This is a genomic window from Pseudoduganella sp. GW821-FHT05F09, assembly GCF_059419605.1.
Genome location: NZ_JBWKSD010000004.1, coordinates 223302 through 279044, shown reverse-complemented (window position 1 = coordinate 279044; position 55743 = coordinate 223302). Strand labels below are relative to the sequence as shown.

General features: G+C 64.7%; 55 protein-coding genes and 1 tRNA gene (1 of these 56 cut by a window edge). 20 read left to right on the top strand and 36 right to left on the bottom strand.

What is annotated here, in order from left to right:
• Positions 1-1128 carry the 3' portion of a S1 family peptidase gene (locus AC07S4_RS14800; protein WP_494987371.1) on the top strand. The gene continues 285 nt to the left of window position 1, outside the view, so only the last 1128 of its 1413 coding nucleotides appear in the window; its start codon lies beyond the left edge, outside the window; its stop codon occupies positions 1126-1128.
• A complete protein-coding gene (locus tag AC07S4_RS14795; protein WP_494987370.1) occupies positions 1125-2108 on the top strand; it encodes an FHA domain-containing protein in 984 nt (327 codons plus the stop codon). Before AC07S4_RS14800 ends, AC07S4_RS14795 begins: the two co-directional genes overlap by 4 nt.
• A gap of 20 nt (positions 2109-2128) precedes the next feature.
• Here AC07S4_RS14795 and AC07S4_RS14790 read toward each other — a convergent pair whose 3' ends face one another.
• Positions 2129-2536 carry a VOC family protein gene (locus AC07S4_RS14790; protein WP_494987369.1) on the bottom strand — a complete coding sequence of 136 codons (408 nt, stop codon included), beginning with the start codon at positions 2534-2536 and terminating at the stop codon, positions 2129-2131.
• Positions 2537-2545: 9 nt separating this feature from the next.
• Complete coding sequence (locus AC07S4_RS14785) at positions 2546-2848, bottom strand: hypothetical protein (RefSeq protein ID WP_494987368.1); 303 nt, start codon at positions 2846-2848, stop codon at positions 2546-2548.
• A 215-nt stretch (positions 2849-3063) separates the two neighbouring features.
• Between AC07S4_RS14785 and AC07S4_RS14780 the strand changes: the two genes are divergently transcribed.
• Positions 3064-3264, top strand: coding sequence for a hypothetical protein (locus AC07S4_RS14780; RefSeq protein ID WP_494987367.1), 201 nt, complete (start codon positions 3064-3066; stop codon positions 3262-3264).
• Between the two features lie 4 nt (positions 3265-3268).
• Here the strand turns inward: AC07S4_RS14780 and ispF are convergent, their stop codons facing one another.
• The 23 genes from ispF to AC07S4_RS14665 all read right to left on the bottom strand — a co-directional run bounded on the left by ispF (position 3269) and on the right by AC07S4_RS14665 (position 23450).
• The gene (ispF, locus tag AC07S4_RS14775) at positions 3269-3760 is read right to left on the bottom strand and encodes a 2-C-methyl-D-erythritol 2,4-cyclodiphosphate synthase (protein ID WP_494987366.1); all 492 of its coding nucleotides are present in this window, start codon (positions 3758-3760) and stop codon (positions 3269-3271) included.
• A complete protein-coding gene (gene ispD / locus AC07S4_RS14770) occupies positions 3757-4500 on the bottom strand; it encodes a 2-C-methyl-D-erythritol 4-phosphate cytidylyltransferase (protein ID WP_494987365.1) in 744 nt (247 codons plus the stop codon). Before ispD ends, ispF begins: the two co-directional genes overlap by 4 nt.
• Before the next feature lie 7 nt (positions 4501-4507).
• Entirely contained in the window at positions 4508-5245 is a 738-nt protein-coding gene (locus AC07S4_RS14765) for a hypothetical protein (RefSeq protein ID WP_494987364.1), read from the bottom strand.
• Complete coding sequence (locus tag AC07S4_RS14760; protein ID WP_494987363.1) at positions 5230-5787, bottom strand: NUDIX domain-containing protein; 558 nt, start codon at positions 5785-5787, stop codon at positions 5230-5232. Before AC07S4_RS14760 ends, AC07S4_RS14765 begins: the two co-directional genes overlap by 16 nt.
• Before the next feature lie 36 nt (positions 5788-5823).
• Complete coding sequence (locus AC07S4_RS14755; protein ID WP_494987362.1) at positions 5824-6177, bottom strand: DUF2818 family protein; 354 nt, start codon at positions 6175-6177, stop codon at positions 5824-5826.
• A complete protein-coding gene (nuoN, locus tag AC07S4_RS14750) occupies positions 6177-7682 on the bottom strand; it encodes an NADH-quinone oxidoreductase subunit NuoN (RefSeq protein WP_494987361.1) in 1506 nt (501 codons plus the stop codon). Before nuoN ends, AC07S4_RS14755 begins: the two co-directional genes overlap by 1 nt.
• 22 nt (positions 7683-7704) lie before the next feature.
• Positions 7705-9186 (bottom strand): NADH-quinone oxidoreductase subunit M, encoded by a 1482-nt coding sequence (locus tag AC07S4_RS14745; protein ID WP_161071933.1) that lies wholly within the window; start codon positions 9184-9186, stop codon positions 7705-7707.
• A 37-nt stretch (positions 9187-9223) separates the two neighbouring features.
• Positions 9224-11323: an NADH-quinone oxidoreductase subunit L gene (gene nuoL / locus AC07S4_RS14740; RefSeq protein WP_494987360.1), complete on the bottom strand. Its 2100-nt coding sequence runs from the start codon at positions 11321-11323 to the stop codon at positions 9224-9226.
• Positions 11324-11358: 35 nt separating this feature from the next.
• Complete coding sequence (gene nuoK, locus AC07S4_RS14735) at positions 11359-11667, bottom strand: NADH-quinone oxidoreductase subunit NuoK (protein ID WP_008450334.1); 309 nt, start codon at positions 11665-11667, stop codon at positions 11359-11361.
• Positions 11664-12296: an NADH-quinone oxidoreductase subunit J gene (locus tag AC07S4_RS14730; protein ID WP_494987359.1), complete on the bottom strand. Its 633-nt coding sequence runs from the start codon at positions 12294-12296 to the stop codon at positions 11664-11666. The genes nuoK and AC07S4_RS14730 overlap by 4 nt, the downstream gene beginning before the upstream one ends.
• Before the next feature lie 28 nt (positions 12297-12324).
• Positions 12325-12813, bottom strand: a complete 489-nt coding sequence (gene nuoI, locus AC07S4_RS14725; protein WP_056397264.1) for an NADH-quinone oxidoreductase subunit NuoI — start codon at positions 12811-12813, stop codon at positions 12325-12327.
• A 9-nt stretch (positions 12814-12822) separates the two neighbouring features.
• A complete protein-coding gene (gene nuoH / locus AC07S4_RS14720) occupies positions 12823-13905 on the bottom strand; it encodes an NADH-quinone oxidoreductase subunit NuoH (protein ID WP_494987358.1) in 1083 nt (360 codons plus the stop codon).
• Positions 13905-16235 carry an NADH-quinone oxidoreductase subunit NuoG gene (gene nuoG / locus AC07S4_RS14715; protein ID WP_494987357.1) on the bottom strand — a complete coding sequence of 777 codons (2331 nt, stop codon included), beginning with the start codon at positions 16233-16235 and terminating at the stop codon, positions 13905-13907. The genes nuoH and nuoG overlap by 1 nt, the downstream gene beginning before the upstream one ends.
• A gap of 17 nt (positions 16236-16252) precedes the next feature.
• Positions 16253-17548 (bottom strand): NADH-quinone oxidoreductase subunit NuoF, encoded by a 1296-nt coding sequence (gene nuoF, locus AC07S4_RS14710; RefSeq protein ID WP_494987356.1) that lies wholly within the window; start codon positions 17546-17548, stop codon positions 16253-16255.
• Positions 17545-18033 carry an NADH-quinone oxidoreductase subunit NuoE gene (gene nuoE / locus AC07S4_RS14705; RefSeq protein ID WP_107874902.1) on the bottom strand — a complete coding sequence of 163 codons (489 nt, stop codon included), beginning with the start codon at positions 18031-18033 and terminating at the stop codon, positions 17545-17547. The genes nuoF and nuoE overlap by 4 nt, the downstream gene beginning before the upstream one ends.
• A gap of 18 nt (positions 18034-18051) precedes the next feature.
• The gene (locus AC07S4_RS14700; RefSeq protein ID WP_494987355.1) at positions 18052-19305 is read right to left on the bottom strand and encodes an NADH-quinone oxidoreductase subunit D; all 1254 of its coding nucleotides are present in this window, start codon (positions 19303-19305) and stop codon (positions 18052-18054) included.
• On the bottom strand, positions 19305-19898 hold the full coding sequence (locus AC07S4_RS14695) for an NADH-quinone oxidoreductase subunit C (protein WP_494987354.1): 594 nt from the start codon (positions 19896-19898) through the stop codon (positions 19305-19307). Before AC07S4_RS14695 ends, AC07S4_RS14700 begins: the two co-directional genes overlap by 1 nt.
• A gap of 18 nt (positions 19899-19916) precedes the next feature.
• On the bottom strand, positions 19917-20393 hold the full coding sequence (locus tag AC07S4_RS14690) for a NuoB/complex I 20 kDa subunit family protein (protein WP_056397301.1): 477 nt from the start codon (positions 20391-20393) through the stop codon (positions 19917-19919).
• 3 nt (positions 20394-20396) lie between these two features.
• On the bottom strand, positions 20397-20756 hold the full coding sequence (locus tag AC07S4_RS14685; protein ID WP_093556298.1) for an NADH-quinone oxidoreductase subunit A: 360 nt from the start codon (positions 20754-20756) through the stop codon (positions 20397-20399).
• Positions 20757-20944: 188 nt separating this feature from the next.
• Positions 20945-21029 (bottom strand) — tRNA-Leu (locus tag AC07S4_RS14680).
• A 125-nt stretch (positions 21030-21154) separates the two neighbouring features.
• Entirely contained in the window at positions 21155-21583 is a 429-nt protein-coding gene (secG, locus tag AC07S4_RS14675; RefSeq protein ID WP_494987353.1) for a preprotein translocase subunit SecG, read from the bottom strand.
• Between the two features lie 53 nt (positions 21584-21636).
• Positions 21637-22386: a triose-phosphate isomerase gene (gene tpiA / locus AC07S4_RS14670; protein ID WP_494987352.1), complete on the bottom strand. Its 750-nt coding sequence runs from the start codon at positions 22384-22386 to the stop codon at positions 21637-21639.
• Positions 22387-22472: 86 nt separating this feature from the next.
• On the bottom strand, positions 22473-23450 hold the full coding sequence (locus tag AC07S4_RS14665; RefSeq protein WP_494987351.1) for an NAD(P)H-quinone oxidoreductase: 978 nt from the start codon (positions 23448-23450) through the stop codon (positions 22473-22475).
• 184 nt (positions 23451-23634) lie between these two features.
• Here AC07S4_RS14665 and AC07S4_RS14660 point away from each other — a divergent pair, with 184 nt between their 5' ends.
• The 5 genes from AC07S4_RS14660 to AC07S4_RS14640 all read left to right on the top strand — a co-directional run bounded on the left by AC07S4_RS14660 (position 23635) and on the right by AC07S4_RS14640 (position 28670).
• Entirely contained in the window at positions 23635-26001 is a 2367-nt protein-coding gene (locus tag AC07S4_RS14660) for a TonB-dependent receptor (RefSeq protein WP_494987350.1), read from the top strand.
• Positions 26002-26064: 63 nt separating this feature from the next.
• A complete protein-coding gene (locus tag AC07S4_RS14655; RefSeq protein WP_494987349.1) occupies positions 26065-27165 on the top strand; it encodes an alpha-hydroxy acid oxidase in 1101 nt (366 codons plus the stop codon).
• Positions 27159-27842 carry a Fe2+-dependent dioxygenase gene (locus tag AC07S4_RS14650; RefSeq protein WP_494987348.1) on the top strand — a complete coding sequence of 228 codons (684 nt, stop codon included), beginning with the start codon at positions 27159-27161 and terminating at the stop codon, positions 27840-27842. The genes AC07S4_RS14655 and AC07S4_RS14650 overlap by 7 nt, the downstream gene beginning before the upstream one ends.
• Positions 27843-27877: 35 nt before the next feature.
• Positions 27878-28141 (top strand): PepSY domain-containing protein, encoded by a 264-nt coding sequence (locus AC07S4_RS14645; RefSeq protein ID WP_494987347.1) that lies wholly within the window; start codon positions 27878-27880, stop codon positions 28139-28141.
• On the top strand, positions 28128-28670 hold the full coding sequence (locus AC07S4_RS14640) for a cytochrome b/b6 domain-containing protein (protein ID WP_494987346.1): 543 nt from the start codon (positions 28128-28130) through the stop codon (positions 28668-28670). The genes AC07S4_RS14645 and AC07S4_RS14640 overlap by 14 nt, the downstream gene beginning before the upstream one ends.
• Here the strand turns inward: AC07S4_RS14640 and AC07S4_RS14635 are convergent.
• From AC07S4_RS14635 to AC07S4_RS14610, 6 genes are all read right to left on the bottom strand, one after another.
• Complete coding sequence (locus AC07S4_RS14635) at positions 28667-29284, bottom strand: tetratricopeptide repeat protein (RefSeq protein WP_494987345.1); 618 nt, start codon at positions 29282-29284, stop codon at positions 28667-28669. The two genes, AC07S4_RS14640 and AC07S4_RS14635, sit on opposite strands and share 4 nt — an antisense overlap.
• Before the next feature lie 67 nt (positions 29285-29351).
• Positions 29352-30128, bottom strand: a complete 777-nt coding sequence (locus AC07S4_RS14630; protein WP_494987344.1) for a GIN domain-containing protein — start codon at positions 30126-30128, stop codon at positions 29352-29354.
• A 126-nt stretch (positions 30129-30254) separates the two neighbouring features.
• Entirely contained in the window at positions 30255-31310 is a 1056-nt protein-coding gene (locus tag AC07S4_RS14625) for a serine endopeptidase (RefSeq protein WP_494987343.1), read from the bottom strand.
• Between the two features lie 9 nt (positions 31311-31319).
• The gene (locus AC07S4_RS14620) at positions 31320-32810 is read right to left on the bottom strand and encodes an ATP-binding protein (RefSeq protein ID WP_494987342.1); all 1491 of its coding nucleotides are present in this window, start codon (positions 32808-32810) and stop codon (positions 31320-31322) included.
• Entirely contained in the window at positions 32803-33516 is a 714-nt protein-coding gene (locus AC07S4_RS14615; protein ID WP_494987745.1) for a response regulator, read from the bottom strand. Before AC07S4_RS14615 ends, AC07S4_RS14620 begins: the two co-directional genes overlap by 8 nt.
• Before the next feature lie 6 nt (positions 33517-33522).
• Positions 33523-34794, bottom strand: a complete 1272-nt coding sequence (locus tag AC07S4_RS14610) for an ABC transporter substrate-binding protein (RefSeq protein ID WP_494987341.1) — start codon at positions 34792-34794, stop codon at positions 33523-33525.
• Positions 34795-35135: 341 nt separating this feature from the next.
• Between AC07S4_RS14610 and AC07S4_RS14605 the strand changes: the two genes are divergently transcribed.
• The 6 genes from AC07S4_RS14605 to AC07S4_RS14580 all read left to right on the top strand — a co-directional run bounded on the left by AC07S4_RS14605 (position 35136) and on the right by AC07S4_RS14580 (position 42657).
• The gene (locus AC07S4_RS14605) at positions 35136-36404 is read left to right on the top strand and encodes a maltoporin (RefSeq protein ID WP_494987340.1); all 1269 of its coding nucleotides are present in this window, start codon (positions 35136-35138) and stop codon (positions 36402-36404) included.
• 57 nt (positions 36405-36461) lie between these two features.
• Positions 36462-37712 carry an ABC transporter substrate-binding protein gene (locus AC07S4_RS14600; RefSeq protein ID WP_494987339.1) on the top strand — a complete coding sequence of 417 codons (1251 nt, stop codon included), beginning with the start codon at positions 36462-36464 and terminating at the stop codon, positions 37710-37712.
• Positions 37713-37861: 149 nt separating this feature from the next.
• On the top strand, positions 37862-38806 hold the full coding sequence (locus AC07S4_RS14595; RefSeq protein ID WP_494987338.1) for a carbohydrate ABC transporter permease: 945 nt from the start codon (positions 37862-37864) through the stop codon (positions 38804-38806).
• Positions 38796-39674: a carbohydrate ABC transporter permease gene (locus tag AC07S4_RS14590; RefSeq protein ID WP_494987337.1), complete on the top strand. Its 879-nt coding sequence runs from the start codon at positions 38796-38798 to the stop codon at positions 39672-39674. The genes AC07S4_RS14595 and AC07S4_RS14590 overlap by 11 nt, the downstream gene beginning before the upstream one ends.
• Before the next feature lie 10 nt (positions 39675-39684).
• On the top strand, positions 39685-40824 hold the full coding sequence (locus AC07S4_RS14585) for an ABC transporter ATP-binding protein (protein WP_494987336.1): 1140 nt from the start codon (positions 39685-39687) through the stop codon (positions 40822-40824).
• A gap of 216 nt (positions 40825-41040) precedes the next feature.
• On the top strand, positions 41041-42657 hold the full coding sequence (locus AC07S4_RS14580) for an Ig-like domain-containing protein (RefSeq protein ID WP_494987335.1): 1617 nt from the start codon (positions 41041-41043) through the stop codon (positions 42655-42657).
• A gap of 6 nt (positions 42658-42663) precedes the next feature.
• On the opposite strand, the gene AC07S4_RS14575 is transcribed toward AC07S4_RS14580, so the two are convergent.
• On the bottom strand, positions 42664-43677 hold the full coding sequence (locus AC07S4_RS14575) for an aldo/keto reductase (protein WP_494987334.1): 1014 nt from the start codon (positions 43675-43677) through the stop codon (positions 42664-42666).
• A 98-nt stretch (positions 43678-43775) separates the two neighbouring features.
• Here AC07S4_RS14575 and AC07S4_RS14570 point away from each other — a divergent pair, with 98 nt between their 5' ends.
• The gene (locus AC07S4_RS14570; RefSeq protein WP_494987333.1) at positions 43776-44672 is read left to right on the top strand and encodes a LysR substrate-binding domain-containing protein; all 897 of its coding nucleotides are present in this window, start codon (positions 43776-43778) and stop codon (positions 44670-44672) included.
• Between the two features lie 15 nt (positions 44673-44687).
• On the opposite strand, the gene AC07S4_RS14565 is transcribed toward AC07S4_RS14570, so the two are convergent.
• The gene (locus tag AC07S4_RS14565) at positions 44688-45125 is read right to left on the bottom strand and encodes a DUF29 domain-containing protein (RefSeq protein ID WP_494987332.1); all 438 of its coding nucleotides are present in this window, start codon (positions 45123-45125) and stop codon (positions 44688-44690) included.
• A gap of 107 nt (positions 45126-45232) precedes the next feature.
• Between AC07S4_RS14565 and AC07S4_RS14560 the strand changes: the two genes are divergently transcribed.
• Positions 45233-46681, top strand: coding sequence for a c-type cytochrome (locus AC07S4_RS14560; RefSeq protein ID WP_494987331.1), 1449 nt, complete (start codon positions 45233-45235; stop codon positions 46679-46681).
• On the opposite strand, the gene AC07S4_RS14555 is transcribed toward AC07S4_RS14560, so the two are convergent.
• Positions 46682-47017 (bottom strand): c-type cytochrome, encoded by a 336-nt coding sequence (locus tag AC07S4_RS14555; RefSeq protein ID WP_494987744.1) that lies wholly within the window; start codon positions 47015-47017, stop codon positions 46682-46684. It lies immediately after the preceding gene.
• Positions 47018-47286: 269 nt separating this feature from the next.
• On the opposite strand from AC07S4_RS14555, the gene AC07S4_RS14550 reads away from it, so the two are divergent.
• From AC07S4_RS14550 to AC07S4_RS14535, 4 genes are read left to right on the top strand one after another with little or no spacing between them, the layout of a single operon-like run.
• The gene (locus AC07S4_RS14550) at positions 47287-48561 is read left to right on the top strand and encodes a dicarboxylate/amino acid:cation symporter (protein WP_494987330.1); all 1275 of its coding nucleotides are present in this window, start codon (positions 47287-47289) and stop codon (positions 48559-48561) included.
• Between the two features lie 22 nt (positions 48562-48583).
• Complete coding sequence (locus AC07S4_RS14545; protein ID WP_494987329.1) at positions 48584-49681, top strand: porin; 1098 nt, start codon at positions 48584-48586, stop codon at positions 49679-49681.
• Between the two features lie 35 nt (positions 49682-49716).
• Entirely contained in the window at positions 49717-51588 is a 1872-nt protein-coding gene (locus AC07S4_RS14540; protein ID WP_494987328.1) for a sensor histidine kinase, read from the top strand.
• Positions 51588-52922, top strand: coding sequence for a sigma-54-dependent transcriptional regulator (locus AC07S4_RS14535; RefSeq protein ID WP_494987327.1), 1335 nt, complete (start codon positions 51588-51590; stop codon positions 52920-52922). The genes AC07S4_RS14540 and AC07S4_RS14535 overlap by 1 nt, the downstream gene beginning before the upstream one ends.
• Positions 52923-52947: 25 nt before the next feature.
• Here AC07S4_RS14535 and AC07S4_RS14530 read toward each other — a convergent pair whose 3' ends face one another.
• Positions 52948-53382, bottom strand: a complete 435-nt coding sequence (locus AC07S4_RS14530) for a DUF29 domain-containing protein (RefSeq protein ID WP_494987326.1) — start codon at positions 53380-53382, stop codon at positions 52948-52950.
• Between the two features lie 103 nt (positions 53383-53485).
• Positions 53486-55612, bottom strand: a complete 2127-nt coding sequence (pnp, locus tag AC07S4_RS14525) for a polyribonucleotide nucleotidyltransferase (RefSeq protein ID WP_494987325.1) — start codon at positions 55610-55612, stop codon at positions 53486-53488.
• Positions 55613-55743: the final 131 nt, after the last annotated feature.

Sequence of the window (55743 nt, the reverse complement as noted above, 5' to 3'; positions counted from 1 at the left end):
TCCTCGGTCGGCTCCGGCTTCCTGGTCGGCAATAGCAACCTGGTCGTCACCAACTACCACGTGGTCTCGCAGTTCGCGCTCGACCCGGACAACTACGTCGGCGAATGGGTGGACACCGCCGGCCAGCGCGGCAACGTGGAACTGCTGGCGGTGGACGTGCTGCACGACCTGGCCGTGGTGCGCGTGAGCCGCAACGGCACCGGCGTGTTCAAGGTGCCCGAACAGCTGGCGCGCCTGAGCCAGGGCCAGTACCTGTACTCGCTGGGCAACCCGCTCGACCTCGGCTTCGCCATTTCGGAGGGCTCCTACAACGGCGTCATCACGCGCAGCTTCTACGACCAGCTCATGTTCACCGGCCCCATCAACTCCGGCATGAGCGGCGGCCCCAGCGTGACGGTGGATGGCGACATCGCCGGCGTGAACGTGTCCAAGCGCCTGGACGGCGAACTGGTGAGCTTCCTGGTGCCGGCCCGCTTCGCGCAGGAATTGCTGAAAAAAGTACCGCAGGACAAGGCGCCGCCGCGCAACTTCACCTCGGTGGTGGTGGAACAGCTGCTGCAGCACCAGAAAGCCATGGTCGACCAGCTTCTGGCCACGCCCATGACCATGAAGCCCATGGGACCCTATATGGTGCCGGTGCGCGAGTCCGAGCAGATGCGCTGCTGGGGCCGTTCCAACGTCAAGGCCAACAAGCCCTACACGGTGGACATCACCAGCTGCTCGATGGAATCGGCCATTTTCGTGTCCGGCACCCTGCAGACCGGCGCCATCGGCATCCGCCACCAGTTCATGCGCAGCACCGGCCTGGACCCGCTGCGTTTCGCCCAGCTGTCGAGCGCTTCCTTCCAGAACGAAGGCTTCGGCAGCAACAAGGACGCGCATCTGACCGGCCCGCAGTGCACGGAAATGTTCGTCAAGAACCAGACCCTGCCGCTGCGCGCCGTGCTGTGCGTGCGCGCCTACCGCAAATTCACCGGCCTGTACGACTTCGCGCTGCTCACCGCCAGCACCGATGAAAGCATGATGAACCTGCAAAGCCGCATGGACGCGCGCGGCGTGTCCTACGACAACGGCATGCGCGCCACGCAGGCCTTCCTGCAGGCGCTGGCGCGGGGAGCGGTCAAATGACGCCGCCCTATTTCATCGAAATCCTCGCCGCCAACGGCGACGTGCTGCAGCGGCAGCGCATCGAGCACCTGCCCATCCATATCGGCCGGGGCTACGGCAACGACTTCATCCTGGACGACGCCCACACCGCCGAACGCCATGCCGTGGTGGAGGCGGACGACGACGGCCATCTGGTGCTGCACGACTTGGGCACGCACAACGGCGTGATCCATCTCGGCAAGCGCCAGCTCAGCGTGCCGCTCAGCGGCACCACCGTGGTGCGCCTGGGCCACACCCGCCTGCGCGTGCGCGACGCCAATTTCCCGGTGCCGCCGGAGGTGGCGGACACCACCATGCACGCCTGGGAAGGCGGCGCCCCGGCGCTGGCCGGCCTGGCGCTGATCGCGCTGTTCATCGGCGCCGAGGCGGCGCTGGTGGACGCGGAAACGCAATCCTTCCAGACCATCCGTTATCTGCTGGTTATCGCCTCCGGCCTGGCCGGCGGACTGGTTTGGAGCGGCTTGTGGGCGCTGGCCAACCGCCTGTTCGGCGGCCATGCCCGCATGGGGCGGCATCTGTTCATCCTCGGCTCCGGCCTGGTGATGGCGGGCGCGTGGCGCGTGCTGAGCAATGTGCTGGCGTATGCCTGGTCGCTGGAGTGGCTGACGCGCTACGGCAATCTTGTCACGCTGGCCATCGTCTGCGGGGTGATCTTCTTCCACATGCGCACCATCAAGCCGCGCAATCCGAAGACGCTGATGAAGGGCTGCATGGTGCTGATGGCCTTGGGCTCGGGTTTAATACTGGCAAGCAATATGCAGAATTCCGGCCGGCTGGCGGACGAGCTGTATATGTCCGTGCTGCTGCCGCCGGTGGTACGCCAAAGCAAGGACCATCCGGTAAGCGACTTCATGGCCGAAGCCGCCAAACTGAAAACCCAGGCCGACGCCGCCCGTGTCCGCTCCGGCAAATCCGAACCGGACGACGACGACCAGGATTAACGATCTTGCTGCAGGGCCGGCTATTTCCAGGCCGGCCCTTTTAATTCCACGGTATTGCCTTCCGGGTCGTTGATATAAATCGACGGCCCCTCCCCTTCCGCGCCATAACGCGATTCGGCAGGCCCTGCCGGAACGCCGGCGGCCGCCAATTCGGCCAGAATAGCCGCCTCGTCAAAATCCTCCACGCGGAAACAGAAATGGTCCATATTGCGGCCTTCCTTGCCGGGCGCCGCGCCGCCCATTTTTCCGAGTTTGCCGTCCACCGGCACCAGATCCACCAATGAGCTGCCGGCGCGCAATTGAATCAGCCCGATTGCCTCCTGCCGCTTTTCAATAGTACATCCCAGCACGCCGGTATAAAACTGGACCATCTTATCCAGATCCACCACCCGCAGCACGATATGGTCAATTTCCCGCAGTTTAATCATTGCGCCTCCTTAAATACGGCCACGAATGAACTTGCCGAGGAAAGTATCGCACTCCTTCTGCGTCAATACCTTCACCGGGTCGCCGTGATAAACGTAAAGAAACGGCGTTCCACCCAAACGGTCGGTTAATTTAGCCGAGACCAGGAATTGCGTTCCCAGCGGATAAACATCCGTATCGCTCATGCTGCGCGCGCAATGCACCAGCAGGGAATTGGAATAAGCCTGGCCCGGCACCGGGCAAATCTTCACTTGCCCATTCCGCCAGCAGGACTCCACCGCCACGTCTCGATAAGCATAAATATCCCGCGCCATTGCCGCTCCTCATAAATTACCAATGTCCATTATACCCACGCTCCCCCACTGCCGCCACGATCATGCCTGTTCCCGGCGCGAACAAGCCAATTATTGGCATGCCACGCCCGTGGCGATGAGCAAACTCAACGCATGAGCAGCCGATTCACCTCAAGATGGTATGACTTGCGTTGGATTGGGAAGCCGCTAAAATGAAGACTGAGCGGAGAATGAAAATGACATCATCCCATTTCGAACAACGACTCGATCCGAAGAAAAAGTCCTCGCCAGAGATCTCCCTGACTGACTGGGAGCGCATAGACAGTATGCGTGACGAGGACATTATTCTGGACGACGAACATCCAGAGCTAACTGAAGAAGCGATTGCGGCCGGACAGTTTAGGCATGTTTTTACCAAGATCCAGCCAAGCAAATAGATGCTTAAGCCAGAATAAGCAAGGCAACCGCATCCGCATTAATTCCCTCTTCGCGGCCAAGATAGCCCATCTTTTCGTTGGTCTTGGCTTTTATATTTACCTGGCTGATCGCCACGCCCAAATCCTCAGCGATATTCGCCACCATCGCCGGGATATGGGGCGCCATTTTGGGGCGCTGGGCGATAATCGTGGCGTCAATATTGCCAATATCATAGCCGGTGGCTTTAACGCGTTTCGCGGCTTCGCGCAGCAATACCCGTGAATCCGCGCCCTTGAATTCAGGGTCGGTATCCGGGAAATGCTTGCCGATATCGCCCAGCGCGGCGGCGCCCAATATTGCGTCGGTAATTGCGTGCAGCAAGGCATCCGCGTCGGAATGGCCCAGCAGGCCCAGATGATGGGGAATATCCACCCCGCCCAATATCAGCTTGCGGCCTTCCACCAGGCGGTGGCAGTCATATCCCTGGCCAATTCGGAATGGGAGTTGCACGGTCATTTTTCTTCCTTTTCTGGATGCGCCAGATACATTTCGGCGATGCGGATGTCGCTGGGTAAAGTGACTTTCAGGTTGCGCGGATGCCCTTCCACCAGCTGCGGCGACAGGCCGAGCAGCTCGACGGCGCTGGCGTCGTCGGTGATGGCGCTGGCGTCGGTGGCGCTCGACAAGGCGCGCAGCAGCAGTTCATAGCTGAACATTTGCGGCGTCTGCGCCAGCCACATGCCGTCGCGCGGGATGGTGGCGGTGGCGCCGGACTGCGTGGTCTTGACGGTGTCCACCACCGGCAAGGCCAGCAGGCCACCGGCCGGATTTCCGCCCGCTTCCGTGATCAGTTTGGCAATCAGGCCGGGCGTCAGTCCGGGGCGGGCGGCGTCGTGGACCAGCACCAGGTCGGCGCCGCCAATGCGCCCGCCAATGGCGCGCAGGCCGTTCAGGATGCTGTCCATGCGCGTGGCGCCGCCGCAGCGCAGCACGGTGACGCGCGCATTATCAGCTGCAGCGGCAGCCACGTCCCCGCCCTCCCCAGCCTCCGGCAGCACGCTGGCGATATAGCCGTCCGCCTCGCTCACGACCACGAAGACATGCGCAATCAGCGGGCTGGCCAGGAAGGCGTCCACCGTCAGGCGCAGCATGGGCTTGCCGTTGATGGGCAGGTACTGCTTGGGACTGGCCGCCGCCATGCGGGCGCCGACGCCCGCCGCCGGGATCAGCGCAAAATAGTGTACTGGTTCTGTCATGCTGTTCTCATTTCCGGCGGCCCAGGCCCTTGCTCAGCACGGCCTGGATCTCGCCATTGCACGCCTTGCTCAGGCGCATATACTCCGCCGGCGCGTCGATCTGCGCCTGCACGGTTTCCACTTTGGCCATCTCGGCCTTGATATAGGGCAGCCAGCCGGTATCGATTTCCCGCGCCAGCGCCGTCCTCGCCGTGCCGCCCGGCGCGTACAGCGGCTTGCCGCCGTAGCGGTTGGCCAGCGCGGCGCGCACGGTCTGCTCCACCTTGGGCAGGTGGTCCATATACGCCTTCATATGGCGGAACTCGTGCTCCAGGATTTCCTTGTAGCCGCAGCTGCCCGGCGGGAATTCGCTGCTGACGTAGATCAGCACCGGCGCATAGCTCAGCTTGACCGACACCTGCGGCGACACGCACTCGTAGCCCGTCACCGGATCAGTCAGCATTGCCCCGTCGGACGCGATGGCCACGCGGGAATCGGTCTTGGTCAGGCCCAGCACATAGGTGTTGGCGCGCGCCGCGCCCTTCATGACGGTGAGCGCGCGGAAGGACAGGCGGTTGTCCACGCTGTAGCCGTTCTGCTGCGCAGTCAGAATGGACACCGACTTGTTGATGCTGTCCTCGCAGCGCGCCTGGAACGGCGTGCGGCCGGCGGCGGCGGCGGGGCCGGCGGCCAGCCAGAACAGCGCCAGCCAGCAACCCAACAGCGCGCACGCCCGCTTGCTCACCGCGCTCAGCCCGGCTGCCACGCTCCGGCCAAGATTTTCTCCAGCCAGAACGCGCCTATCATGGTTTTCACGTCCGTGATCTCGCCGCTGCGCACCCAGTCCAGCATCTGCTCCACGCTCACGGCCATGGTTTCCACGAACTCGCCCTCGTCCAGCTTTTGCGGGCCGGCGGTCAGCCCGCGCGCCAGGAAGATGTCGAGGTGCTCGTCCGAATAGGCGATGGCATTGTGGATGGTGCAGACGAACTGCCAGTCGCTGGCGGTGTAGCCGGTTTCTTCCTCCAGCTCGCGCTTGGCGCCCTCGAGCGCGGTCTCGCCCGCATCTTTCTTGCCTGCGGGGAGTTCGATGAACACGCGGTCCAGCGGATAGCGGAACTGGCGTTCCAGCAGCACGCGGCCGTCGTCGAGTACGGGAATGATTACCACCGCGCCGGGGTGCTTGATGTATTCGCGGCCGGTGGGCTTGCCGTCCGGTAGCGCTACGCGGTCTTTGTGGACTTTGAGGAAATAGCCGTCATAGGCCAGGCCGCCGTCGATTTTGGTTTCTTTCAGGTGCGCATCCATGCGCCCTCCTCATGCTGAGACAGAAACCGCAGTGTATCAGTGACGGGGCTTGTACAGGTAGCGCAGGACGAAACCCGGGAAGGCGAGCACGATGAACAGGCAGGCGGAGATGGCGTAGAACTCCCACGATTGCGGGAACACGGTGCCGATGCGGCCTTCCAGCAGCACGGCCACGCCGCCTACCAGGAAGTACAGCACGGCCAGCTCCACCAGCCGCACCAGAAAGGTCTTGTGCGGGGCGGAACCGGCGCGCCGGCTGGCCGAAGGCGCGCCCGAGGTGAGCGCGGCCTTGACCGGGATGAGTGCAAATACCTTGTCGTTGAAGAAAGGCAGATTGGCGCCCGCAAGCGCGAGCAGGATGACCAGCCAGCTGGAGGCGCCAATATCCATCAGGCCGCCAGGGTCTTGCGCATGGCGTCCAGGCAGGCGTTCAGCAGCGGGCCTGGGACCATGCCCATGCCGACCACGGCCAGCGCGTTCAGGCCCAGCACCAGGCTGGTGTCCGCGTTCACGGCCAGCGGCGCGGTGTCGGCAGGTTCGTCGAACCACATCACTTTCACAACGCGCAGGTAGTAGAACGCGCCGATCAGCGAGAACATCACGGCCAGCACGGTCAGCCATACTGCGCCGGTGTGCAGCACCGATTGCAGCACCGAGAACTTGGCGGCGAAGCCCACCAGCGGCGGTACGCCGGCCAGCGAGAACATCATGATGGACATGATCAGCGCGTACCAAGGGGAGCGCTTGCTCAGGCCCTTGAAGTCGTTCAGTTCGTCGGCTTCGAAGCCGGCGCGCGACAGCACCATGATCAGGCCGAAGCTGCCCAGCGTGGTCAGCACGTAGACGATGGAGTAGTACATCGCGGCGCTGTAGGCAGCGGCGGCGTTGCTCTTGTCCACGCCCACGACGCCGGCCAGCAGGCCCAGCAGCACGAAGCCCATTTGCGCGATGGTCGAGTACGCCAGCATGCGCTTCAGATTGGTCTGCGCGATCGCGGTCAGGTTGCCGATGCCCAGCGACAGCACGGCCAGTATCATCAGCATCTGCTGCCAGTCGTTCGCCATCGGCAGCAGGCCTTCCACCAGCAGGCGCACGCAGATCGCGAAGGTAGCCAGCTTGGGCGCGGCGCCCAGCAGCAGCGTGACCGGCGTCGGCGAGCCTTGGTACACGTCCGGTACCCACATGTGGAACGGCACGGCGCCCAGTTTGAAGGCCAGGCCGGCGACCACGAACACCAGGCCGAACACCAGGATGGCGGGCTTGATGGTGCCGTCGGCGGCTTTGGCGGCCACGGCGTTCAGTTCCATGGTGCCGGTGGCGCCGTACAGCATCGAGATGCCATACAGCAGGAAGCCGGAAGCCAGCGCGCCCAGGATGAAGTACTTCATGGCCGCTTCGGTCGATTGCGCGTGGTTGCGGCGCAGCGCCACCAGGGCGTACAGCGACAGCGACATCAGTTCCAGGCCCAGGTAGATCGACAGGAAGTTGTTACCCGAGATCATGACCATCTGGCCCAGCAGCGCGAACAGCGCCAGCACGTAGAACTCGCCGCCCAGCTCGCCGCCCAGCATGCCGCGCTGGTGCGCGTACTGGCGGGAGTAGATCAGCGTCAGCGCCACTGCCACATAGGACGCCAGCTTCAGCAAGTTCGCCATCGGGTCCGAGATGAACATGTCGTTGAAGGCGTACACCGTGGTGCCGGCGTTGAAGTCGGCGAAGGAGAACATCGCGCAGCCCGCCAGCGTCAGCAGCGAGAGCACGTAGGTGATGCCGCGCTTGCTCTCACCGAGGAACATATCGATCAGCAGGATGGCCGAGGCGGCCACCAGCAGGAAGATCTCGGCGGAGAGCGGCGCCAGTGTGGCCACGTGGGTGGCCTGAGTGATTGGATTCATGTAGAGCTTTCCCGTTTATTTCTTATGGCAGCTTGGTCTGCGCGACATGCTTGAGCAGGTCGGCCACCGAGGTTTGCATGGTGTCGGTGAATGGCGCCGGGTACAGGCCCATCACCAGCACAGCGATTGCCAGGATGCCCAGCATCAGGAACTCGCGGCCGTTGATGTCGGTCAGTTCCGCCACGTGGTGGTTGGTCACTTTGCCGAAGATCACGCGCTTGGCCATCCACAGCGAGTACGCCGCGCCCCAGATCAGCGCCGAAGCAGCCACGATGCCGGTCACGAAGTTGAACTGCACCGCGCCCAGGATCACCATGAACTCGCCCACGAAACCGGAGGTCGCTGGCAGGCCGCAGTTGGCCATCGAGAACAGGATGAAGAAGGCGGCGAATTTCGGCATCTTGTTCACCACGCCGCCGTAGTCGGCGATGTTGCGCGAGTGGGCGCGGTCATACAGAACGCCGATGCACAGGAACATGGCGCCGGAAATGAAGCCGTGCGAAATCATCTGCACGATGCCGCCCTGCACCGACATGTCGTTGAACATGAAGAAGCCCAAGGTGACGAAGCCCATGTGGGCGATCGACGAGTAAGCGACCAGCTTTTTCATGTCCTTCTGCACCAGCGCCACCAGGCCGATGTAGACCACGGCGATCAGCGACAGGCCGATCACGAACCAGGCCAGTTCACGCGAGGCGTCCGGCACGATAGGCAGCGAGAAACGCAGGAAGCCATAGGCGCCCAGTTTCAGCATGATGGCAGCCAGCACGGCGGAACCGCCGGTCGGCGCTTCCACGTGGACGTCCGGCAGCCAGGTGTGGACCGGGAACATCGGCACTTTCACGGCGAAGGCCATGAAGAAGGCGAAGAAGATGGCGATCTGCTCGTTCATCGTCAGCTTGGCTGCATGCCAGTCCAGCACGCTGAAGCTGCCGGTCTTGTTGTACAGGTAGATGATGGCGACCAGCGTCAGCAGCGAGCCGAAGAAGGTGTACAGGAAGAACTTGAACGACGCGTAAATGCGGTTCGCGCCGCCCCACACGCCGATGATGATGTACATCGGGATCAGCGTGGCTTCAAAGAAGAAGTAGAACAGCAGGCCGTCGGTGGCGGTGAAGACACCGATCATCAGGCCGGACAGGATCAGGAAGGCGCCCATGTACTGCGCCACGCGTTCCTGTATCACTTCCCAGGCCGAGATCACCACGATGATGGTGATGAAGGCGGTCAGCGGCACGAACCACAGCGACAGGCCGTCGATGCCCAGCGAGTAGAAGATGTTGAAGCGCTCGATCCACGGCGACTTCTCGACGAACTGCATGCCGTGGGCGGCGTTGTCGAAATGCGAGATCAGCGGCAGCGTCGGCAGCAGCGAAACGATGGAGCCGATCAGGGCCATGACACGCACCATGCCGGCGCGCGAATCGCGCCCGGTAGCCAGCACGATCAGGCCTGCCAGTATCGGCATCCAGATCGAGAGGCTCAAGTAAGGAAGATTATTCATTGTTGACTGTATCTTTTTTCTAGTTGCGTGTCAGCTGTTAAGCGTGCCAAAACGGCAGGAAGTAGACCAGGAAACCGACAATGCCCAGGATCATCACGAACGCATAGTGGTAGATGTAGCCGGTCTGCGCCAGACGGGTCAGCGAGGAGAACCACGCCACCACTTTTGCACTGCCGTTCACCACCAGGCCGTCGATCAGGGTACGGTCGCCCACTTGCCACAGGCCGTTGCCCAGCACGCGCGCGCCGCCGGCGAACACTGCCTGGTTGAACTTGTCCATGTAGTACTTGTTGTCCAGCAGGGTGTGGACCGCCTTGAACTTGGCGAAGAACCAGGCCGGTACGCGTGGATTGATCATGTAGCAGTAGTACGCGGTCGCAACGCCGGCAATGGCCAGCCACAGCGGCAGCGACGTCAGCGAATGCACCGCCATCGCCCAGGCGCCGTGGAATTCTTCGGTCAGGATTTCCATCGCCTTGTGGTTCTCGCCGATGGTGATCACGCCTTTGAAGAAGTCGCCATGCAGCATAGGCGCAATGGTGAAGTAGCCGATCAGCACCGACGGAATCGCCAGCATCACCAGCGGGAACCAGACCACGAATGGGGACTCGTGCGGTTTCTCGCCAGGCGCCAGGCCGTGGTGGCCGTGATCGTCCTCTTCCTCTTCGTGGTGCGCGTCCGAGTCATGCTCGCCATGCGCGCCGTGCGCGGCTGCCGGAGCGTGGTGCGCGTCGTGGCCATGGTCGTGCGCGTGGGCCTTGCCGAAGCGCTCTTCGCCGTGGAACACCAGGAAGTACATACGGAAGGAGTAGAACGCGGTCACGAACACGCCGGCCAGCACGGCGAAGTTCGCAAAGCCCGCACCCCAGATATGGGTTTCATGCACGGCTTCGATGATCGAATCCTTCGAGTAGAAGCCCGAGAACAGCGGCGTACCGATCAGCGCCAGGGAACCCAGCAGCGAGGTGATCCAGGTGATCGGCATGTATTTGCGCAGGCCGCCCATATTGCGGATGTCCTGGTCGTGGTGCATGCCGATGATGACCGAACCGGCGCCCAGGAACAGCAGTGCCTTGAAGAACGCGTGCGTCATCAGGTGGAACACGGCCACCGAGTAGGCCGAAGCGCCCAGCGCCACGGTCATATAGCCCAGCTGCGACAGCGTGGAGTAAGCCACCACGCGCTTGATGTCGTTCTGGATGATGCCCAGGAAGCCCATGAACAGCGCGGTAATCGAACCGATCACCAGCACGAAGGACAGCGCGGTGTCGGACAGCTCGAACAGCGGCGACATGCGGGTCACCATGAAGATGCCTGCGGTAACCATGGTGGCGGCGTGGATCAGCGCGGAGATCGGGGTCGGACCTTCCATCGAGTCCGGCAGCCACACGTGCAGCGGGAACTGGGCCGATTTGCCCATGGCGCCGATGAACAGGCAGATACAGGCCACGCTCAGCAGCATCCAGTCGGTGCCCGGCAGGTGCAGCAGCGCCAGTGCGTCCTTCTTGGCGAACACTTCCTGGTAGTCCATGGTGCCGGCGTAAGCCAGCAGCAGGCCGATGCCCAGGATGAAGCCGAAGTCGCCCACGCGGTTGACCAGGAAGGCCTTCATGTTGGCGAAGATGGCGGTTGGACGGGTGTACCAGAAACCGATCAGCAGGTAGGAAACCAGGCCCACCGCTTCCCAGCCGAAGAACAGCTGCAGGAAGTTGTTGGACATGACCAGCATCAGCATCGAGAACGTGAACAGCGAGATGTAGGAGAAGAAGCGGTTATAGCCTTCGTCGTCCTTCATGTAGCCGATGGTGTAGATGTGCACCATCAGCGACACGAAGGTCACCACGTTCATCATCATGGCCGTCAGCGCGTCGACCTGGAAGCCCACGGCCAGCTTCACGCCGGCCACGGTCATCCAGCGGTACACATCGCCGTTGTAGGATGCGCCGTCCAGCACTGCGAGCAGGGTCTGGAAGGAAATAATGAATGCAATCAGCACGCCCAGGATGGTCGCGGTGGTTGCCACTTTTCGGCCAACTACGTTGCCGAAGAATTTGGTGCCGAGCAGGCCCGCAATTGCTGAGCCCGCCAGCGGAGCCAGCGGTACAGCCAAAAGGAGGTTAGGGTTAAGCCCCGTCATGATGAACCTTGTCTATTATTTTCGAGGTGATTAACTCAGCCTTTGAGGCTGTCCAGGTCTTCCACGTTGATGGTGTCCAGGTTACGGAACATCACCACCAGGATCGCAAGGCCGATTGCCGATTCGGCGGCCGCCACGGTCAGGATGAAGAAGACGAAGATCTGCCCGGCCGCGTCGCCAAGGTAGTGCGAGAAGGCGATGAAGTTCATATTCACTGCCAGCAGCATCAGTTCGATGGCCATCAGCAGGACGATGATGTTCTTGCGGTTCAGGAAAATACCAACGATCGAGATCGCGAACAGGATCGCGCCCAGGACCAGGTAGTGAGCCAGAGATAAAGTCATTGAGCCTCCTTCGGTGCTACGTTCGTTGCCGCGTCGCGGGCGGTCGCCTTCATCTTGACGATGCGCAGGCGGTCGTTGCGCTTGACGCGCACAGCGTCAGCAGGATCGAAGTACTTGATGTCCTTGCGCTTGCGCAGGGTCAGCGCCACGGCGGCGATAATCGCCACCAGCAGCACCACGGCCGCGATTTCGAAGGCGTAGATGTACTTGGTGTAGATCAGCATGCCCAGCGCCTTGGTCGAGCCGATGTGGCTGGCCGCTTCCGGCGCGGTGGCGCCGTTGATGCCGAAGGAGCGCCAGATCACCGAAGCCATTTCCAGCACGATGATGCCGCCGATCACGCCGGCGATGGGCAGATAGCCCCAGAAGCCTTCGCGCAGCTTGGCCACGTGGATGTCGAGCATCATCACCACGAACAGGAACAGCACCATCACCGCGCCGACATACACCAGCACCAGCACGATGGAGAGGAATTCCGCTTTCAGCAGCATCCAGATGCCGGCCGCCTGGAAGAAGGCCAGCACCAGGAACAGCGCGGCCTGAACCGGGTTCGGGGCCGTGATTACGCGGATCGACGCCAGCACGAGGATGGCGGAGAACACGTAGAAAAGAATGGTTGTAAAGTCCATTTGTAGTCCAGATCAGTATCGGTGGCGATCAGCGGTACGCTGCATCCGCTTCGCGGTTGGCGGCGATGTCGGCTTCGTAGCGGTCGCCCACTGCCAGCAGCATCTCTTTGGTGTAGTACAGATCGCCGCGCTTCTCGCCGTGGTATTCCAGCACGTGGGTTTCCACGATGGAGTCCACCGGGCACGATTCTTCGCAGAAGCCGCAGAAGATGCACTTGGTCAGATCGATGTCATAGCGCGTGGTGCGGCGCGAGCCGTCGTCGCGCTGTTCCGATTCGATCGTGATGGCCATGGCCGGGCACACCGCCTCGCACAGCTTGCAGGCGATGCAGCGCTCTTCCCCGTTGGGGTAGCGGCGCAGCGCATGCAGGCCGCGGAAGCGCGGCGACATCGGCGTCTTCTCTTCCGGGTACTGCACCGTGATCTTGCGGGCAAACATGTACTTGCCCGTCAGGGCCATGCCTTTGATCAGTTCCGACAGCATCAGGCTGCCGAAGAAGTCTTTAACTTTTTCCATGTCGCTTCCTTACTTCCAAATATTCCACGGCGAATTGATCACGCCTGCTACCAGCACCAGCCAGACCAGGGTCAGCGGGATAAAGACTTTCCAGCCCAGACGCATGATCTGGTCATAGCGGTAGCGTGGGAAGGTACCGCGCACCCAGATGAAGATCGAGACGATGGCGAAGGTCTTCGCGAACAGCCAGAAGAAACCGCCGAAACCGCCGCCGAATTCCAGGAACTTGAACGGTGCAGCCCAGCCGCCCAGGAACATGATGGCGGCCAGCACGCCGACCAGTATCATGTTGGCGTATTCGGCCAGCATGAACATGGCGTAGGACATGCCCGAGTATTCCACCATGTGGCCGGCCACGATTTCCGACTCGCCTTCCACCACGTCGAACGGGTGGCGGTTGGTCTCGGCCAGGCCGGAGGTCAGGTAGATCACGAACAGAGGCAGCAGCGGCAGCCAGTTCCACGACAGGAAGTTCATGCCCATCTCCACCATCTGGCCCTTTTCCTGGCCCTGGACGATGTCGATGAAGTTCAGCGAGCCCGATACCATCAGGATCACCACCATCACGAAGCCCATCGGGATCTCGTAGGAGATCATCTGGGCCGAAGCGCGCATGGCGCCCATGAAGGAGTATTTCGAGTTGGACGACCAGCCGGCGATGATGATGCCGTACACCTCCATCGAGGTGATCGCCAGCAGCAGCAGCAGGCCGGCGTTCACGTTGGCCAGCACGGCTTCCGGACCGAAAGGCACCACCGACCAGGCGGCCAGCGCCGGCATGATGGTCATCACGGGACCGATCACGAACAGGCCCTTGGCGGCCTTGGTCGGGATCACGATCTCCTTGAGCAGCAGTTTCAGCGCGTCGGCGATAGGCTGCAGCAGGCCGCCGGGGCCGACGCGGTTAGGGCCGATACGGATCTGGATCCAGCCGATCAGCTTGCGCTCCCACAGGGTGGCGTAAGCGACCAGGCCCATCAGCGGCAGCAGCACGCACAGCAGCTTGATCATGGTCCAGACAAAGAACCACACTTGCGGACCCAGCAGAGCCGAGCCGTTGGTGGTGATGGTGTTGACGAATTCCAGCGCCATTACTTGGCCTCCCCTGCTTTGGCTACGGTGATGGCGCCGAACATGGCGCCCAGCTTGGCGGTCGACTCATGCGCGGCCGGCACGCGGACCACATTGGCCGCCAGGCCAGCGTCGATCACGGCTTCCAGCACGGCAGTACCGCTGCCCTGGGTCACGCTCACTTTGTCGCCGGCCTTGACGCCCAGCGCGGCGGCGGTCGCCACCGAGATGCGCGCCACGGGAGCGGCGCCGTCGATGGTGGCCAGCAGCGGACCGGAACGGCGCGCAATCGCGTCGGCGAAGTGGATAGGCACGTCGGCCAGGCGCTCCAGCGAACCGGCGGCGCCGAACTTGGCGGCGGCAACAGCTTGTTTGGACACGTTGTTCAGCTTGCCCGACAGGTCGGTCACGCCCTTGCCCAGCAGCTCGTCGCGGATCGCTTCCGAGGTGTCGTAGTCGAAACCGGACAGGCCCAGGATGTTGCCCAGTACGCGCAGCACTTTCCAGCCCGGACGGGTTTCGCCCAGCGGCTTGACGGTGGCGTTGAAGCTTTGCGCGCGGCCTTCGGCGTTGACGAAGGTGCCCGAGGTTTCGGTGAACGGCGAAATCGGCAGCAGCACGTCGGCGTGGTCCATGCCATGCTTGAAGGCGGACAGCACCACCACCATCTCGGCCTGCTTCAGCGCGGCGGCGGCGGCTTGCGGGTTGGCCGCGTCCAGTTCCGGTTCCGCGTTCAGCAGCAGGTAGGCTTTCTTCGGTGCGGAGAAGGCGGCGGCGGCGTTCTTCGCGGTGGCGTTGGCCAGGTAGCCGCCCACGGTGTTGGCGGCTTCCACCAGGTAGCCCAGCTTGGCGCCGGTCTGTTCGGCGATCCACTGCGCGGCGGCGTGCAGCGCGGACGCTTGCGGATGCGCGGCGGCGGCGTTGCCGATAAAGACGGCCTTGCGCTCGCCGGACAGCAGCGACGCGGCGATGCCCTTGGCGGCGTCGGAGGCTTCAATGCCTTCTAAACCGGCCGGAGCGGCAACTTCCTTGGCGGCGGCCACGGCCACCACCACTTGCGACAGCGCGGCCAGCCAGTCGGACGGCGCGGCCACGATCTGGTTCGCCACGTTGATCAGGCTGTCGTCGGCGGTGCCGTTCAGCACGGACAGCTTGGCGCCCGACTTGACGGCGGCGCGGATGCGGGTCGCCAGCAGCGGGTGGTCCTTGCGCAGGAAGGAGCCGATCACGAACACGCGCTGCAGCGACGTCACGTCGGCAACCGGCATGCCCAGCCATGGCGCAACCTGGCCGTCCAGCGCGAAATCGCTCTGGCGCAGGCGGAAGTCCACGTGCTCGGAACCCAGTGCGCGGGTCAGCTTTTGCAGCAGGTGCAGTTCTTCGGTGGTCGAGTGCGCGGTCGCGTAGGACGCGATGGCGTCGGCGCCGTGTTCATGCTTGATGTTCTTCAGGCCGTGCGCCACGTATTCCAGCGCGGTCTGCCAATCCACTTCTTTCCACTGGCCGCCCTGCTTCAGCATAGGCTGGGTCAGGCGTTCGGCGCTGTCCAGCGCTTCGTAGGAGAAACGGTCTTTGTCGGAGATCCAGCATTCGTTGACCGCGTCGTTTTCCAGCGGCAGCACGCGCATGACCTTGCCGGCCTTGACCTGGACCACCAGGTTGGCGCCCAGCGAGTCGTGCGGCGAGACCGATTTGCGGCGCGACAGTTCCCAGGTACGGGCGCTGTAGCGGAATGGCTTGGACGTCAGTGCGCCTACCGGGCACAGGTCGATCATATTGCCGGACATTTCGGAGCTGACCGCTTCGCCGACGAAGCTGGTGATTTCCGAGTGTTCGCCGCGGCCTACCATGCCCAGCTCCATCACGCCGGCCACTTCCTGGCCGAAACGCACGCAGCGGGTGCACTGGATGCAGCGCGCCATTTCCTGCATCGACACCAGCGGGCCGGCCTGCTTGGGCGTGACCACGCGCTTGTCTTCCTGGTAGCGCGATTCGCCCTTGCCGTAGCCTACCGCCAAGTCCTGCAGCTGGCATTCGCCGCCCTGATCGCAGATCGGGCAGTCCAGCGGGTGGTTAATCAGCAGGAATTCCATCACGGACTTCTGCGCCTGCACCGCCTTTTCGCTGGCGGAGCGCACGATCATGCCGGCGGAGACGGGCGTGGCGCAAGCGGGCAAAGGCTTGGGCGCCTTTTCCACTTCGACCAGGCACATGCGGCAGTTCGCTGCGATCGACAATTTCTTGTGATAGCAGAAGTGCGGGATGTAGGTTCCCAATTTGTTGGCAGCGTCCATCACCATGCTACCAGCAGGGACTTCGACTTTCTTGCCGTCTATTTCGATTTCAACCATGGTGATCGTTACGCAGCTTAGAGGTAAGCGGGCACCAAGCAATGCTTGTGCTCGACGTGATATTCAAATTCTTCGCGGAATTGCTTGACGAAGGCGCGTACCGGCATCGCGGCGGCATCGCCCAGGGCGCAGATGGTGCGGCCCTGGATGTTGTCGGCGACCGAATTGAGCAGGTCCAGATCTTCCGGACGGCCCAGGCCGTTCTCGATGCGGTGGACCACGCGGTACATCCAGCCCGTGCCTTCGCGGCATGGGGTGCACTGACCGCACGATTCTTCGAAGTAGAAGTAGGACAGGCGTTCCAGCGCCTTGACCATGCAGCGCGTCTCGTCCATGACGATGATGGCGCCCGAACCGAGCATGGAGCCGGCCTTGGCGATCGCGTCATAGTCCAGATCGGTTTGCATCATCAGTTCGCCGCGCACCACCGGGGCCGAGGAGCCGCCGGGGATGACCGCCTTGATCTTCTTGCCGCCGCGCATGCCGCCCGCCAGTTCCAGGAACTCGGCGAAGGGGGTGCCCAGCGGGACTTCGTAGTTGCCCGGACGCTCGACGTCGCCCGAGATCGAGAAGATCTTGGTGCCGCCGTTGTTCGGCTTGCCCAGCGCCAGGTAGTTCTCCGGACCCATGTTCAGGATGAAGGGAACTGCGGCGAAGGTTTCCGTGTTGTTGATGGTGGTCGGCTTGCCGTACAGGCCGAACGACGCCGGGAACGGCGGCTTGAAGCGCGGCTGGCCTTTTTTGCCTTCCAGCGATTCCAGCAGCGCGGTTTCCTCGCCGCAGATGTAGGCGCCGTAGCCGTGGTGCGCGTGCAGCTGGAAGCTGAACTCGCTGCCCATGATCTTGTCGCCCAGGAAGCCGGCGGCGCGCGCCTCTTCCAGCGCTTCTTCAAAGCGCAGGTATTCGGCGAAGATTTCGCCGTGGATGTAGTTGTAGCCCACCGTGATGCCCATGGCGTACGCGCCGATGGCCATGCCCTCGATCAGTGCATGCGGGTTGTAGCGCATGATGTCGCGGTCCTTGAACGTGCCCGGCTCGCCCTCATCGGTATTGCAGACGAGGTACTTCTGGCCCGGGAACTGGCGCGGCATGAAGCTCCACTTCAGGCCGGTCGGGAAACCGGCGCCGCCGCGGCCGCGCAGGCCAGAGGTTTTCAGGTCGGCGATGATGGCTTCGGGCGCGATCTTCTCTTCGATGATGCGGCGCAGCGCCGAATAGCCGCCACGTTTCACGTAGTCGGCCAGGTGCCAGTTGTCGCCGTTCAGATCCTTCAGGATCAGCGGCTTGATGTGACGGTCGTGCAGACTGGTCATTTGTTTGCTTCCTTCAGTTCCACCACCAGCGCGTCGATCTTGTCGTTGCTCATGAACGAGCACATGCGGTGGTTGTTCACCAGCAGCACCGGTGCGTCGCCGCAGGCGCCCATGCACTCGCCTTCCATCAGCGTGAATTCGCCGTCGGCGGTGGTGTCGCGGTAGTCGATGCCCAGCTTCTGCTTCAGGTGGTGCGCGGCGCGCTCGCCGCCCGACAGGGCGCATGGCAGGTTGGTGCACACGGTGATCTTGTGCTTGCCGACCGGCTTGGTGTTGTACATATTGTAGAAAGTGGCCACTTCCTGCACGGCGATGGCCGGCATGCGGATGTAGTCGGCCAGTTCCTGCATGACCTCGGTCGACACCCAGCCCAGTTCAACCTGGGCGTGGGCCAGCGCGGCCATCACGGCCGATTGGCGCTGGTCGTCCGGATACTTGGCCAGTTCGCGGTCAATTTTTTTATAGCACTGCTCTGATAACAACATTCTCTTTGCCTCTCGGACTTAGCGGTCAATACTGCCGAACACGATGTCCTGTGTACCAATAATGGTCACGGCATCGGCAATCATGTGGCCACGCGCCATTTCGTCCAGCGACTGCAGGTGGGCGTAGTCTGGCGCGCGCAGCTTCATGCGGTACGGCTTGTTCGCGCCGTCCGACAGCAGGTAGATGCCGAACTCGCCTTTCGGGTGTTCCACCGCGGCGTATGCTTCGCCCGGCGGCACGTGGAAACCTTCGGTGAACAGCTTGAAGTGGTGGATCAGCGATTCCATATTGGTCTTCATGTCCACGCGCGACGGCGGCGCCACCTTGCGGTTGCTGGACATGACGGGACCCGGATTGTTGCGCAGCCACTCCACGCACTGCTTGATGATGCGGTTGGACTGGCGCATTTCTTCAATGCGCACCAGGTAGCGGTCGTAGCAGTCGCCGTTGGTGCCCACCGGGATGTCGAAGTCCATCAGGTCGTACACTTCGTAGGGCTGCTGCTTGCGCAGGTCCCACTCGATGCCCGAACCGCGCAGCATGGCGCCGGTGAAGCCCATGGCCAGCGCGTCTTCCGGCGTCACCACGCCGATGCCGACGGTACGCTGTTTCCAGATACGGTTGTCGGTCAGCAGCGTTTCGTATTCGTCGACATAGGTCGGGAAGCGGCGCGCGAAGTCTTCGATGAAGTCGAGCAGCGAACCCTGGCGGTTGTCGTTCAGTTCCTTGATGGTCTTGGCCGACTTGATCGGCGAAGCCTTGTGCTGCGGCATGGTGTCCGGCAGGTCGCGGTACACGCCGCCCGGACGGTAGTAGGCCGCGTGCATGCGCGCGCCCGACACCGCTTCGTAGCAGTCGAACAGGTCTTCGCGGTCGCGGAAGGCGTACAGGAAGGGACCCATGGCGCCCACGTCGAGCGCGTGCGCGCCCAGCCACATCAGGTGGTTCAGCAGGCGCGTCATTTCGTCGAACATCACGCGGATGTACTGTGCGCGCAGCGGGACTTCAACGCCCAGCAGCTTCTCGATCGCCATCACGTAGGCGTGCTCGTTGCACATCATCGACACGTAGTCGAGGCGATCCATATACGGCACGGACTGCAGATAGGTCTTCTGCTCGGCCAGCTTCTCGGTGCCGCGGTGCAGCAGGCCGATATGCGGGTCAGCGCGCTGGATGACTTCGCCGTCCAGCTCCAGCACCAGGCGCAGCACGCCGTGCGCTGCCGGGTGCTGCGGACCAAAGTTCAGGGTGTAATTCTTAATCTCAGCCATTATTTCATCCCGTAGTTTTCTTCGCGGATCACGCGCGGCACGTTTTCGCGCGGCTCGATCGTGACAGGCTGGTAGACCACGCGCTTCTGTTCTTCGTCGTAGCGCATTTCCACATAGCCGGAGACCGGGAAATCCTTGCGGAACGGATGGCCCACGAAACCGTAGTCGGTCAGGATGCGGCGCAAGTCGTTGTGGCCTTCGAACAGGATGCCCAGCAGGTCGAACGCTTCGCGCTCGTACCAGTTGACGGCGCGCCAGATCGGCATGACGGACGTCACCACGGGCATCTCGTCGTCCGGCGCGAACACGCGCACGCGCACGCGCCAGTTGTGCTTGACCGACAGCAGGTGCGACACGGCCGCGAAACGCAGGCCATCCCAGGTACCGTCGCCATAGGTCGAATAGTCGACGCCGCACAGGTCGATCAGCTGCTCGAAATGCAGCGTGGGATCGTCGCGCAGGGTCTGCATGACGGCGTAGTAATCGGCCGCTTTCACGGTCAGGGTGATTTCACCCAGCGCTACTACCGTAGTAACGCGATCGCCCAGGGCCGTGGCCAGGGCGTTTTGCAAGACTTCCAATTGTGTACTCATAGTTCTGAAGCGCCCCGTTTAGCGTGCGATCGTGTTGGTACGCTTGATCTTGTTTTGCAACTGCAGGATGCCGTACAGCAGCGCTTCGGCCGTAGGCGGGCAGCCCGGCACGTACACGTCCACCGGTACGATGCGGTCGCAGCCGCGCACCACGGAGTAGGAATAGTGATAGTAGCCGCCGCCGTTGGCGCAGGAGCCCATCGAGATGACCCAGCGCGGCTCGGACATCTGGTCGTAGACCTTGCGCAGCGCCGGCGCCATCTTGTTGCACAGCGTGCCGGCAACAATCATCACGTCGGACTGGCGCGGCGACGGACGGAACACGATGCCGAAGCGGTCCAGATCGTAGCGGGCAGCGCCCACGTGCATCATTTCAACCGCGCAGCAGGCCAGGCCGAACGTCATCGGGAACATAGACCCGGTGCGCGCCCAGTTGATCAGCTTGTCGGCTGTGGTGGTGATGAAACCTTCGTTTAATACGCCTTCAATAGCCATGGCTTATTCCCAATCAAGGGCACCTTTCTTCCAGATATACCAAAAACCGACCACGAATTCGGCGATAAACACCATCATCGTAATGAAACCTTGCCAGCCCAGTTCGCGCATGGAGACGCCCCATGGGAAGAAGAATGCCGTTTCCAGATCGAACAAAATAAACAGAATTGCGACGAGGTAGTATCGTACGTCGAATTTCATGCGAGCGTCTTCGAAGGCTTCGAAACCGCATTCGTAGGGGGACAATTTGGCCGCGTCAGGCTTGTGTGGGCCGAGCAGACGGCCGAGCACCTGGGGAACAACGCCGACACCGAGGCCGACGAGCAGGAATAAGAGAACGGGGAAGTAATTTTCGAGGTTCATTGATGAGCTTAATGTTGAACGATCGTTTAGGAAGGCACCGCGCTACCCTGCGGTGCAGTAAACGCTCGACCCCAATCAACATTGAGACCAGGATCAAACGACACATCCTCGTAAAAAAACCAGCTTAGGCCGGGGTGGAGGGATTATTTCCCCTGCCCTGGCGCACCTGCTGGCTTTCTGTATTTCTTTGGTGCCGACGACGAGACTCGAACTCGTACAGCTTTCGCCACTACCCCCTCAAGATAGCGTGTCTACCAATTTCACCACGTCGGCGTTAAGCCCGTTATTCTACAGTGATTTCACTGCTTTGTTAATGCGTATTGCGGCAAAACAAGAAGAAAACGGTAAAGCTTGACTGAATCCCTAGAGTATCAAGGATATCAGGGACATCGAGGGCATTACTTCTGCGGCGCCGGGACTGGAGCGGACGCAGGCGCCGATGCGGCTGCCGGAGCAGGCACGCCTGCGGCGGCGGCAGCGTCGGCGGCGCTCGGCGCGGCTGGCGCGGCGGCCGGGATTGCCGCCGAACCCTTGGTAGGCGCCGGGGCGGTGACCTTGTCCATCACGCCGCCGCCAGTGCTCACGGTGCGGTTGGTGGCCATCGACGCCAGCGCCAGGGTGGCGGCGAAGAAGATGGCGGCTGCCACGGCGGTCGACTTCGACATGAAGTTCGACGAGCCGCTGGCGCCGAACAGGCTGCCGGAAGCGCCGGAGCCGAAGGCTGCGCCCATGTCGGCGCCCTTGCCGTGCTGCAGCAGCACCAGGCCAATGATAGCCAGCGCGGACAGCACCTGGACGACGACGATGAGGTTGTGCAAAGTGTTCATGCTATTCCATTTCCAATTGAGGGTGCTTCAGTTAAATCGTTTGCTTTAAAACATTAGCCGGCAGCGTGCACGATGGCGAGGAAATCCGCCGCCTTCAGTGCCGCACCGCCGATCAGGCCGCCGTCGATATCCGGCTGGGCCAGCAATTCCTTGGCGTTGTCCGGCTTCATGCTGCCGCCGTACAGAATCTGCACGCCGCCGGCCACCGCCGCGTCGCGGGTGGCCACTTGCTTGCGCAGCTGCGCATGCACTTCCTGCGCCATGGCCGGGGTGGCGGTCTTGCCGGTGCCGATCGCCCATACCGGCTCGTAAGCCAGCACAATCTTGGCCAGGGCCGGGGTTTCCAGCACGTCCAGCACCGCCTGCAGCTGGGCGCATACCACCACATTGGTCTGCCCCGCTTCGCGCTCGGCCAGCGTTTCGCCGACGCACACCACCGGGGTCAGGCCCGCAGCCAGCGCGGCCAGCGCCTTCTTGGCCACCAGCTCGTTGCTCTCGTGGTGGTAGGCGCGGCGCTCCGAGTGGCCCACGATCACATAGCGGCAGCCGAAGTCGGCCAGCATGGACGCGGCAACTTCGCCGGTGTAGGCGCCTGCGGCGTAAGCCGACACATCCTGCGCACCCCATGCGACGGGCGAACCCTGCAGCGCGGCCTGGCATTGCGCCAGGTAAGGCGCAGGCGCGCACACGGCGCAGTCGGCCTGCTTGGCCGCCAATTCGGCCTTAATGCCGGACAACAGCGCAGCATTGCTGTCGCGGCTGCCGTTCATTTTCCAATTTCCGATGACGAGTTTGCGTCGCATAGTAGCCTAAAATTCAATAACCCGTTATTTTAACGCGAGCCGCAAACCGGGGTCAAACCAGCATCGCCACAGTGTTGCTGTTTTAATTATATTTCCAACATGATTTTGCCCACGTGCGCGCTGCTTTCCATCAGCGCGTGCGCAGCGGCGGCCTGCTCCAGCGGGAACACCTGGTGTATCACCGGCTTGATGGCGCCCGACTCGAGCAGCGGCCAGACGCGCGCGCGCAGCTGCGCCGCAATGCGCGCCTTGAAGGCCACCGGGCGCGGGCGCAGCGTGGAGCCGGTGACGGTGAGGCGGCGGCGCAGCACCTGGCCCAGGTCCAGCGTGGCCTTGGCGCCGCCCAGCAGCGCGATGACGGCAATGCGGCCGTCGTCGGCCAGACAGTTGATCTCGCGCGGCAGGTAGTCGCCGCCCACCATGTCCAGTATCACGTCCACGCCCTTGCCGCCGGTCAGCTCCTTGCCGATGGCGGCAAAGTCCTCGGTCTTGTAATTGATGCCGCGCTCGGCGCCCAGCTGTTCGCAGATGCGCGCTTTTTCGTCGCTGCCGGCGGTGGCGAACACGCGGTGGCCCATGGCGGCCGCCAGCTGGATCGCCGTCACGCCAATGCCGGACGTGCCGCCCTGCACCAGCAGCGTTTCGCCCTGCATCAAATGGGCGCGGTCGAACACATTGCTCCACACGGTGAAGAAGGTTTCCGGCAGCGAGGCCGCCTCCAGCATGGACAGGCCCCTGGGTATGGGCAGGCACTGGTCGGCCGGCGCGGTGCAGTATTCCGCATAGCCGCCGCCCTGCGCCAGCGCGCACACCAGGTCGCCCTTGCTGAAGCGGCTACCGGCCAGGTCGCCGTCGACGATCTCGCCGGCCACTTCCAGGCCCGGCAAGTCGGACGCGCCCGGCGGCGGCGCATAGCTGCCCAGGCGCTGGAACACGTCCGGACGGTTAATGCCGGCCGCGCGCACCTTGATCAGCACCTCGCCGGCCTTGAATTCGGGGACGGGACGCTCGCACAGGCGCAGCACGTCTGCCGGGCCGGGCTGGCTGATTTCTATCGCACGCATGGCTGCCCTCTCTTAGGTCTGGTCGCTGAAAAGAGCGATTGTACGCGAGCCGCCGCGCCCGCGCAGCCGGCCGCGAGGCTGAACGATATTAGTAGTGATAATGAGATCGATTCCTATTTACTTTTTTACTGGAAGAAACTATAATTTTTGGAACTTATAAATCCAGCATCTTTCCAGGAACCATATGAAACAGCCAGCAATCTGCCAGCCTAAAAGCCTCCGCCTCGAATCCGACAGCGCCCTGAGCACCATGGCCAAGACCACGCTGGCCGTGAGCATTTCCACCGCCATGCTGATGCCGCTGGCCGCCCACGCGGACACCGGCGCCGACGCCGCCGCCGCCGAGAAGGACGAAAAGACCGGCTCCGTCATCATCCTGGGCAAGCGCCTGGACCCGAATCCGAACGCCGAACAAGGCGCGGCCTACAAGGCCAGGACCTCCGCCGACAGCCGCCACACCCGCCCTATCGCCGAAACGCCGCAAACCATTTCCGTGGTGACCAAGGCCGCCATCGACGACTCCGGCCTGACCGACCTGAAACAGATCCTGGCGGCGCAGCCGGGCATCACGCTGGGCACCGGCGAAAACGGCAACGCCTTCGGCGACCGCTACATCATCCGTGGCCAGGAAGCCCGCAGCGACGTCTTCGTCGACGGCCTGCGCGACCCCGGCATGAGCACCCGCGAAAGCTTCGCCATCGAGCAGCTGGAAATCTCCAAAGGCCCGAACTCGAGCTTTGCCGGCCGCGGCACCGCCGGCGGCGCCATCAACGCCATCACCAAGCAAGCCACGCTGGACCACGACTTCACCCGCGTCTCCGCCGCCGTCGGCAGCGACAGCCACCACCGCGTGTCGACCGACATCAACAAGGGCTTCGGCGAAAACTTCGCGCTGCGCGCCAACCTGCTGGACGCCAAGGAAGACGTGCCTGACCGCTCGCCGTCGAGCCGCCAGCGCCAGGGCGTGGCCATTTCCGGCCTGTACGAAGCGAGCAAGGACCTGTCCGTCACGCTGGACTACTACGGCCTGCGCACGCACGACAAGATGCCGGACCTGGGCACCTACCTGAGCGGCACCGTGCCGAACCGCGTGGCCGTGACGAACATTCCCGTGTACGCCCAGCAGAGCGACTTCCTGAAGTCCGACGTCGACACCGGCACCGCCCGCATCAACTGGACCATCCAGCCCGGCCTGAAGCTGACCAGCCTGACCCGCTACGGCAAGTCCAACAATTCCTACGTGACCACCGGCGCCTCCGGCGGCACCCGCTACGACGGCGCCACCGGCAACGCCTACACCACCTCCTACATCGACACCGGCCACACCGGCTGGCAGGACATCGACTACTTCGCGCACCAGAGCAATCTGCGCTGGGACAAGCAACTGGGCGGCCTGAAGCACGAGTTCATCTTCGGCCTGGAATACACCGACCATCAAGTGGTGTCCGGCAACTACGCGCTCAACAACAGCGGCTTCAACTGCAAATCGACCGCCGGCAAAGGCGCCAACAACGCCCTGTGCTTCACCAACAGCACCGGCGTGCCGGTGGCCGACCTGAGCAAGCTGGCCGTGCGCAACGTCCAGCGCCTGGGCTGGAACCAGGACTGGCGCGTGAAGAGCACCTCGCTGAGCGTGATGGACACCGTGGACCTGAGCGACAAGTTCACCGCCTTCGGCGGCCTGCGCGCCGACTACTTCGACCTGTCGCTGGTACGCCGCAACAACACCACCGAAGTCATCACCGGCGACTACGGCTACAACGACACCCTGGTCAACGGCCACTTCGGCCTGAGCTACAAAGTGGCCAAGGACGCCATCGTCTACGCCAGCGCCGCCACCGCGCAGGACATCAACGGCGGCGAGGCCGACTCCGGCACCGCCAGCGGCTACGGCGGCGCCGTGCTGTACAACAACCAGATCGCCGGCGCCAAGCCGGAAACCTCCGTCAACCTGGAGATCGGCACCAAGTGGGACCTGTTCGACCACAAGCTGCTGGCCACCTCGGCGCTGTTCCAGACCACCAAGAAGGACGTGATGGAAGGCGCCAACTACGACACCATCGGCACCTTCAACACCGGCAAGAACCGCGTGCGCGGCATTGAGTTCGGCCTGGTGGGCAACTTCACCGAGAACCTGTCCGGCCAGTTGGGCGCGGCCTTCATGAACTCCAAGGTGCTGGCCTCGGCCACCGCCAGCAACCTGAACAACCCGCTGAGCAACTTCGCCAAGCAGACCTACTCGGCCCAGCTGAAGTACCAGGCGACGGACGCCTTCTCCTTCGGCGGCACGGCCCGCCACGAGAGCGACCGCTGCGGCGGCCAGCCGGACACCGGCGCGGTCGTCACCGGCGGCGTATGCCAGCAGCCGGTGCCTGCGTTCACCGTGTACGACGCCTTCGCCAGCTACCGCTTCAGCCGCCGCTTCGACCTGCGCCTGAACGTGCTGAACGTGGCCAACAAGGACTACTACACCGCCGTCTACCGCGCCGGCTTCTTCATGTACAAGGGCGATGCGCGCGCCGTGCGCCTGACCCTGAACTACGAGCTGTAATCCGGGCGTAAGCTCCTCAGCGTCAGCTACAATGCCGGGTCACGACCCGGCATTTTTCCATTCATGAGCCATTCCATTCCTCCCGACATACGCTGCGCGCAGGACTACGAAGCGCTGGCGCCGCGCCACCTGGCCGCGCCCACCTTCGCCTATGTGGCAGGCGGCAGCGGGCACGACCTCACGGTGGCGGCCAACCGGGCCGCCTTTGGCCAGTGGCATATCGTGCCGCGCCTGCTGCGCGACGTCGGCGCGGGCCACACCCGCATCACGCTGGCCGGCGAGGACTACGCCCACCCGCTGTTCCTGGCGCCGGTGGCGTTTCACAAGCTGGTGCACGGCGCCGGCGAAATCGACACGGCGCGCGCCGCCCACGCGGTGGACGCCTGCCTGGTCACCAGCACGCTGGCCTCCTGCACGCTGGAGGACGTGGCGCGCGCGGCCGGGCCGCAGCGCTGGTTCCAGCTCTACTTCCAGCCGCAGCGCGAGGCCACGCTGGACCTGCTGCGGCGCGCCGAAGCGGCCGGCTACGGCGCCATCGTGCTCACGCTGGACGCGCCCATCCAGGTGGCCAGCCGGGGCGCCCTGGCGCTGGATTTCCAGCTGCCGCCAGAATGCGTGGCGGCCAGCCTGGCGCCCTACCCCGCCGCGCCCCCGGCCCAGCTGGCGGACGGCGAGAGCCGCATCTTCCAGGGCGTGATGCGCAGCGCCCCCACCTGGGACGACCTGGCCTGGCTGCTGGCCCAGGCCCGCGTGCCGGTGTGGGTGAAAGGCGTGCTGCATCCGGACGACGCCACCGCCCTGCGCAGCGCGGGCGTGGCCGGCATCGTGGTGTCCAACCACGGCGGCCGCAGCCTGGACGGCGCGCCCGCCAGCCTGGACGCCCTGCCCGCCATCCGCGCCGCGCTGGGAGCGGACTTCCCGCTGCTGTTCGACGGCGGCATCCGTTCCGGCGCGGACATCTTCAAGGCCCTGGCCCTGGGCGCCGGCGCCGTGGCCGTGGGCCGCTTGCAGCTGTACGCGCTGAGCGTGGCCGGCGCGCTGGGCGTGGCCCATATGATGAAACTGCTGCTGGAGGAACTGGAAGTGTGCATGGCCCTGGCGGGCTGCGCCACCGTGGACCAGATCACCGCCAGCGCCCTGCAAGCGAAAAGGACACCATGCTGATTACCATAGACAATGTGCTGAGCAAGGACGAAGTTGGCCAGTTCCGGGGATGGCTGGACCGCGCCGAATGGCAGGACGGCGCCGCCACCGGCGGCAGCCAGGCGCGCCGCGTGAAGCACAACCTGCAGCTGGCGGACGGCGTGGAGCCGGCCGTCAGCCTGGGCAACCACATCGTGCGCGCGGTGGCCAGCCATCCGCTGTTCGTGTCGGCGGCGCTGCCGCGCCGCATCTATCCACCCAAGTTCAACCGCTACCAGGACGGCGGCGCCTACGGAACCCATGTGGACAGCGCGGTGATGCAGCTGCCCGGCGGCGGCCCGGCGCTGCGCAGCGACCTGTCGGCCACGCTGTTCCTGGCCGAGCCGGACGAATACGAAGGCGGTGAACTGGAGATCGAAGGCGAGTTCGGCGTGCAGGCGGTCAAGCTGGCGGCGGGCAGCCTGGTGCTGTATCCGTCGTCCAGCCTGCACCGCGTGGCGCCGGTGACGGCCGGCGCGCGCCTGGCCTCCTTCTTCTGGATCGAAAGCCTGGTGGCGGACGACGGCGAGCGCAGCATGCTGTTCGATCTGGACCAGTCCATCCAGCGCCTGACCCCGGCGCTGGAGCAGCACCAGCGGGAACTGGTCAAGCTGACCGGGATCTACCATAATCTGTTACGGCGCTGGGCCACCACCTGAAGCAGCGCCATACTTCTACATTCCAAGGACAAGCCATGAAATCGAAAATCATCCTGCCTCTGCTGCTCGCACTGGCCACCAGCGGCGCCTGGGCGCACGGCGACGTGAAATGCACCAAGGCCCCGAAAACCGAGTGGAAGTCGCACGAGGAGCTGGCGCAGAAGCTCACCAAGGAAGGCTGGCAGATCCGCCGCATGGAAGCCACCGCTTCCTGCTACGAGGTGTACGCCAAGGACCCCAAGGGCAAGCGCGTGGAAGCCTTCTTCGACCCGGTGACCTTTGCCCGTGTCGAAGAATAAAGCCACACTGAGAATCTGGGATCTGCCGGTGCGCCTGCTGCACTGGCTGCTGGTGTCCAGCATTGCGGCGGCCTGGTACACCAGCGAGGACATCGGCCCGCTGCACGAGTACTGCGGCTATGCGGCGGCGTTTGCCGTGACGGCCCGCCTGCTGTGGAGTTTTGCCGGCAGCAGCTATGCGCGCTTTCCGCAGTTCGTGCTGGGCGCCGGGCCGACCATGGCCTATCTGCGCCAGGTGCTGGCCGGCACGGCGCCGCGCTACCTGGGCCACAATCCGCTGGGCGGATGGATGGTGGTGGCGCTGCTGTCCTGCGTGGGCCTGGTGGCGTTCACCGGCTGGCTCACCACCACCGAGCTGCTGTGGGGCTACGCCTGGCCGGTGCGCATCCATGAAAGCCTGGCCTGGCTGCTGGTGGCGCTGATCGCGGCCCATGTAGGCGGCGTCATTTTCACCAGCTGGCAGCACCGGGAAAACCTGGTTGCCGCCATGTTCAGCGGCAATAAATCACCCGAAACGCCCTCCGATTAGCCGCCGCCGGTGCGTGACTGCTTGGGCAGCGGCGTGCCCACCTTCCACGCGGCCGACAGCGCCTGCCCTTCCTCGATCTGCTCCGGCGTCATCTTGCGCACCACGGCCGCGCGCTGCTCGGCCGCGTTCATGGAGCCGCTGGCGGCCGCCAGGTTCCACAGCATATAGGCCAGCACATTATCCTGCGGCATGCCGCCGATGTGGTAGCGGTACATCAGCCCCAGCGTCTGCTGCGCGTCCGGATGGCCCTGCTCGGCGGCCTTGCGGAACCAGATCACCGCCTGCTTGTGGTCCTGGATCACGGCGTTGCCGGTGTAGTACATCGCGCCCACCACGTATTGCGCGTCCGCCTTGCCTTTGACGGCCGCCTTGCGGTGCCAGTTCAGCGCCTGCTTGTAGTCCTGCGGCACGCCGCGGCCCATGTAATACATCAAGCCGAGCAGGTGCTCGGCGTCCGTGTTGCCGTTGCGCGCCAGCGGTTCGATTTCCTTGTACGCCAGGCTGTAGTTCCGGTTGTTGTAGGCCGTGGCCCCTTCCGCGAAGCCGGCCCGCGCGGCGCCTTGGGCGCCCAGCACCAGACCGATCGCGATCATTGCTAGTAGTAGTTTTTTCATGTTGCTCAAGAAATGGGTACTTGTATCCGTACTTGTGTTTTATTGCCGCGCCAGCGCGCGGCACCATTTACTTCCAGCTGACTTTGCCCAGGCCGTCCACGCTGACATTGCGGGTGGCCGGCTTGCCATAGACTGTGACCGACCCCAGACCGGAGAGGTTCAACGTGGCGTTGTCGCGCGCGGTGACGGTGGCGTTGCCCAGGCCGCTCAGCTCCAGGTTCACGCTGTCGGCCTGGAACTGCTGTGCGTTCAGGCCGCCCAGGCCGCCCAGCGTGGCCTTCAGCAGCTTGCTGCGCCCGCCGATGGTGACGTAGCCGGCGCCCTGCAGGTCCAGCTCCACGCTGTCGTTTTCGCTGGCCCACACGTGCATGCTGCCCACGCCGCCGAGGTTGACGCGCATGGTGCGGTAGTCACACACCACCTTCATGCTGCCAGCGCCCTCCAGCGTCAGCTCGATGTCGTCGCCGCTGAAGCCGGTCACTTCGGTGGTGCCCACGCCGTCAGACACCACCTGGCGCAGATTCGGCAGCACCAGTTCGGCGCGCACCAGGCTGTGGTTGAACTTGAAGCTGCGCACATCCGACTCCAGATGCAAGGTGTCGCCCGACTGGGCGCTGGTGATTTTGCCCATGTAGCGCTTGTCCGCGATGATGACCAGCGACGGCGTATCGCCGCGCCGCAGCTTCAGGTCCAGCACCCCGTCCAGCTTGACCCGCACCACGCGCGCGTCGATGGCGCGGGTCTCGGTGACGGTGTCGTCGGCGGCGCGGGCGCCCGGCAGCAGCAGGCCGAACGCGGCCAGAATCAGGCCCAGGCGGAACAGAATACGGGAAGAAATGGTCATATCAGGAATCCTCGGAAGGCGGCGGCGCCGCGCATTATCGGTATTCCAGCACTATACCCAAGCCGCCCCTGCCCCGGACGAATTTGCGACGAACTGCAAAAAACGCGGAGCAGATTACCGTTCAGGTCACCCAGTCTGCTGGGGCGCAGCCGGTGCGGAGGTGCCGCAGGCGTGGCAGAAGCGGCTGAAGGTGCTCTTGCGGGTCTGGCAGTGGCCGCAGTGGTCGAACAGGCCGATGCCGCAGTGGGGGCAGAAATCGATGGACGGGTCTTTCAGGTCGACCTTGCGCTCGCAGCCGGGGCACACGCTTTTGGCCAGCCGCGCCAGCGCCACGTCGTATTGCAGCGTTTCGCGGCGTTCGCGGTCGGGCATGGCTTCGGCGGCTTTCTGCCGCTCCAGGTAGCGCTGCAGCGAGACGATCGCCTGCCGCCCCACCAGCACCGTCAGCGCAATGCCGACGATGTAGCGCACATAGCCGCCGTAGCTGGGCAGGTAGGGCACCAGCTCGACGAAGAAGGCGAAACCGGCAAAGATGATGAAGCCCCATACAAAGGGCCAGTACTTGCCCTTGCGCCGGGTCTTGAACAGCCAGCCCGCCAGCGCCAGCAGCGGCAGCGTGAGCAGCAGACGGTAGCCGAACACGCGCAGCTCCCTGGCCCGCAGCGCCTCGCCGTAAGGCTCGCGCGCGGCCTCCTCCAGCGCCTGCCACTGCGCCTGCGCCTTGTCGGTGGCCTGGCTGGCGTCCAGGTAGGCCTGCTCCTGGGCTTCCACCAGCGCCAGCGCCTGGCGCTCGGCGCCGGCCAGCCCGTCCAACTCGCGGGTGCGCTTGATCACTTCCGGGTCCTGCTCCGAGCGCGCGGTGACGCTGCGGGTGGCCAGCCAGTTGTCGAAGGTCTCGCGCGTGCTGTGGCTGTTGGCCACCGCCACCTGGTGCTTCTGGCGCGCCTGCAACAGGGCCGCGTTGGCCTCGGCCTGGCGCTGGCGCTGCTGCGCCAGCGTGGCCTTGAGCTGCGCGGCGCGCGGCTGTTGCATGAACTGCTCCACCGTCAGCGTGTCCTCCACGCCGCCCAGGTTGCCGACGATCTTGCCGCCCAGGCCGATCAGGAACCACGCAAACGCCAGCGCCACCAGCCACAGCCCGCGCTGGAACCATTTTTCGGACAACCGCAGTGATTTGCTCATGCCAGCCTTTCAAAGTGGAACGAAGGCGCCGCCCGGCAAAACGATGGTGGCGCGGAAGCCGCCGCCGGGGGCGTTGGCCAGCAGCAGTTCGCCGCCGTGCGCCTGAACGATACCACGGGCGATGCCCAGCCCCAGTCCCATGCCGCTGCTGTTCTGGCTGCGTCCGTGTTCAAGCCGCACATAGGGCTCGCACAGGCCCGCCAGCGCCTCCTCGGGCACGCCGGGGCCGTGGTCGCGCACCTCGATTTCGATATTGCCGGCGCGCTCGCGCACCGCCAGCTCCACCTTGTCGCCGTAGTGCAGCGCGTTGTTGAGCAGATTGCCGATGGCGCGCTTGAGCGCCAGCGGCTTGGCCGCCACGCTCAGCCCCGACGCGCTGAACAGCACCGCGTGCCCGGCCAGCTGCGCGTCGCGCACCATGCGGCCCAGCAGCGCGTCCAGCCGCACCTCGGTGGGGTTCTCGTGGATGTCGGTGGGGTTCTCGTGGATGTCGCTGTCCTTCACGGTTTGCAGCGCGCCCTTCACCATCATGTCCAGCTCGTCCAGGTCGTCGTGGAACTCGCTTTGCATGGCCTCGTCGTCCAGCAGTTCGGTGCGCAGCTTGAGCCGCATGATGGGCGTGCGCAGGTCGTGCGATATGGAGACGAACAGGCGCTCGCGGTCTTCGATGTAGCGCTGGATGCGCTGGCGCATGGCCTCGAAGGCGCGCGCCGTGTTGACGAACTCGCGGCTGCCCGTCTCCGGCAGCGCGGGGCCGTGCTCGCCCTTGCCGAACGCGGTGGCCGCCTCGGACAGCGCGGCCAGCGGGCGCGTGATCCAGCGCACCACCATGATGGACAGCAGCAGCACCGCCGCCAGCGACAGCGCCTGCAGCAGCAGCCGGTCGCGCGTGAGCGGATTGCCGGTTTCCAGGAAATAGGGATTGGGCATCAGCGTGGCCAGGTAGAGCCAGTGGCCGGGGTCCATTTCCACCTGGATCAGCAGCACCGGCGCCGGCTTGGTCAGCATGATGTGCTGCACCCAGGTTTCCGGCAGGTCGGCCACGGTGGCGCCGTTGTCGCCCACCGGCAGCTTGTCCGGCCAGGCGAACGCCAGCCGCACCTCCGAGATATTCGGCAGGTCCTCTTTCAGCGTGGCGCGCACCTGCTTGAGCGCGGCGTCCGCCAGCTCCTGGCCGGCGATGGCGCGCGCCGGCACCGGCGCCTGGTTGATGTTGACCAGGAAGCGGGTGCCGCCCATCTCGCGGAACTGCTGGATGATCAGGGGCCGGTAGTTGGGCGGCAGGCTGAGAAAGAAGCGCACCGCGCTCGATGCACTGTGCGCCAGGTGCTGCGCGGCGGTGCCGGTTTCGCTGAGCGCCTCGGCGCGGCGCTGCGCGGCCCAGATGATATTGCCCACCAGCTGGGTCAGCAGCACGCCGATCACCATCACCAGCGTGAGGCGGCCTTGCAGGGACTGCGGCAGCAGGCGCGCCAGGCGGCCGGGAATCGCCTTAGGCATTGGAGGCGGTGACGTCGGCCGAGAATACATAGCCCGCGCCGCGCACCGTCTTGATGAGCAGCGGATTGCGGCCGCCGTCGTTCAGGCGCAGGCGCAGGCGGCTGATCTGCACGTCGAGGAAGCGGTCCAGCGGCCCGGAGTCGCGCCCGCGCGTGCCTTCGCACAGCGCGCTGCGGTCCAGGATATCGCCCGCGTGCTCGACGAAGTATTTCAACAGCTGGAAGTCCAGCCCCGTCAGCGGCACGATCTCGCCGTCCGCGCCGGTGACGGTGCGCGCCACCGTGTCCAGCGTGTAGCCCACGAAGCGGTAGTAGCGCGGCGCGGCCGCGTTGTCCATGCCGGTGCGGCGGTGGATGGCCTTGATGCGCGCCAGCAGCTCGCGCGGGCTGTAGGGCTTGGACACGTAGTCGTCCGCGCCCAGCTCCAGGCCCACCACGCGGTCGGTCTCGTCCGAGCTGGCGGTAAGCATGATGATGGGCACATTGGAGCGGCTGCGCACCGCCTTGCACAGCGCGAAGCCGTCCGTGTCGGGCAGCATCACGTCCAGTATCACCAGCGACAATTCGTCGGCGTAGCGGTTGAACTCGGCCATGAAGGTCTGGCCGTCCTGGGCCAGGCCGACGTCGTACTGGTTTTTCTCCAGGTAGGCCTTCAGCAGGGTCCGCGTTTTTTGGTCGTCGTCGACGATCAGGATCTTGCGCATGATGAGTTTCTATTTTGTCTTGGTAAAAGTGCGGGCGATGGCGGCCAGCCTGCGCTGGGTGTCGGCCACGCCGGCATTGTCGTCCAGGAAGTAGCGGTGCACTTCCGCCACGATGGCGTCGCGCACCACCTCCTCGGTGGCCATGCGGTGCACCAGGCTGGGCACCAGCGCTTCCGGGCCGCTGTTGAACAGCTTCCACGAAGCGCGCGCACACACGTCCATCTTCGCCAGCGCGGGATTGCGCAGCACGGGGATGGAGCCCTTGATCTGGTTGTAGTCGTTCTGCATGGCGGGCGACATGATGAGCGCGGCCAGCTTCTCCTGCGCCGCGCGGTGCGGCTCGCGCGTGGCCAGCATGCCCAGCGTGTCGATGTTGTACAGGTGGTAGCTGGCCGTGCCCGGCGCGGCGGCGCAGCCAAAGCCCTCCTCCACCGTCAGCCCGCGCGACACCAGTTCGCCCTTGGCCCAGTCGCCCATCACCATGAAGGCGGCGCGGCCGTCCGCCAGCTCGCGCACGCCCTCGTCCCAGCTGCGCTCGGCGATGGGGCTGCCCATCCACTTCTTCAGGCCGCGCAGGCGCTGCAAGGCCGCAGCCAGGCGCGGGTCGGCGTAGGCGGCGGCATTGCGGCGCTGGAACAGGTCGCGGTGGAACTCGGCGCCTTCGGACAGCACCAGCGCTTCGAACAAGGTGGTCACCTGCCACGGCTCGCTGCTTTGCGCCAGCGGCACCACGCCCGCCTGCTGCAGCCTGGCGGCGGCCTGCTCGAACTGCGCCCAGGTTTCCGGCACGGCCAGGTTCAGGCGCGCCAGCAGCTTGCGGTTGTAGAACAGGGTGTTCATGCGGTGGATGCCCACCGGCGCCGCGTAGACATGGCCGTCCGACTTGATGGCGTCGGCCACCGTGGGCAATAACTGTTTATCCCATTTTCCGGCCGCAGCCACGGCGTCCAGGTCCAGCAGCAGGTCCAGCCTGGCCCAGTCTCGGATGACGATGCCGTTCACCTGCGCCACTTCCGGCGCGTCCTTGGCCAGCATGCGGCTGCGCAGCACGATGCCGGCGCCCGCGCCGGAGCCGCTGGGGATCATGCTGTCGCGCCAGCCAATGTCAGACTCCGCCAGCCGCAGCGCGATCAGGTCGACCGCCCTGCGCTCGCTGACCGACTTCCACCAGTGCAGCACCTGCAGGGACTCCGCGCGTGCGCCGGTGCACGCCATGGTGGCTAGCAGAAGGGATAGCAAGCAGGCGGCCAAGCGCAGCTTGTGGCTGATGGTTTCCGTCATGTCTCTGTGATTTTTTTGTAGCCATTCCAGGATGGCGTTTGTGTGCCCAGACTATAACCCAAAGCATTCTTGAAACGATGGTAAGGATGCAAAGCATTTTGCAAGAAAGCGTATGGATTTATTGCGAAATGTTGCAGCCGCTGCGGCGCAGCACACTGGGGCTGTGTAAGTTTATGTTAGCGCCCGGCCTGCGCCGAAAGTACTATTTTTCATAAAAATCAATTACTTAAGCATCACATCACCGCCCCGGCCGCGCCTGCTGGAATCACATTTCGGCCGATGCTACTGTCCGTCCCGGTAGCAAAAAACACAAAACAAACTTATACCGGAGACCTGACCTTATGATGACCCGATTCGTCCGCCTTTCCCTGCCCGCCGCCATTGCGCTGGCCCTGTCCTGCGGCGCCGCTTACGCCGGCGACCATGAAACCGAAGGCTTCCACGGCTATCTGCGCGCCGGCGGCGGCACCAGCAACCACGGCGGCACCCAAAGCTGCTACGGCCTGGGCGGCATCACCATGTCCTACCGCCTCGGCAACGAGTGCGACAGCTTCACCGAGCTGGGCTACACCAAGGAGCTGGCCAAGGCCGCCAACGGCGCCAGCTTCGTCGGCACCTTCTGGGCCGACGCCTACAAGAACAGCTCCGACTTCGGCGACGCCAAGCTGGGCGTGTCCAAGGCCTACATCGAAGCGAAGAACCTGCCCTTCATGGACGGCGGCATCGTCTGGGTCGGCAAGCGCCACTACTACCGTCCCGACATCCACATGCTGGATATGCAGTACATCAATATGAACGGCACCGGCGGCGGCATCGACGGCTATCCGCTGGGCGCGGGCAAGATCAGCTACGCCGTCTTCAAGGACAACGACTTCAACACCACCGACCCGGCCACCGGCAAGGTGATCGACTCGCCGTCCGCGCTGCGCCAGAACCTGGTGTACGAAGGCCTGCCGGTCAATACCAACGGCACGCTGGACTTCGCCGCCTCCATCATCTCGGCCCAGGGCCAGGATAAAACGACGCACGACGGCTGGCAGCTGTCGGTGTTCCACCGCCAGGCCAAGGTCTTCGGCGGCGGCAACACCGTCGGCGTGCAATACGGCGTCGGTCCCGGCACCGGCATCAACGGCCCGTGCTGCGCGCGCATCGGCCCGTCCGGCAGCACGCTGCTGGGGTCTGACTACACCCGCCTGCGCATCTTCGACGACGTGGTGATACAGCCCACCCGCGACTTCAGCATGGAGTTCGTGGCCCTGTACCAGCGCGACAAGAACGACAAGGACGGCGCCACCACCTGGACCACCGTCGGCGCCCGCCCCGTGTACGCGCTGGCCGAGAACTTCAAGCTGCAGGCCGAACTGGGCGTGACCCAGCTGAAGGCGGACAAGACGCCAGGCACCCAGCGCCTGACCAAGCTGACCATCGCCCCCACCATCAGCCTGGCGCGCGACTACTTCGCCCGCCCCGAGCTGCGCTTCTTCGTCAGCTACGGCAAGTGGAACGACGCGGCCAGCAAGTCGGTCAACGCGTTCAACAACTCCGGCGCGGTGTACGGCAGCGACACCAGCGGCGTTTCCTACGGCATCCACATGGAAGCCTGGTGGTAAGCCGGCGCCTGGACATTCACTCATAACTCACTCATAAAATTCAACAGGAGACACACAATGAAACTGCATCCACTGGCGCTGAGCGCCCTCGCCATCGCCCTGGGCACCGCCACGATGGCCCAGGCCGCGCCGCAAGTCGAAGTACTGCACTACTGGACCTCGGGCGGCGAAGCCAAGTCCATCGCCGAACTGAAGAAGATGATGGAAGCCAAAGGCGTGGCCTGGAAAGACTTCGCGGTGGCGGGCGGCGCCGGCGAGAACGCCACCACGGCGCTGAAGGCGCGCGTGATGGCGGGCAGCGCCCCGGCCGCGGCCCAGATCAAAGGTCCGGCCATCCAGGAATGGGGCCAGGAAGGCGTGCTGGCCAATATCGACGCAGCCGCCGCCGAGGGCAAGTGGGAGTCGGTGCTGCCGCCGGTGGTCACCAATGTGATGAAGTACAAAGGCCATTACGTGGCGGTGCCGGTGAACGTGCACCGGGTGAACTGGCTGTGGGTAAACCCGGAAGTGCTGGCCAAGGCCGGCGCCAAGGCGCCCACCAATTTCGCCGAGTTCTTCGACGCGGCCGACAAGATCAAGAAGGCCGGCCTGGTGGCCGTGGCCCACGGCGGCCAGCCGTGGCAGGACGCCACCGTGTTCGAGTCCGTGGTGCTGGGCGTGGGCGGCGCGGACTTCTACCGCAAGGCGCTGGTGCAGCTGGACCCGGCCAGCCTGTCCGGCCCCACCATGGTCAAGTCCTTCGAAACGCTGGCCCGCATCAAGACCTATATCGACAAGGACGCGGCGGGCCGCGACTGGAACCTGGCCACCGCCATGGTCATCAACGGCAAGGCCGGCATGCAGTTCATGGGCGACTGGGCCAAGGGCGAATTCACGGCTGCCGGCAAGGTCGCGGGCAAGGACTTCCTGTGCCTGCCCGCGCCGGGCACCGGCAATAGCTACACCTTCAACATCGACTCGCTGGCCATGTTCAAGGTCAAGAGCGCCGAAGAGCAGAAGTCGCAGCTGACGCTGGCCAGCGCGGTGATGAGCCCCGAGTTCCAGGAAGTGTTCAACCTGAACAAAGGTTCGATCCCGGTGCGCGCAGGCGTCTCGCGCGCCAAGTTCGACAGCTGCGCCACCCGCTCGATGGACGACATGGCGGCCACCAGCAAGGCCAATGCGCTGCTGCCCTCGCTGGCGCACGGCATGGCCATCGACAGCGCGAAGGCCGGCGCCATCCAGGACGTGATCGCCAAGTTCATGAACTCGAACATGACGCCGCAAGCCGCCGCGCAAGCGCTGGCCAAGGCCGCCAAAACCATGTAAGCCGCCGCACCGAGGCAAAGCACCACCGTAGGGCGGGTTAGCGCGCAGCGCGTAACCCGCCGGCACCGCCGCAACGCACGCACCGGCGGGTTACGCGTTCCGCCAACCCGCCCTACGGATACCGCCTCAAGCTCTGGAGAACCCGCATCATGTCCGCCATACCGCTTCACCCTGTTTCACCCGCCGCGCCCGCCAAACAGCGCGCCGCCAGCCGCTTCGGCGCGCTGGCCGACGCCTGGCTGCCGCGCCTGGTGCTGTCCCCCACCATCATCGCCTCGCTGGTCTTCGTCTACGGCTTCATCGCCCTCACCGCCTGGCTCTCGCTGACCGAGTCGCGCATGATGCCCAACTTCGAGTACGCCGGCTTCGCCCAGTACGAGCGCCTGTTCGGCATCGAGCGCTGGTGGGTTTCGGCCAGCAACCTCGGCGTGTTTGGCGCGCTGTTCATCCTCGGCTGCCTGGCCATCGGCCTCACCATGGCCATCCTGCTGGACCAGCGCATCCGCCACGAAGGCGCGCTGCGCGCCATCTACCTGTACCCGATGGCGCTGTCCTTCATCGTCACCGGCGCGGCCTGGAAGTGGATACTCAACCCCGGCCTCGGCCTGGAAAAAATGATGCACGACTGGGGCTACACCAATTTCACCTTCGGCTGGCTGGTGGACTCCGACATGGCCATCTACACCGTCGTCATCGCCGGCGTGTGGCAATCGTCCGGCTTCGTCATGGCCCTGTTCCTGGCCGGCCTGCGCAGCGTGGACGACAGCATCATCAAGGCCGCCCAGGTGGACGGCGCCAGCCTGCCGACCATCTACCGGCGCATCGTCATCCCCTCGCTGCGGCCGGTGTTCTTCAGCGTGCTGCTGGTGCTGGCCCACATCGCCATCAAGAGCTTCGACCTGGTGATGGCGTTGACGGCCGGCGGCCCCGGCACCTCGTCCGACGTGCCAGCCATCTTCATGTACCAGTTTTCCTTCACGCGCGGCCAGCTGGGCCTGGGCGCCGCCTCGGCCATGATGATGCTGGCCACCGTGCTGGCCGTGCTGGTGCCGCTGATGTACCTCGAAACGAAAGGAGCGCGCCATGGCCGCTGACCTGAACCACGACGGCGGCCGCATCACGCCCGGCCGCGTCATGCTCTACGCCTTGCTGGTGCTGGTGGCGCTGTACTACCTCGCGCCGCTGTACGTGATGCTGACCACTTCCGTGAAAACGCTGGACCAGATCCGCGACGGCAACCTGCTCGACTTCCCGCTCGCGCCCACCACGGCGGCCTGGGGCAAAGCCTGGTCGCAAGCCTGCACCGGCGTGCGCTGCGAAGGCCTGGCGCCCTACTTCTGGAACTCGGTCCGGATGGCGATACCGGCGGTGCTGATCTCCAGCCTGATCGGATCGCTGAACGGCTACGTGCTGGCGCACTGGCGCTTCCCCGGCCACAACGCCGTCTTCACCGCGCTGATGGTGGGCTGCTTCATCCCCTTCCAGGTGGTGATACTGCCGATGGCGCGCCTGCTGGGCATGGCCGAACTGGCCAACACCACCAGCGGCCTGGTGGTGGTCCACATCATCTACGGCATCGCCTTCACCACGCTGTTCTTCCGCAATTACTACGTGACGGTGCCGGAGGAGCTGGTGAACGCCGCGCGCATCGACGGCGCGGGCTTCTTCATGATCTACCGCCGCATCATCTTCCCGCTGTCGCTGCCCATCTTCATGGTGTGCTTCATCTGGCAGTTCACGCAGATCTGGAACGACTTCCTGTTCGGCGTGGTGTTCGGCGGCTCGGACGCGCAGCCCGTGACGGTGGCGCTGAACAATCTGGTCAACACCTCCACCGGCGTGACCGAATACAACGTGAACATGGCGGCGGCCATCATCGCCGCGCTGCCCACGCTGCTGATCTACCTGGTGGCTGGCAAATACTTCGTGCGCGGCCTCACCGCCGGCGCCGTCAAAGGTTAAGGAGACTCTCATGGCAAGCTTATCTATCCGCAATGTGCGCAAGGTGTATCCCAACGGCGCCGAAATCCTCAAGGGCATCGACCTCGATATCGAGGACGGCCAGTTCCTGATCCTGGTGGGCGGCTCCGGCTGCGGCAAGTCCACCCTGCTGAACATGATCGCGGGCCTGGAAAACATTTCGCAGGGCGAGATCCGCATCGGCGAGCGCGTGGTGAACAATGTGCCGCCCAAGGAGCGCGACATTGCGATGGTGTTCCAGTCCTATGCGCTCTACCCCACCATGACGGTGCGCGAGAACATCTCCTTCGGCCTGGGCATCCGCAAGGTGCCCAAGGCCGAGCAGGAGATCATCGTCAACCGCGTGGCCGAAACGCTGCAGATGAAGCACCTGCTGGAACGCAAGCCAGCCATGCTGTCCGGCGGCCAGCGCCAGCGCGTGGCCATGGGCCGCGCGATTGCGCGCGATCCCTCGCTGTTCCTGTTCGACGAGCCGCTGTCCAACCTGGACGCCAAGCTGCGCGTGGAAATGCGCGCCGAGATCAAGCTGCTGCACCAGCGCCTGGGCGCCACCATCGTCTACGTGACGCACGACCAGATCGAGGCGATGACCTTGGGCGACCGCATCGCCGTCATGCGCGACGGCGTGGTGCAGCAGTTCGGCAGCCCGCAGGAAATCTACGACCAGCCGGACAATCTGTACGTGGCCGGCTTCATTGGCTCGCCGTCGATGAATTTCCTGCGCGGCAAGCTGGTGGCCCACGCTGCGGGCGCGGCCTTCGCGCTGGAGCACCAGGGCGCCACCACGCTGCTGCCGCTGCCGGCCAACCACGCCGCCGCCGGCCACTTCGGCGCCTGGCTGGGCCGCGAGCTGATCCTGGGCATACGCCCCGAACACGTGACCGACGCGCTGAGCGCGCGCCGCGCAGAGACGCCGGAAGGCTACCACCCCATGGAAGTGTCCTGCGCAATAGAGATGACCGAGCCCACCGGCCCGGACACGCTGGCCTTCGCCTGGTTCAACGGCGCGCGCGCCACCTGCCGCACCCACCCGCGCGCAGGCGCCGAGCCGGGCGCGAGCATTGCGCTGGCGTTCGACCTGTCCAAAGCCATCCTGTTCGACCCGGCCTCGGAAATGCGCCTGGGCGCCTGAGGCGCCACCCACCGCTTTACCGCTGCACCCTCTTTTGACCGGCAAACGCCGGTCTTTTTTTGCCCGTTTTTGACCGGTTGCCGCAAGAGTTGCCGGACGTGCATTAGCAATCCGCAAATGAGTGCACACTCACCCCGCGCACGATAGGCACGGCGGTTGACCATGGAGTGCCGGCGCTGAATACTGACCAGCCCGATTACTCGTAGGCACCGCGACATGGCAACCGTATCCGAAGTCAAAAGCACCACCCTCTCCGGCCTCAACCACATCGATGCACTCCTGAACAATCTGCCGAACTGGAATTACCAGACCTCCGGCGGCAACACCCTCTACTACAGTTTTTCCACGGCGGCCGGGCTAGAGTCCGGCAACAGCGCCATCCTGAGCGCGCCGCTGGCCTTCAGCGCCGCGCAGCAAACGGCCACGCGCGGCGCGCTGAACTACATCTCGCAATTGACCGGCATCCAGTTCGCCGAAACCGGCGACGGCAACGCGGCGCAGATCCACTTCGCCAACGCCAACATCAGCGGCTCCAGCACCACCGGCCTGGACAGTTCACGCTACAGCTATTCCTACAACAGCAGCAATGTTGTGACCAAGTTCAGCGCCGCGACCTGGGTCTATCTGGACAATGCCGAATGGGCGGGCATGAACGCCAACCTCGCCCCGGGCACGCAGGGCTATGAAACGCTGCTGCACGAGCTGGGCCACGCGATGGGCCTGAAGCATTCCTTCGAGGGCACGGTCAAGCTGCCCGCCGCGACCGACAGCACGGCCTATACGCTGATGTCCTACACCCATAGCGGCGGCGTGCACTCCACCTTCGGCGAGTACGATGTCGCCGCGCTGAAATGGCTGTACGGCGGCGACGGGCTGGGCGGCGCGCTGGGCGTGAACTCGGCCGGCGGCGGGCGCTACATCACCGGCACCAGCCAGGCCGACACGCTGGCCGGCACGGCCGCCAACGATATGCTGGAAGGCGGCGCGGGCAATGACATGCTGAACGGCGGCGCAGGCACCGACACGGCCTTCTACAACGGCGTGCACACGGCCTACACCGTGTCGCAGCTTGGCGCCGGCAGCTGGAGTGTGAGCGGCGCGCAGGGCACGGACACGCTCAGCGGCATAGAGCAGCTGCGCTTCAGCGACGGCCTGTTCGCCATCGCCGCCACGGCGCCGCTGCCGGACACCACTGCGCCGGCGCAGCCCACGCTCGTTTTCACCAAGGACGGCTCGGCTGCGGCCAGCGGCAACCATCCCACCTTCAGCGGCGTGGTGGAAGCGGGCGCCAAGGTGGAGATTTTCAACGGTTCCACCAGCATGGGCGTGGGCACGGCGGCCGCCAACGGTAGCTGGAGCATCACGCCGGTGGCGGTGGGCAACGGCAGCTACCACGTCACGGCCAAGGCGACCGACGCGGCGGGCAATGTGTCGGCGGCCTCGGCGGCGCAGGACTTTACCGTTCTGAGCGCGCGCAACGTCACCGGCACGGCGGCCAACGACACGCTCAATGCGCTGACCGCCAACAATTACATCGACGGCGGCGCCGGCATCGACACCGTGGTGTACGGCGGCGCGCGCGCCAACTACACCGTGGGCAAGACCGCCTACGGCTACAAGGTGACCGACGTGGCGGGCACCGGCGGCGGCAGCGACCTGCTGGTGCGCAGCGAGTTCATCAAGTTCGCGGACCAGACCATGGCGCTCGACAACAGCGGCATCGTGGTCCAGTCCGCCAGCGCCAGCTCGATGGCGCTCGACCTGGCGCCGGAACACGAGGTCCAGCTCATCGGCCGCCACACGCACGCGGCCGAGCACGCGCACTTCGCCTGAGCCTGCTTAGGCGCCGAAAGGCAGCGGTGCGTTGTCGGCCACCAGCTTTTCGGCGCGCAGCGCGTGCCAGAACTCGGCCGGGATCTTCTCGGCCATGGCCGCCGCGTCTTCCGCGATGCGCTCCGGACGGCTGGCGCCCGGGATCACCGCCGCCACTGCCGGGTTGGCCAGCGCGAACTGCAGCGCCGCCGCCTTGATGCTGACGCCGTGGCGCTGCGCCAGTGCTTTCAGGCGCGCCACTTTGGCCAGGATTTCAGGCGAGGCCTGCTGGTACTCGAAGTTCTGGCCGCCGGCCAGCACGCCGGAGCTGTAAGGACCGCCCACCACGATCCCGGCGCCGTGCTGCAGCGACTGCGGCATCACGCGCTGCAGGGCGCTGGCATGGTCCAACAGGGTGTAGCGCCCGGCCAGCAGGAAGCCGTCCGGCTTGGGTTCGTCCAGCGCCAGCGTCAGCTCGATAGGCTCGACGCGGTTTACGCCCAGGCCCCAGGCCTTGATCACGCCTTCTTCCTTCAGGCGGGCCAGCGCACGGAAGGCGCCGGTGCGCGCACTTTCGAAATAGGACAGCCATTCGTCGCCGAAGAAGTCCTGCGCCACGTCGTGCACCCAGACGATGTCCAGGCGGTCCGTCTTCAGGCGCTTCAGGCTGCCTTCGATGGAGCGCAGCGTGGCGTCGGCCGAGTAGTCGTTGACGATCTTGTTGCGGTTGCCGTGCTCGAACAAGCCACCCTTCTCGCCCAGGCTGCGCTGGGATGGATCTTCCAGCTCGTCCAGGATCAACCGGCCCACCTTGGTGCTGACCACATAGTCGTCGCGCTTGCGCTTGCTCAGCGCCTCGCCCAGGCGGCTCTCGGCCAGGCCGGCGCCGTACAGCGGCGCCGCGTCGAAGAAGCGCACGCCGTGGTCCCAGGCTGCGTCCACCGTCGCCTGCGCTTCGGCTTCCGGAATATTGCGGAACATATTGCCCAGCGGAGCGGTGCCGAAACCAAGCTGGCCTGGGAGTTTGTCTTTGAGACTCATTGCATTTCCTTTCGAGAAGTAAGTGATGAAATCTTAGCTTGCCAAGTTAATGCCGTCCAAGACATAATTTGCACAACTTAAGTCTCAACGGGTCTGACATGCTGGACATACGCCAACTCAACTATTTCGTCGCCGTGGCCGAAGAGGAGCACGTGGGGCGCGCCGCCGAACGCCTGCATATATCGCAATCCCCGCTCAGCAGGCAGATTGCCCAGCTGGAGGAAAGGCTGGGCTTGACGCTGTTCGAGCGCAGCCAGCAGCGCATCCGTCTTACGGCGGATGGCAAAACCTTTCTGGCCGAAACGCGCGCCTTCCTGACGCACGGGCAGCGGCTGGAGTCGCTGGGGCGCCGGCTGGGCCAGGGCGACGAGGGCGGGCTGTGCATAGGCTATGTGGAAAACGCCATGCATTCCGGCGTGCTGCCGGCCGCCCTGCGCGCCGTGCGCAGCAGCCGGCCGGCGGTGCATGTGGCGCTGTACAACCAGCAGTCGTCCGACCAGCTGGAAGGCCTGCGCCAGCGCAGCCTGGACGTTGCCCTGGTCTGCGCGCCGCCGGCGGCGGACGATGAGGAGCTGGACCGGCTGCAAGTGGTGAGCGACCCCATGCTGCTGGCGCTGCCCGCCGGCCACCCGCTGGCGCAGGCGGACGCCCTGGCGCGGCCGCTGGCGGTGGAGGAACTGCGCAACCAGGAATGGATCGCCATCCACCACAAGGACGGCGCTTTCGAGCATGACCACCTGACCGTCACCTGCGCCAAGGCGGGCTTTACGCCGGACGTGCGCATGCGCGCGCCGGAGCCGATGACGGCGCTCGGCCTGGTGGCGGCCGGCCTGGGCATCGCCATGATCCAGCAAAGCCTGCGCCACCAGGCCCCGCCCGGCGTGGTGCTGCGCGAAGCGCCCTGGTTCGACTACCGCACGCCGCTATGGGTGGTGTGGCACCGCGTTACGCTGCGGCCGCTGGTGGATATCTTCAGGAAAATACTGGTGGCTTAAGTCTCCCGGGCCAGCTCACGGCAAAAACTGTTCGTCGCGCAGTTGCGCCACGCTCCAGGGGCAGCGCTCGGGCAGCGTGGCCGGGTCCAGCCCGGTTTCGCGCGCGGTGCGGTCGACCGCGTCGTCCCAGTTTTCTTCCTGCCACTCGGGATCGCCCAGCAGGCGGTGCAGGCTGGGCGTGCGCTTGAGGATGCGTTCAATCGCGCGGCGCTGCACACGGATGGTGTTGCGCCAGCTGGCGCCGCGCCGTTCCGGCTGGTACTGCCATTTCAGCAAATGCTGCTGCAGCACCACGAAGCGGCTGGAGATGCCGCGCCGTTCACTCAGGCTCAGGCCAATCAACTCCTCCGCAATCTGTTCTGCGTCGATCAGTCCCAGCTGCCCGGCGCGCAGCAGCTGCGCCTGCTCCAGCGCCCACGCCGCGATGTCGTCGTGATAAGCCGTGGTGTCCATGGCGTCCTCCCGTATTGGTGGGACAGGCGGGCAGCGAAAAAGTTCCCTGCGGCGGCGGCCGGATGGCGGTAAGATGCGCGCATCCCAACAACAACATTCCACTTGCCATGAACAAGTCCCTACGAGTACGCCTTGCCGCGCTGTTGTGCCTGTCCGCACTGGCGCCGCTCGCCGCCCATGCCGCCATCAGCGCCGGCGAAAAGCTGTACCAGGCGCATTGCGCCGCCTGCCACGGCGTGAAGCTGGAAGGCGCCACCGGCCCCAGCCTGATCGACCAGGTCTGGCTGCACGGTGCGCCGACCAAGGCCAACCTCATCACCGTCATCAGCAAGGGTGTGGCCGACAAGGGCATGCCGCCCTGGTCGCCCACGCTGAACGCTGCGCAGATCGCGCAACTGGCGGACTACGTGGCGCAGTCCGCGCGCGCTGGCGACAAAATGGGCGCTGCGGCCGCTCCTGCCGCCGCTGCGCCGGCAGCCAAGGCCGTCGCCGCTGCCGCGTCCGACAAAACCGCCGCCATCCTGAGCGGGCTGAAGCTGCCGAAAGGCTTCCGCATCGCCGTCTACGCCGACAAGGTGGAAACCGCGCGTTCGATGGCCGTGTCCGACAGCGGCGTGGTCTACGTGGGCTCGCGCAAGGCGGGCAAGGTGTACGCGCTGGTGGACGCGGACAAGGACGGCGTGGCCGAAAAAGTGGTCACCATCGCCGAAGGCCTGCAAAACCCGATCGGCGTAACGCTGCTCAACGGCGCGCTGTACGTGGCGGAAATTTCGCGCATTATCCGCTTCGACAATATCGACGCCACCTACGCCGCCAAGCCCGCCTACAAAGTGGTGAAGGACGACTTGCCGAAGGAAACCTGGCACGGCGAGAAATTCATCAAGGCCGGCCCGGACGGCAAGATCTACGTGCCGATAGGCGCGCCCTGCAACACCTGCAACAAGGAAGACCAGCCTTACTCCAAGCTCTGGCGCATGAATGCCGACGGCAGCAATTTCGAGGAATACGCGCGCGGCATCCGCAACACGGTGGGCTTCGCCTGGCACCCGGTCACCAAGGAACTGTGGTTCACCGATAACGGCCCGGACATGATGGGCGACAACACGCCGTCGTGCGAGCTGAACGTGGCGCCCAAGGCCGGCCTGCACTTCGGCTTCCCCTACTGCCACGGCGGCGTGCTGCCTGATCCCGAGTTTGGCAAGCTGCAAGCCTGCGAGCAATTCGTGGCGCCGGTGGCGAAACTGGGTCCGCACGTGGCGCCGCTGGGCCTGGGCTTCTACACCGGCACCCAGTTCCCTGCGCAGTACCGCAACAACCTGTTCATCGCCGAACATGGCTCGTGGAACCGCGAGAACAAGATCGGCTACAAGGTCAGCCTGGTGACGCTGTACAACAGCAAAGTGGTGAGCACCACCACTTTCATCGACGGCTTCCTGCGCGATGGCGACGAAGTGGTGGGCCGCCCGGTCGACATCGCCGTGCTGACGGACGGCTCCATGCTGGTGTCCGACGACCACGGCGGCCGCGTCTACCGCGTCACCTACGCCGGGAAGTAATCACCGCACCGTGCGCAGATAGGCCAGCAGGTTGGCGATCTGCTGCTCGTCCCCGATACCCCAGAAGCGCATCTGGTTATCGGGGACCACCTGCTTGGGCGACTTCAGGAAGGCCGCCAGCTTCTGCTCGGTCCACACAATGCCGGACTGCTTCATGGCCGGCGAATAGCTGAAATCCGCCGTTGATCCGGCCTTGCGGCCCACGATGCCGTTCAGCTGCGGCCCAAACGCCCCGCGCGCCGACGGCCCGACCTGGTGGCAGGACGCGCAGCGCATAAACGCCCGCTTGCCCGCCGCCGCATCCCCTTCCGCCCCCATCGCCAGCGCGGGCAGCATCAACAATATCAATCCTCGCAGCATCACCAATCGTCCACTCCTGTCTGTTTCAGCAGTCTAGCACTCCGTCCCAAATCTCATACGCAGGCAGCAAAAACCGTCCAATTATCGGGACGAGAAGCTTGCTCAGCGACATCATTGCGTTGCCCGCCACCTTACAAATCAAACACTTACCGGAAATTTCTTCCATAAAAACGGCGGGCATACGGCTTGCTATTGAGGCTGGACCCCGCCTACCGCGCGGGGATCTGACTACAACGGAGACCGGTATGCAAAAGAAGCGCCCCCTCACCCTCTACATCCTGTTCGCGATGTTGCTCGGCATTGCCGTCGGCTACGCCTGCCACACGGTGTTCCCCGACAAGAAACTCACCGCCGATATTTCCGCCCACATCTCGCTGGTGACTGACATCTTCCTACGCCTGATCAAGATGATCATCGCGCTGCTGGTGTTTTCCACCCTCACCGTGGGCATTGCCAACCTGAGCGACGGCAAGGCCGCCGGCCGCATCGGCGCCAAAGCCTTCGCCTGGTTTATCGCCGCCTCCATGGTCTCGCTGGCGCTGGGCATGCTGCTGTCGAACCTGATGCAGCTGGGCACCAACCTGGGCCTGCCGCTGCCAGCCATCGACGCCAGCACCGGCCTGAAAACCTCGGCCTTCACCTTGAAGGACTTCATCAGCCACGTGGTGCCCAAGTCCCCCATCGAAGCGATGGCCAACAACGAGATCCTGCAGGTGCTGGTGTTCTCCATCTTCTTCGGTTCCGCGCTGGGCGCGCTGGGCGAGTCCGGCAAGCGCCTGCTGGCCGTGGTCGATGAGCTGGCCCAGGTGATGCTGCGCATTACCGGCGCCATCATGAATATGGCGCCGCTGGCCGTGTTCGCCGCCATGGCCTCGGTGGTCACCACCAACGGCCTCGGCATCCTCGCCACCTTCGCCAAGTTCATGGGCGGCTTCTACCTCGGCCTGTTCTGCCTGTGGACCTTGCTGATCGCAGCCGGCTTCGCAGTGCTGGGTCCGCGCGTGCTGCGCCTTGTCGGCCTGATCCGAGAGCCCTTCCTGCTGGCCTTCTCCACCGCCAGCTCCGAGGCGGCCTACCCGAAACTGCTGGTGGCGCTGGACAAATTCGGCGTGCAGCGCCGCATCTCCAGCTTCGTGCTGCCGATGGGCTATTCCTTCAACCTGGACGGCTCGATGATGTACTGCACCTTCGCCGTGCTGTTCATCGCCCAGGCCTACGGCATCGACCTGTCGCTGGGCACCCAGATCACCATGCTGCTGCTGTTGATGCTGACCTCGAAAGGCATGGCCGGCGTGCCGCGCGCTTCGCTGGTGGTGATCGCCGCCACGCTGACCCAGTTCCACATCCCCGAAGCCGGCTTGCTGCTGCTGATGGGCGTGGACCAGTTCCTCGACATGGGCCGCTCGGCCACTAACGCGGTGGGCAACGCCATCGCCACCGCCGTGGTCGCCAAGTGGGAAGGCGCGCTGGGCGAGGAAGAACAACAAAACGGTGAACCGGCCTACGCCCGCGCCGCATAAAAACACAACACAAGGAGACCTGATGAAATACGCAATTACCCCTTTGCTGGCGCTGGCCTGCTGCGCCGCGCAAGCGCAGTCCGCCGTGAAAATCTACGGCGTGGCCGACGCCGGCCTGGTGTTCGAGCGCGGCGGCCCCGCCGGCGGCACCAGCTATGTCAGCAGCGGCGTGGCCTCAGGCTCGCGCCTCGGCTTCAAGGGCACGGAAGACCTGGGCGGCGGCATGTCGGCCGGCTTCGTGCTCGAGAGCGGCATCAGCATCGACAGCGGCGCCTCCGGCCAGGGCGGGCTGACCTTCGGCCGCCAGTCCTTCGTGTCGCTGGGCGGCGCGCTCGGCACGCTGAGCGCGGGCCGCCAGTACTCGCCCTACTTCAAAGCCCTGCGCGACATCGCCGACCCCTTCGGCGACGGCCTGGCCGGCCAGGCCGCCAACCTGATGGTGCCCAACCGCCGCATGGACAACTCGGTGGTCTACGCCTCGCCCAAGCTGGCGGGCTGGTCCACCGACCTGGCCTACAGCGCCGGCGAAGTGGCGGGCGACAGCAGCCGCAAGCGCGCGCTGAGCGGCGCCGTCAATTTCGCGGCGGGGCCGCTGGCGCTGGCGCTGTCGCACTACCGCCGCGAGGACGCCGCCGCCAGCCTGCACGCGCGCAACACCCTGCTGGCCGCGCGCTATACGCTGGGCGCCTACCAGCTGCACGCCGCCTACGCCGTCAACCGGGGCATGGGCACCGTGGGCGGCGGCGGCACGCTGGCCTTCTCGGCGGGCGGCGCCGGCGCGGCCATCGGCACGCTGGCTGCGGCCGGAGGCAGTATCGCCGCCGGCCCCGTGGGCGCGCCGGGCGCGGCCAGCCGCGACATGGTGCTGGGCCTGTGCGCCACCTTTGGCCCGCACCGCTACGCCGCGTCGGTGGTGCAGCATATGGACCGCAGCCCGGCCAACAAGGACGCGCGCCAGTTCGGCCTGGGCTATCTGTACGGCCTGTCCAAGCGCACCGACCTGTACGCCGCATACGGCCGCGTCAACAACAGCAACGGCGCCACCTTCACCATAGGCAACGCCACCGACGACGGCAAAGGCCGCAGCGCCGTCAATCTCGGCCTGCGCCACCTGCTGTAACGGCCTTGCACGCGCGCAGTTTGCTATAGTTGCCCATGATGCCAGCCCAGCCCTCCGCTACCACCATTGCCTCGCCCCAGGCGCAGCCGCGCCGGCCGCAGCACGTCCGCACGGTCTGGGGCCTGGTGCTGCTGGCGGGGCTGGCCCTGCCCTATCTGGCCTACTGGTGGGTGAATCTGGTCACCACCGAGCGCCTGCGCGCAGCCGGTGCGCAGCGGCTGGAGGTGTACGCCACCAGCCTGGAAAACCTGCTCGACAAGTACGACCTGGTGCCGCGCATGCTGGAGCTGGACAAGGACGTGCTGGGCTTGCTGGAAAAACCCGGCGACGAGGACTTGCGCAACAGCGTCAACGAATACCTGGAGGGCCTGAACCAGAAAGCCGGCTCCAGCAATATCTACATCGTCAACCTGCAGGGGCGCACGCAGGCGGCCAGCAACTGGCGCCAGAAGGACAGCTTCGTCGGCGACGACGTCAACTTCCGCCCCTATATCCGCAACGCCCTGCGCGGGCGCCCGGGCGGCTTCTACGGCGTGGGCACCACCAGCCTGGAGCCGGGCTATTTCTACGCGCACGGCATCTACAAGAACGGCCGCATGCTGGGCGTGGCGGCCATCAAGGTCAGCATCGAAAGCCAGCAACTGAGCTGGGCGCAAGGCGCGGACAAGGTGATGCTGGTGGACAGCAACGGCGTCGTCTTCCTCACCTCCGCCTCGGCGTGGAAATTCAAGACCCTGCAGCCGCTGGCGGCCAGCGTGCGCGCCGAACTCGAGCAGACCCGCCAGTACCACGCGCAGGCGCTGCCGCCGCTGACGCTGGCACACGACGAGGCGCTGGCCAACGGCACCCGCTTGCTCGCCATCCGCGACGGCAACGCCGGGCTGGCCCCGGCCCCGCCGCGCATGCTGGCGCAAACCCGCTCGCTGGCGCCGCGCGACTGGACCTTCATCTACCTGTCCGACTTGAACGCGGCGCGCGCCAACGCCCGCGTGGCCTTCCTGTTCGCGCTGCTGGCCTACGGCTTCCTGGTGCTGCTGTTCCTGTTCTGGCGCCAGCGCCTGCGCGCCAAGGAGGACCTGCAGCACGCCTACGCCGGCCTGGAGCGCATGGTGGACGAGCGCACCGCCAGCCTGGCGCGCATGGCGCAGGACCTGAGCAAGGAAGTGGACGTGCGGCGCCAGGCCGAACAGCAGTTGCACATTACGCAGAACGAGCTGTTCCAGGCCGGCAAGATGGCCGTGCTGGGGCAGATGTCGGCCAGCATCACGCACGAGCTGAACCAGCCGCTGACGGCGCTGCGCACCATGTCCGACAACGCCGTGCTGCTGTTCGAGCGCGGCCGCATGGACGACGTGCGCAATAATCTGAAAACCATCTCCCAGGTGGTGGCGCGCATGGGCACCATCACCGGCAAGCTGAAGAGCTTTGCCCGCAAGTCCAATGCGGAACTGGCGGCGGTGTCCATCCACACCTCGATTTCCAACGCCCTGGTGCTGGTGGAGCGCCGCCTGCAGCTCGACAAGGTGAGCTTCCAGCTGCATATCGACCAGGCCGACATCTACGCGCTGTGCGACAGCAACCGTCTCGAGCAGGTGCTGCTGAACCTGATGACCAACGCGCTCGACTCCATGGCGGGCAGCGCGGTGCGTGAACTGCGCGTGGACGTCAACAGCACGCCGCAGCGCGTGTTCATCCGCGTGGCCGACAGCGGCCCCGGCCTGAGCGACGAAGCGCGCACGCGCTTGTTCGAGCCCTTCTACACCTCCAAGCCGCAAGGCGAAGGACTGGGCCTTGGGCTGGCCATTTCGGAACAAATCATCCGCGACTTCGGCGGCAGCCTGCAAGCGGAACAGGCCGGTGCCGGCGCCTGCTTCGTGATCGAACTCAAAGCGGCACAGGAGACGTGATGGACGACGCAATCAACGATATCGAGGTCATCCTCGTCGAGGACGATCCCACCGTGCGCGCGGGCAGCGCCCAGGCGCTGGACCTGGCCGGCTTTGCCGTGCGCAGCTTCGACAGCGCCGAGCCCGTGGCCAGGCTGCTGAAGCCGCACTGCGCGGCGGTGCTGGTGAGCGACGTGCGCCTGCCCGGCATGAGCGGCCTCGATCTGCTGGCCGCCGCGCGCGCCATCGCCCCGGAACTGCCGGTGATACTGGTGACCGGCCACGGCGACATCAGCATGGCCGTGCAGGCCATGCACGACGGCGCCTACGATTTCATCGAAAAGCCCTACTCGTCCGAGCAGCTGGCCGACGTGGTGCGGCGCGCGGCGGACAAGCGCCGCCTGCAGCTCGAAGTGCACGCGCTGCGCCAGCGGCTGGCGCACAGCGAGGGCATCGCCGCCTACCTGCTGGGCAACGCGCCGGCCATGCAAGCGCTGCGGCAAGTGATACTGGATGTGGCCAGCCAGCCTGCGGACGTGCTGGTCTACGGCGAAACCGGCACCGGCAAGGAGCTGGTGGCGCGCTGCCTGCACCAGTTCGGCGAGCGCGCCAGGCACCATTACGTGCCCATCAATTGCGGCGCCATTCCGGAGACCATCTTCGAGAGCGAGCTGTTCGGCCACGAGCAAGGCGCGTTCACCGGCGCGGCCAAGCGGCAGATCGGCAAGATCGAACATGCGTCGCAGGGCACGCTGTTCCTGGACGAGATAGAGAGCCTGCCGCTGGCCATGCAGGTCAAGCTGCTGCGCGTGCTGCAGGAGCGCTGCATCCAGCGCCTGGGCTCGAACACGCCGGTGCCGCTGGACGTGCGCGTGATCGCCGCGTCGAAAGAGGATTTGAAGGCCTGGTCGGACCAGGGGAAATTCCGCAGCGACCTGTATTACCGGCTGAATCTGATCGTACTGCGGATTCCGCCGCTGCGCGAGCGGCGCGAAGACATTCCGCTGCTGTTCGAACACTTTCTGCTGGACGCGGCGGCGCGCTACAAGCGCCCTTGCCCCGTGGTCCCGGCGGCGCAGATGCAGCAGCTGATGGCGCAGGACTGGCCCGGTAATGTGCGCGAGCTGCGCAACGCGGCCGACCGCTTTGTGCTGGGCCTGCCAGCCGGCGAGTCGGCCGCGCCTGTCCTGCCGCTGGCGGATCAGGTGGGCGCCTTTGAGCGCATGCTGATCGAGCAGGCCCTGCGCGCAGCCGGCGGCAACGTGGGCGAGGCCTGCACCGCGCTGGGCTTGCCGAAGCAGACCATGTACCACAAGATGCAAAAATACGGCCTCGCCGCCGAGGATTATCGCTAGCCGCCAAGCTCCCCGCTACACCGTCCTAGGGGAAGAAATCTTGCGACAAGACTTGCTCAAAAGGCCAAGGCCAAGCTGAGGGCAGCGTCTCATAATCCAGATCGGCTTCGTGGACGGCCTTGTCGCGCACGTCATTCCATACTTGGTCCTGCCATTTGGCGTCGCCTGTCACCTGCTCCAAGCTAGGGACGCGCTCCAGCATGCGCACAATGTGCTTGCGTTGATCCAAGACCGTTTTGGCCCAACTTGGGCCTCGGCGCGCGGGGAAGCAATGCCATTTGAGTAGGTAATACAGAAGAAGGGAAAGCCGCTCTGCCAGCTCATAGCGTTCGTGCAGAGCCAGCCCAGCAACCTCATCAGCGAGGTGCTCCACGTCGAGCTGGTCCCATTGCCTGTCTCGCAGCAGTGCAGCCTGTTCTTGCGCCCATGCGGCAATATCCTGGTCATATAGCGTTCCCATGCCTGCCTCCCGTGGGTGAGACAAGCAAACGCCGCAATGGTTCCGCGCGGACGTAAAAAAGCCGCCAGGGCTTGCGCGCTGGCGGCTTCTTGAGCGGAGAAGATTACTGCGCGGCGGCTGGCGCGGCGCCTTCTTCTGCGGCTGCTTTCATCGACAGCTTCAGGCGGCCGCGGTCGTCGGTTTCCAGAACCTTGACGCGCACTTGCTGGCCTTCTTTCAGGTAGTCGGCCACGGCGTTCACACGCTCGTTGGCGATCTGCGAGATGTGCAGCAGGCCGTCTTTGCCCGGCATAACCTGGACGATGGCGCCGAAGTCCAGCAGCTTCAGTACGGTGCCGTCGTAGGTCTTGCCCACTTCGACCGACGCGGTCAGCTCTTCGATGCGGCGCTTGGCTTCCTGGCCGGCGGCAGCGTCAACGGAAGCGATGGTGACCACGCCTTCGTCGCTGATGTCGATCTGGGTGCCGGTCTCTTCGGTCAGCGCGCGGATCACGGCGCCGCCCTTGCCGATCACGTCACGGATCTTCTCAGGGTTGATCTTGATGGTGATCAGGCGCGGTGCGAAATCGGACAGTTCCGTTTTCACGTGCGGCATGGCTTTCTGCATTTCACCCAGGATATGGTCGCGGCCTTCTTTGGCTTGCGCCAGCGCCACTTGCATGATTTCCTTGGTGATGCCCTGGATCTTGATGTCCATCTGCAGCGCGGTAATGCCATTGGCGGTACCGGCTACTTTGAAGTCCATGTCGCCCAGGTGGTCTTCGTCGCCCAGGATGTCGGACAGCACGGCGAAACGGCCGCCTTCCTTGATCAGGCCCATGGCGATACCGGCCACGTGCGCTTTCATCGGCACGCCGGCGTCCATCAGTGCCAGGCAGCCGCCGCAGACGGAAGCCATCGACGAGGAACCGTTCGATTCGGTGATTTCCGATACCAGGCGCACCGAGTAGCTGAACTCGTCGGCTGCCGGCAGCGCGGCGATCAGCGCGCGCTTGGCCAGGCGGCCGTGGCCCACTTCGCGGCGCTTCGGCGTACCGACGCGGCCGGTTTCGCCGGTGGCGAACGGAGGCATGTTGTAGTGCAGCATGAAGTCGTCGGTGTACTCGCCCATCAGCGCGTCGATCTTCTGCGAATCGCGGGCGGTGCCCAGCGTCGCTACGACCAGTGCCTGGGTTTCGCCGCGGGTGAACAGGGCCGAACCGTGGGTGCGCGGCAGGACCGAGGTGCGGATCGAAATTGGACGCACGGTGCGGGTGTCGCGGCCGTCGATGCGTGGCTCGCCTTCCAGGATCTGCGAACGCACGACCTTGGCTTCCATGTCGAACAGGATGTTGCCCACGTCCACGCCGTTTGGCGCTTCGGCGCCGTTGGCGGCAGCGTCGGCCGCCAGGTCGGCCACTACTTCGGCGGACATGGCGCGCAGCTTGTCGGTACGGGCTTGCTTGTCTTTGGTCTGGTAGGCTTCGCGGATTTTCGCTTCGGCGAACTGCGCCACTTTGGCGATCAGCGCTTCGTTCTTCGGCGCCGGCGCCCACTGCACTTCAGGCTTGCCGCCGTCGCGCACCAGGTCGTGGATCGCGTCGATAACTGCTTTCATTTCGGTGTGGCCGAAGACGACCGCGCCCAGCATGATTTCTTCGGACAGCTGCTTGGCTTCCGATTCCACCATCAGCACGGCGGTTTCGGTACCGGCCACAACCAGGTCCATCTGCGAGGTTTTCAGCTGGGTGGTGGTCGGGTTCAGGATGTACTGGCCGTTGGCGTAACCCACGCGGGCGGCGCCGATCGGGCCGTTGAACGGCAGGCCGGCCACGCACAGGGCGGCCGAGGCGCCGATCATCGAGGCGATGTCAGGATCGATTTCAGGGTTGACCGACAGCACGTGAATGATCACTTGCACTTCGTTCATGTAGCCTTCTGGGAACAGAGGGCGGATAGGACGGTCGATCAGGCGGGACGTCAGCGTTTCTTTTTCGGAAGGACGGCCTTCGCGCTTGAAGAAACCGCCAGGGATTTTACCGGCTGCGTAGGTCTTTTCGAGGTAGTCAACGGTCAGCGGGAAGAAGTCCTGGCCAGGCTTGGCTTCTTTGCGCGCCACGACGGTTGCCAGCACAACGGTGTCTTCAATCGACACCAGCACCGCGCCGGATGCCTGGCGAGCGATCTCGCCGGTTTCCAGGGTCACGGTGTGTTGGCCGTACTGGAAGGTTTTCGTAACTTTGTTAAACATGGGTAATCCCTTTCTATTTGCCGACAGATTTTCAGGAGCTGTCGTTCACCTCACCACAGACGACGGCCGGGGCCGCCGCCTTTACTACTTTTGCTACAGGTATTGCCGGATTGCCCTATTTCCCCGCCTCA

Bases quoted from the DNA above. Each gene is read 5' to 3' on its own strand.
- AC07S4_RS14560 (WP_494987331.1), top strand. From the start codon at position 45,233: ATGAACAAGTCCCTACGAGTACGCCTTGCCGCGCTGTTGTGCCTGTCC.
- AC07S4_RS14565 (WP_494987332.1), bottom strand. From the start codon at position 45,125: ATGGACACCACGGCTTATCACGACGACATCGCGGCGTGGGCGCTGGAG.
- AC07S4_RS14625 (WP_494987343.1), bottom strand. From the start codon at position 31,310: ATGAGCAAATCACTGCGGTTGTCCGAAAAATGGTTCCAGCGCGGGCTG.
- AC07S4_RS14655 (WP_494987349.1), top strand. From the start codon at position 26,065: ATGAGCCATTCCATTCCTCCCGACATACGCTGCGCGCAGGACTACGAA.
- AC07S4_RS14690 (WP_056397301.1), bottom strand. From the start codon at position 20,393: ATGGCTATTGAAGGCGTATTAAACGAAGGTTTCATCACCACCACAGCC.
- AC07S4_RS14605 (WP_494987340.1), top strand. From the start codon at position 35,136: ATGATGACCCGATTCGTCCGCCTTTCCCTGCCCGCCGCCATTGCGCTG.
- AC07S4_RS14650 (WP_494987348.1), top strand. From the start codon at position 27,159: ATGCTGATTACCATAGACAATGTGCTGAGCAAGGACGAAGTTGGCCAG.
- ispD (WP_494987365.1), bottom strand. From the start codon at position 4,500: ATGACAGAACCAGTACACTATTTTGCGCTGATCCCGGCGGCGGGCGTC.
- AC07S4_RS14580 (WP_494987335.1), top strand. From the start codon at position 41,041: ATGGCAACCGTATCCGAAGTCAAAAGCACCACCCTCTCCGGCCTCAAC.
- pnp (WP_494987325.1), bottom strand. From the start codon at position 55,612: ATGTTTAACAAAGTTACGAAAACCTTCCAGTACGGCCAACACACCGTG.
- AC07S4_RS14695 (WP_494987354.1), bottom strand. From the start codon at position 19,898: ATGAGTACACAATTGGAAGTCTTGCAAAACGCCCTGGCCACGGCCCTG.
- AC07S4_RS14755 (WP_494987362.1), bottom strand. From the start codon at position 6,177: ATGGATATTGGCGCCTCCAGCTGGCTGGTCATCCTGCTCGCGCTTGCG.
- AC07S4_RS14760 (WP_494987363.1), bottom strand. From the start codon at position 5,787: ATGGATGCGCACCTGAAAGAAACCAAAATCGACGGCGGCCTGGCCTAT.
- AC07S4_RS14730 (WP_494987359.1), bottom strand. From the start codon at position 12,296: ATGGACTTTACAACCATTCTTTTCTACGTGTTCTCCGCCATCCTCGTG.
- nuoL (WP_494987360.1), bottom strand. From the start codon at position 11,323: ATGACGGGGCTTAACCCTAACCTCCTTTTGGCTGTACCGCTGGCTCCG.
- AC07S4_RS14600 (WP_494987339.1), top strand. From the start codon at position 36,462: ATGAAACTGCATCCACTGGCGCTGAGCGCCCTCGCCATCGCCCTGGGC.
- nuoH (WP_494987358.1), bottom strand. From the start codon at position 13,905: ATGGCGCTGGAATTCGTCAACACCATCACCACCAACGGCTCGGCTCTG.
- AC07S4_RS14665 (WP_494987351.1), bottom strand. From the start codon at position 23,450: ATGCGTGCGATAGAAATCAGCCAGCCCGGCCCGGCAGACGTGCTGCGC.
- AC07S4_RS14630 (WP_494987344.1), bottom strand. From the start codon at position 30,128: ATGACCATTTCTTCCCGTATTCTGTTCCGCCTGGGCCTGATTCTGGCC.
- AC07S4_RS14620 (WP_494987342.1), bottom strand. From the start codon at position 32,810: ATGCCTAAGGCGATTCCCGGCCGCCTGGCGCGCCTGCTGCCGCAGTCC.
- AC07S4_RS14685 (WP_093556298.1), bottom strand. From the start codon at position 20,756: ATGAACCTCGAAAATTACTTCCCCGTTCTCTTATTCCTGCTCGTCGGC.
- nuoN (WP_494987361.1), bottom strand. From the start codon at position 7,682: ATGAATCCAATCACTCAGGCCACCCACGTGGCCACACTGGCGCCGCTC.
- AC07S4_RS14660 (WP_494987350.1), top strand. From the start codon at position 23,635: ATGAAACAGCCAGCAATCTGCCAGCCTAAAAGCCTCCGCCTCGAATCC.
- AC07S4_RS14590 (WP_494987337.1), top strand. From the start codon at position 38,796: ATGGCCGCTGACCTGAACCACGACGGCGGCCGCATCACGCCCGGCCGC.
- nuoK (WP_008450334.1), bottom strand. From the start codon at position 11,667: ATGACTTTATCTCTGGCTCACTACCTGGTCCTGGGCGCGATCCTGTTC.
- AC07S4_RS14785 (WP_494987368.1), bottom strand. From the start codon at position 2,848: ATGGCGCGGGATATTTATGCTTATCGAGACGTGGCGGTGGAGTCCTGC.
- AC07S4_RS14540 (WP_494987328.1), top strand. From the start codon at position 49,717: ATGATGCCAGCCCAGCCCTCCGCTACCACCATTGCCTCGCCCCAGGCG.
- AC07S4_RS14780 (WP_494987367.1), top strand. From the start codon at position 3,064: ATGACATCATCCCATTTCGAACAACGACTCGATCCGAAGAAAAAGTCC.
- secG (WP_494987353.1), bottom strand. From the start codon at position 21,583: ATGAACACTTTGCACAACCTCATCGTCGTCGTCCAGGTGCTGTCCGCG.
- nuoF (WP_494987356.1), bottom strand. From the start codon at position 17,548: ATGACCAGTCTGCACGACCGTCACATCAAGCCGCTGATCCTGAAGGAT.
- AC07S4_RS14550 (WP_494987330.1), top strand. From the start codon at position 47,287: ATGCAAAAGAAGCGCCCCCTCACCCTCTACATCCTGTTCGCGATGTTG.
- AC07S4_RS14745 (WP_161071933.1), bottom strand. From the start codon at position 9,186: ATGAATAATCTTCCTTACTTGAGCCTCTCGATCTGGATGCCGATACTG.
- AC07S4_RS14585 (WP_494987336.1), top strand. From the start codon at position 39,685: ATGGCAAGCTTATCTATCCGCAATGTGCGCAAGGTGTATCCCAACGGC.
- AC07S4_RS14700 (WP_494987355.1), bottom strand. From the start codon at position 19,305: ATGGCTGAGATTAAGAATTACACCCTGAACTTTGGTCCGCAGCACCCG.
- AC07S4_RS14535 (WP_494987327.1), top strand. From the start codon at position 51,588: ATGGACGACGCAATCAACGATATCGAGGTCATCCTCGTCGAGGACGAT.
- AC07S4_RS14610 (WP_494987341.1), bottom strand. From the start codon at position 34,794: ATGACGGAAACCATCAGCCACAAGCTGCGCTTGGCCGCCTGCTTGCTA.
- nuoE (WP_107874902.1), bottom strand. From the start codon at position 18,033: ATGTTGTTATCAGAGCAGTGCTATAAAAAAATTGACCGCGAACTGGCC.
- AC07S4_RS14645 (WP_494987347.1), top strand. From the start codon at position 27,878: ATGAAATCGAAAATCATCCTGCCTCTGCTGCTCGCACTGGCCACCAGC.
- ispF (WP_494987366.1), bottom strand. From the start codon at position 3,760: ATGACCGTGCAACTCCCATTCCGAATTGGCCAGGGATATGACTGCCAC.
- AC07S4_RS14595 (WP_494987338.1), top strand. From the start codon at position 37,862: ATGTCCGCCATACCGCTTCACCCTGTTTCACCCGCCGCGCCCGCCAAA.
- AC07S4_RS14555 (WP_494987744.1), bottom strand. From the start codon at position 47,017: ATGCTGCCCGCGCTGGCGATGGGGGCGGAAGGGGATGCGGCGGCGGGC.
- tpiA (WP_494987352.1), bottom strand. From the start codon at position 22,386: ATGCGACGCAAACTCGTCATCGGAAATTGGAAAATGAACGGCAGCCGC.
- AC07S4_RS14545 (WP_494987329.1), top strand. From the start codon at position 48,584: ATGAAATACGCAATTACCCCTTTGCTGGCGCTGGCCTGCTGCGCCGCG.
- AC07S4_RS14795 (WP_494987370.1), top strand. From the start codon at position 1,125: ATGACGCCGCCCTATTTCATCGAAATCCTCGCCGCCAACGGCGACGTG.
- AC07S4_RS14790 (WP_494987369.1), bottom strand. From the start codon at position 2,536: ATGATTAAACTGCGGGAAATTGACCATATCGTGCTGCGGGTGGTGGAT.
- nuoG (WP_494987357.1), bottom strand. From the start codon at position 16,235: ATGGTTGAAATCGAAATAGACGGCAAGAAAGTCGAAGTCCCTGCTGGT.
- nuoI (WP_056397264.1), bottom strand. From the start codon at position 12,813: ATGGAAAAAGTTAAAGACTTCTTCGGCAGCCTGATGCTGTCGGAACTG.
- AC07S4_RS14635 (WP_494987345.1), bottom strand. From the start codon at position 29,284: ATGAAAAAACTACTACTAGCAATGATCGCGATCGGTCTGGTGCTGGGC.
- AC07S4_RS14575 (WP_494987334.1), bottom strand. From the start codon at position 43,677: ATGAGTCTCAAAGACAAACTCCCAGGCCAGCTTGGTTTCGGCACCGCT.
- AC07S4_RS14570 (WP_494987333.1), top strand. From the start codon at position 43,776: ATGCTGGACATACGCCAACTCAACTATTTCGTCGCCGTGGCCGAAGAG.
- AC07S4_RS14530 (WP_494987326.1), bottom strand. From the start codon at position 53,382: ATGGGAACGCTATATGACCAGGATATTGCCGCATGGGCGCAAGAACAG.